We start from the raw sequence: 57,671 nt of genomic DNA on the forward strand, positions 1-57,671 counted from the left end.
TATATCTTGCACCCTGATTTTATAGCTTCCATAGCCGAATTTACCGCATCATTATGAAACTCTGTAATATCTGCATACCCAAAATCTCCAGTAGTATGCACCAGTCTTTTCACAATTGGCTTCTCATTTTCAGCAAAGTGGTCTACCTTGTTCCCTAATCCTTCCGTAATCATTTCAAAACTTCTTACTTCTATCCCTTTCGGATCCTTAATATACGACATAAATTGATTCCCTCCAATATTTTTTTATGTTTTTAAACTAAAAAAAATCAAACAATATTTTAAGTTTAAATTTCAAATACAGCAATTCCAGTTTAATACTAGAATAAATCTTTATGCTGTATCTATAGCCAATCCATTGCTTTTTTAACAGTTTTACAACAATTTTCAAGTGGATTGACTATAACTTTGATTAGTTCGATTTTTAAATAGTTTTACTATACAATTATATATTATTTTTTAAATTTTAGATAGTTTTTTTTACAATTTTTCAATTAAATATTTGAAAAATTTTATATTTGAATAAAAAGAAATGTGTGGATAACCCGCTAGAAGGCTATTTTTCCTATACCCACAAGTCCAATTTCTTCCATCATTTTTTTCTATTTTATAAAATTTTTCTTTTTCGTTATCTACAGAAATTTCTGAATAATGAAATTCGTGTCCTTTTGTATGAATTCCATTTTTGGCTTTTATATTTATATAGCCAAATCTTCCGATATTCAGCCTATTTTTCATAGAAATTTCGACATCTATCAGTCCACAGAAATCTCCACTATTTCCATCTAGCAAATTCAGTTTATTTGTTAAGTAGATAAATCCGCCACATTCTCCGTAGATTTTTACTCCATTTTCATAAGCCTGCTTTATACTTTCCTTCATAGAAACATTTTCAGACAATTCTTTCCAGTAAAGTTCGGGATAACCTCCACCAAGATAGATCATATCAAGATTTTCTGGTATTTTTTCATCTTTTACAGGGCTAAATTCTACTATTTCTAATCCTGAAAATCTCATCAGTTCCAGATTTGACTCATAGTAAAATGAAAATGCACCATCTTTAGCAACTCCAACACGTTTTCCTTTATATTTATTCTTTAAGTCCTTTATTGGTTCAAAACTGTCTATACTGCTTTTTGCTTCAAATTCTTCTGCTATTTCGTAAATTTTTTCTAAATCTAAACAATTTTGTGCAATTTCCTTAAACAGCTGTTTCTTTTCCTCAAGTTCTTTTGAGCCTTTCAATTCAAAAGCCTGTTTTAATCCCAAATGTCTGCTTTCCACCGATAATTTCTCATTTTTTGGCAAATATCCTACGCATTCTATTCCCGTAAATCTTTCCACCGCTTCCTTCAAGTTTGAATATAGCTTTTCAGAAGAAACATTATTTAAAATAATACCCTTTATTTTAACATTTTTATCAAACAATTTAAAACCCAAAACTTCGGCAGCTATGCTTGTGGAGATTCCTTTTGCGTTAACTACGAGAATTACTGGGATATCAAGGATTCTTGATATATGAGCTGTACTAAAATTATCCTTTTCATGCCCAATTCCATCATAAAGCCCCATAACTCCCTCAACTATAGCGATATTGCTTCCTTTCGCTCCTGTTTCAAATATATGCCTTAACGTACTTTCATCAAACATAAAAGCATCTAAATTACGAGATTTATTTCCCGTGAACAACTCATGATAGCCAGGATCGATGTAGTCTGGACCAACTTTAAAAGGTGCCACATTTTCAAAAGCTGACATCAATATGCTGCTTACTGTAGTCTTTCCGCCACCGCTCATTGCTCCCGATATAAGTATTTTTTTCATAGCAAGTTTTTTTCCTCCAAAAATTTATAATAATCATTTTCATCAAGATTTTTATACTTGAGATAACTTTTTATTTTCAGTACATTTGGAATATTCAAATTTAATTTCTTCAAAAATTCAAAATCCTCAAAAACCTCATCTCTGCTCCCTTGCCGTACAATTCTCCCTTTTTCAAGGACATAGATATAGTCAGCAAATTCATAGGCAAAATCTGTATCGTGCGTTGATACCACCATTGTTTTTCCTGCTTTGGAAAAATTATCTAGAATTTCTGATACTCTTTTTGTATTTTTAGAATCAAGCCATGCAGTTGGCTCATCTAGAATAAGAAGTTCTGGCTCCATTGCCGTAATTGCAGCTATTGAGACTCTTTTTTTCTGTCCATAGCTCAGATGATGACAAGGTCTATCTTTTAAATCTGTTATATTGATTTCTTTCATTGCCCTGTTTACATTTTTTTCTACTTCCTCTTTAGAATATCCAAGATTTTCAGGTCCGTAAGCTACTTCCTGAAATACTAAAGGGGCAAAAATCTGTATTTCAGGATCCTGAAAAATTATTCCGACTTTTTTTCTCAATTCTTCGAGATTTTTCTTTTTATGCTCTATTTTTTTCTCTTCAAAATAAATATTTCCCTTTTGTGCTTTCAAAAGTCCATTCATTATTAAAAATAATGTTGATTTTCCTGAGCCATTTTCCCCAAGAAATAATGTTTTCTTACCTTTTTCAATATTCAAAGTCACATCTTTTAGAGCCTCTGTATCTTCATCATACGAAAAAGTTATATTTTCAAGTCTAAGCATTGTATTTTACCACCAAATATAAATTTATTATAACTATTATTATTACGAATATTATTTCAAACCCAATTTTTTTATATTTTCTATGAGAAAAAATAAATTCCTTTCCCATTCTTGATTCCACAGCCTTTATAGAATTCAGATTATAGTAGTATGTTTTTTTTAATATAGCAACTACTAGCATTGGAAATGATTTCATCCCATTTTTAAAACTGCTGTATCCTAGTCTTACTTCCTGTGCATTATGTAATTTTTCCTTATTTTCAAATAATAAAAATATATATCTGTAAATTAGTAAAAACATTTCCCTAAATATTTTAGGAAATTTCAGCTTTGCAAATATATAGTCCAAATCTATAATTGGAGTAGAACAAATAAGGAAATAAACTACAGCTATCGAGGAAAATGAACGTAGCAAAAATGTCCATATATCCGCTTTTATAAACAGCAAGGAAATTACAGTTGTTAAAATAAATAAAGCCGGAATAAAGTTCAGCTTTAACAAGTCACCTATTTTCACTTTTACGACAAACAAAAGAAGTAAATTAAACAGTATAAAATTAAAAACAAATACTATTTTACTTCCAGTATAAAGTAAAAATACTAATGTCGTCATTGACAATATAAACTTTACTCCGGGGTTTATATTTTTTATGGGATTTGTGTAAGATACCTTATCTATTAGCATTTTTTCTTTCACCTTTGAAATAGCCTAATACATACCCTACAATTCCTGCACCTAATGCCGCCTGTAATGCAAACAGCAGACTTTCAGTTTCATCTCCTGGTAATTCTATTAAATTTTTAGCCCATGGCTCATAATCAGGTTTTATAGTTTTTATTACTTCTTCTCCCTTGTCATCAGATCCTCCAAATTCAGATTTTACGAGAAGCAAAGGAATAACACCTATTAAAATTATTGCAATTATTAAAATAATATTCTTTTTAAATACACTTTTGTTTTTATTTTCCGACATTAAGCTTCCACCTCTTTTACGCTATATTTTTCAAGTATATTCATCACCACGTTTGTAAGTAGCCCTTCGATAACTGCAAGAGGAACCTGAGTTACTGCAAATACCGCTCCAAATTTGATAAATGAAGCAACTACTCCACCTTGTGGAGATGGATATGCAAGTGCAAGCTGAATTGATGTTACCACATAAGTCGCAAGATCTCCTAACGCTGCTGCCAAAAATACCGCTAACGCCTTATTCTTTTTCTCAAATCCTTTATACACTAAATATGATACAATTGGTCCTGCAATTGCCATTGAAACAGCGTTTGCTCCCAAAGTTGTAAATCCTCCGTGTGCAAGCAATCCTGCTTGAAATATTAATACGATTGTTCCAAGAATGGAAGTTACAAAAGGTCCGTATAATATAGCAGATAGCCCTACTCCTGTAGGATGTGATGAACTTCCTGTAACTGATGGAATTTTTAGTGCAGACAATACAAATATAAATGCACCTGCTAATGCAAGCGTCATTTTTTCCCGCACGCTCCCTTTAGAAACAGATTGAAGCTTCTTTATTCCTATTATCCAAAACGGAATACACACTGCAAACCATACCATAACCCAATTTAAAGGTAAAAAACCTTCCATAATGTGCATTGAATAACCATTTACGCCTATTAACAGCATACTGGTTAAAACCAAAAACAATAATGTTCTCTTTTTCATTTTCTCTCCTTCTCCAAATTTAATTTAACCTTCGGCAAGTTCCAAAAAAAAATCAGCCAAAGCTGAAGCCAATACACGTCAAAACTTCCACAACAATAACTATATCACCATCGTATAGTACGCTTATGGAACAAATCACCGTTGATTTATTTTTACATTGATGTATATTAAATCTTCCCTTCCCAGAAAATTTTATATAAAAAATTATTAGGCAAGTCTCCTGACTAACTTCATCCTACTCATACCCTTCCCAAAATATCCAAGATATCTCAGTGGTTTTGTGTACTTTCGTCAGCTTCACAGTAGTGGGGGCTGTATCGGATTCTAACCGATTTCCTTATTAAGTTTGTAAAACACCTATAATTCTTTAATAATAGTATACTCTCTTTTTTATATTTGTCAACCCTAAAAAAACATATTTTTTTCAAATTTAAATAATTTATTAATATGATATTGGAGTATACAAAATATTGTTGACAAATATTATAAAATAATTTATAATAAGTACACATATAATATAAGGAGGAAATATAATGGAATTTAGTTTTACTTTAAAAATCAAAGCAAAAAAAGAAGATGCGTGGGAATACTATGCAAATATTGAAAAATGGTATGATTGGGAAAAAGACTTAAAAAATATCACATTAAAAGGTGAATTTAAGACAGGTTCATGTGGAACTATGGAACTTGAAGGAATGCCCCCTATGGAATATAAACTTACTCTTGTAAAACCTTTTGAAGAATTTTGGGATAAAACAGAAACTCCATTTGGAGATATTCTTTTTGGTCATCAAATAATTGACAACAATGACGGAAGCATAAATATAAAACATACTGTAATTTTGGACAGTGAAGATGAACAGCATTTAGAATTTTTAAGCCAAGTTTTTTCAGATGTCCCTCAATCTATATTTATTCTAAAAAATTACTTGGAAAGATAAGGTGATTGGGGCTTGTTTACATCAAAATATAAAGATAATTCAGAAAAATCAACAGGATTGTTATTTATGAGGGTATACAATAAATGGCATTCTATTATAAAAAAAGAGTTAAAGAAAATGAACTTAACACACCCTCAATTTGTTGTTTTAGCTTCCCTTGCTTATTTATCACAAAACAGCGACGAAGTCACGCAAGTTATGATTTCAAAACTCTCAGGAATAGATGTTATGACAGTATCTCAAATATTAAATTTATTAGAAAAAAATGATTTTGTAAAAAGAAAAGAACATTCAAGAGACACAAGGGCAAAAGCAGTTATTTTGAACAAAAAAGGAGAAGAAATATTACAAAAAGCTGTTCCATTAGTTGAGAAAATCGATGAAATTTTTTTCGAAAAGTTAGATACCGATGAAGAACAATTTAAACATTTTCTTGTCAGATTACACGAAGAATAAGAAATATTATCTATAATTAATGATTATGTCAAAATTATCATTTTCATTATTATATTTAAAATTCAAAAAATAAAACAGAATTTTATTCAATAGGACTATTTACATAAAAATGTTGTAGTCCTTCTCTTTTTTATGATTTATCAATATATTCAAAACCAAAATAACTTGGTTTTAATAAAAAAAACATGTTAATTTTCTAGTTTATCAGAACTTTCCAATGTTTTATTTTATTTTGCCATCTTTATATTTTTTTCTCTTTTTATTTTTGTAAGTTTCCCTTCTGTCTGAAATTTCTATAATTAATATTAACAAAACTTCATCCTTTATTTCCACTACAATTCTGTAAGATCCTACTCTGTATCTCCATAATCCTTTTAAATTTCCTGTTAGTGCCTTTCCTCTTTGTTTTGGATTTTGTGTATTTATCAAATTTTCTAAAATCCATTTTTTAAGAAGTTTTGCAATCGCTTTATTTGTTTTACTTAATTTTTTTAAATCCTTTTCTGCAGATTCAGTAAATTTAACTTCGTAAAATCTTTTTTCCATCATAACCCTAACCTTTTGAAAACTTCTTCAGCAGAAGCAGTTTTTTCAGATTTTGAATTTTCCCACCTTTTCAATATTCTTTTTTCATCTTCCTCAGTTATTTCATCGTATATTTTATCTAAAATTAAATTCCGAACAAAAGATGACATATTAAGGTTATTTATGCTCGCATATTCCTTTAAAAATTCCAAATCCTCTTTCTCCATCCTTAACGATAATGTTGGCATTTTTTATCCCTCCAATTGTAATATTTATATTACAATAGTATCACTCGTTATTTTATTTGTCAATATATAAAATAATTACCGTCTTTTACAACTATTATTCAAATTTATTAAGTTAAAAGATTTCAATAAAGATGATTTTCAATTTTTCAAGATTTTTTATTATTTTTTACCACATATAATTGCTGTAATTTCATCATCAAATACATCTATTTCAATTGCTGATTTTCTTTTTAAATAATATTTTTCCTCATTAACATATATTTCAAAAACATCAAATCTACCAAATGGAATATTATCTACTATTTTTAGTGTCATAACATAATTAGCCTTTCATATTCAGAATTATTTTCATCAAAATTTTCATTTTAATAATTTTTCTAATCCTAATTCAAGCAATGTTTGCTTTTCCCGCCAAATAATATATTCATCTATACTTTTATGTCCTTCTTTTATTTTCTCTTTTAATATCAAGGCTTCTTCCATAATATTTTTTACCCAGTCCCATTCTTTTTCTTCTTGTGGGTAATTATTATATTCTTCTTCAACTTTTTTAATATACGGAATAATTTCATTATATTTTTTAAATTTTGCCATTAACGTTGCTTGTGATATGTATACATATATACGATCACATCCTTTTTGATTGAGATTTTGTTTTATTATCGCTTTTTCTTCTTCCAAGTTTTCAAACCATTCATAAAGCTCATTCTGAATAATTTTCAACATTTTTTGCATACTTACTTTTATCGTCTCTTCATCACTTAAATCCCACCAGTAATCCCAACTGATACCTGAAAAATTTCCTAATCTGCCACCTACACCTATAGAATCTTTAACTGCTTGACAACATGTTAGTGTAATAAAAAAATTTACTGTAACTCTGTCATAATGTCTTTGAAAATTTAACCCTTCTAAAAATCCTAATTTATTTAATCTATAAAAATTTATCGTTCCTTTTTTATAAAAACCGTCTTTTTTTAGTGGTTTATCAAAATATTCCTTAAAATTCTTTTTGTAAATTACATTAAATTCTTTTGTAGTTAATTCGCTCATAAATTCTCCTATTCCATAAATATTATACTTTTTATTTTATAAATCCAAGTTTATCAAAATCCAATTTCTTCTTAAAAAATTCCTCATATATTTTTAAATTTCGTCGTGTTACTGTGACACACTCAATCAAAAAATACTTGTTAAAAATATTTAATAATTCAATGAAACTTATTTAAACCAAACTCAAAAAAAGGTAGAAAATTTTTCCATCCTTTTTATTTTTTCTTATAATGAGAACCGCATTGCAAAAACCAGATTTCACCATTTTCTATTTTATAAACAATTCTATTTCCTTCATTAATTCTCCTGCTCCAGTAGCCAGACAGTTCATGCTTCAAGCCTTCAGGTTTTCCGATACCAGCATATCCATTTCTATCAATGTCTTTTATAAGTTCCAATATTTTTTTGAAAACTTTCTTATCATTTTTCTGCCAGAAAAGAAAATCTTCCCATGCTTCATCAGACCATCTTTTTACCATTACAGCACCTCGCGAACTGTTCCACCAGTTTTTTCAATTTGTTCCTTTGCTTTTAGAAGTCTTGTGATATTTTCTTCACTGTAGAAATAATCGTCTTTTTCTGACAAGTCAATTTCCAGTTTTCTCTCTCTAACCAATTTTTTGGCTGCCATTGTAAAAAAAACAGGTAATGTTATTCCCAATTCTTCGCATACATTTTCCAAATCAAATTTTAAATTATCGTCTAATTTAAATGCATAAGTTGTTTTACTCATTTTTATCACCCCTATACATAAATATATATAACAATTATAGCATAAAAATTATAAAAAATAAAACTTTTGTTATATGCATAACAGTAAAATTACTTAACTTCCGCAATTTCTCCACGCACAGGAAAAATTGCACTTAATAACGACTTCGTATATGGATGTTTTGCTTTTTCAGAAATTTGTCCGCCTTCTATTACTTCCACTACATCTCCGTGGTACATTACTACGATTTCGTGTGCAAAAGATTCTATCAGTGCTATGTCGTGGCATATAAAAATCATTGTTATGTTTTTTTCTTTTTGTAGCTTTACAAGAAGTTCCACTATGTTTTTTTGAATGGAAACATCAAGCGCGGAAGTTGCCTCGTCGCATATAAGTATCTCTGGCTCAAGCGAAATTGCTCTTGCGATTCCAAGCCTTTGTCTTTGCCCACCACTCATATTTTGTGGATACTTTGTTACGAATTCTTCAGGTAAGTCAACCATTTTAAGAAGTTCTATAGCTTTTTGCTTTCTTTCTGATCTTTTTAGTCTTCCGTAGTTCATTAATGGCTCTGTGAGGATTTGCATAACGTTCATTTTTGGATTAAAAGCTGACCATGGATCTTGAAAGACTATCTGGATATTTTGTCTATTTTCCCACACTTCCTGTTTTGTAAACTTGCTTATATCCCTTCCGTGATACAAAATCTCTCCAGAAGTTGGCTTTTCCAAGTCCATAAGCATATTTACAAGTGTGGTTTTCCCTGATCCTGATTCTCCAACAATCCCCAAAGTTTTTCCTTTATGAATTTTTAAATTTACGTTGTTACAAGCCACTACTTTTTTATCATTTGATTTTTCATAAATTTTTGTAAGTTTTTTTGTTTCAAGAATTACATCATTAATATTAGACAAGCCTTTCACCTCCAATTTCAGGCACAGCTTCTAGCAATTTTTTAGTATATTCACTTCTTGGATTTTCTATAACTTCGTTCTTATTACCTGCATCAACGATTTTTCCATTCTGCATAACAATTATTTTATCTGAAATATATGCCGCAACTCCAAGATTATGAGTTACCATTATGATAGAAGTGTCAAATTTTTTTCTGAGATCCATTATTTCCTTTACTATTTGAGCCTGTGTTATAACATCTAATGCACTTGTAGGCTCATCTGCCAGAATAATTTTTGGATGGAAAGTTAGTGCCATTGCTATTCCTACACGCTGTTTCATTCCACCTGACAGTTGGTGCGGGTAGCTTTTCATAATGATTTCAGGATCTGGCAAGTTTACTTTGGAAAACATATCTTTCGCTTTTTCTTCAGCTTCTTTTGTTGACATTTTAGAATGTGTCTGAATGTATTCGACAAACTGTTTTCCTATTTTTCTTATTGGATTAAGAGTTCCTCCTGAATCCTGTGAAATCATAGTTATTTCAGTTCCTCGCAGCTCCCTCCATTGATTAAGGCTTTTACTGAGCATTGATTCCCCATTATAAATTATATCGCCTGAAATTATTTTCCCTCCATTTGGCAATAGTCCCAAAATAGAAGAAAGAACGGTAGATTTTCCACTACCGCTTTCCCCCACAATTGTTATTATTTCACCTTTTTTCAATGAAAGAGAAAAATTTTCAACTACTGGAAGCTTATCTCCATACTGAATTGTCAAATCTTTTATCTCCAACATAAGTTCTCCTTAATTAGCTTTTGCTACATCTTTTGTTATCCAGTAGTAATCCATTGGATACATTTTAAGCCCTGTTACCACTTTGTTGCTGTAAAGGAATGTAGTTTCATATCCAAAGAATAATGTCGCTGCATCGTTCATTATTAGCTGCTGTATTTTTACAACAAGATCTTTTCTCTTAGCTTTGTCAAATTCTTTTGATAATTCATCAAGCATTTTATCAACTTCAGGGTTTGAATAACCTGTTTTGTTTGTTTCTGCTTTGCTGTACCAGTTTTCATGCAAGTATTTTTCAGGATCTCCAGTATTTGCAGCAAGTACGTTCCAAATTAGCATATCAAAGTTTGAATCGTCTCTCATGCTCAAAACTGTTTCATAGCTTACAGGTTTTAACGTAACTTTTATACCAATTTCTTTCATGTCAGTTTGAAATGCCTGAGCATAAATTTGCAATTCTTCTCTACTTGTATAAATTACAAAGTTCAAGTCAATTTTTGATCCATCAGGACGTTCTACAAACCCATCTCCATCCACATCTTTATATCCTGCATCTGCTAATATTTTCTTAGCACTTTCACGGTTATAGGCATTTTCATCTTTTAATTCATTAAATCCGAAGTCCAATGTTGGTGGAACTGGTGCTTTTCCTGGAGTTGCTCCGCCTTGTAATAAGTTTTTCGTATAATTTTCTCTATTTGCACCTCTTATTATTGCTTCTCTTAATACTTTGTCCTTCAATCCCTTAGTTTGGTTCATAAAGGCATAAGTTGATCTTAATGATTTCAATTCATTTATTACAATATTTTTATCCCCTTCAAAATTAGCCTTATTAGTAACTTTCAAGTTGTATGCCACATCAATTTCTCCTGATTTTAGCGACAATGCTCTTGTATTTTGATCATTTATATCTTTAAATGTTACTTTTGCCAGTTTTGCTTTTCCATTCCAGTAATTTTCATTTCTTACAACAACTGTCTGTTCACCAGGCTTAAATTCTTGAACAACAAACGGTCCTGTTGATATTGGCCCTTTTTGAGCAAATTCATCTGTATTAACTGATGTGTCAACTATTAAGAACAACGGATCTGCCAATGATTCAGGCAATATTGCTACAGGCTCTTTTGTTTTTATTTTCAATTCTTGTCCATTGGCTTCTATCGAAGTATATTTAAAGAATGATTCTGCTCTTTTATTTTTAGCAAATACTCTTTCTATTGATTTTTTTACTGCCTCTGCTGTCAATGGATGTCCATTTGAGAAAGTTACTCCATCTCTTATTTTAAAAGTCCACTCTAATTTATCATTACTTAATTTCCAGCTTTCAGCAAGCAATGGCTGCAAGTTACCTTTTTCATCAAAAATTGTCAAGTTCTCTCCAACACCATAACGAGTTACAACCCAGCTAAAGTACTGATCCGTAGGCTCAAGAGTATCTGCAAACGAAGTTACTCCAACTACAAGTTCATCTGGATTAGTTTTACTTTTTCCAGAACCGCCTTTTCCACCACATGCTACAAGCAGCATCAATACTGCTAAAATTAAAATTAAAAATTTACTTTTACGATTTTTTAACATTCTTTTCTCCCTATATACTTTATTTTTTGTTACTTTTTTATTTTTTCAACTTATTCACTTTTTATATCAACTAAATCTCTTACCGAATCTCCCAGCATATTGAATATAATTACAACAATTACTATTGCTAGCCCTGGATACATCATCATCCAAGGAGCTCTGCTAAGTGTTGTTCTACCTTCATTAAGCATTGCTCCCCACTCTGGTGTTGGAGGCTGTGCTCCAAATCCTAAAAATGAAAGTGCCGCTATTTCCAGCATTAATGTTCCCATATCTGAAACTGCTGTTACTATCATCGTTGTAATCATATTTGGAATTATATATTTAAATATTATTGAGTAATCCCTGCTTCCTGTTATTTTTGCCGCTTCTACATACAGTTCCTGTTTTATTTTAAGGACCATACTTCTTGCAAGCCTTGCGTATTTTGTCCAAGTAACTGCCGCTATTGCTATAATTGAATTTTTCACGCTCGGATTCAAAAGTCCAGCTATCGCTATAGCAAGAATTAATCCTGGAAATGCAATCATCATATCTCCAAGTCTCATTATCACCGTATCAACAATTCCTCCAAAATATCCTGCAAGCACTCCCAGTATAGTTCCTACAGCAAAAATTATGAACATCAAAGTCAAAGTCATGAATATTGAGTATCTTGAACCATATATAACTCTTGAGAATAAATCCCTTCCAAGCTGATCCGTTCCAAAAATATACTGTTTTGATGGACGTTGCAAACTTGGCGCTAATTGTTTAAAAGGATCATTTGGCACTATAAATGGTGCAAAAATTGCAATTAGTACCACAATAATCGCAAGTGCCAGAAATATTTTCAGTTGTGTATTTTTTCCCATAAATTTCAATTTGTTCAAGTTTAAATTACCTCCTCAACTCTTGCATCTAGATATTTATACGAAATATCAACTGCGATATTTACTATCAGGTACAAAAATGCGATTATTAGCACATAAGACTGAATTAGCGGATAATCCTGAGCTGATATTGCTTTTACTGCCATTCTTCCCATTCCTGGCCAGTTATAAACTATCTCTACAACTGCAGTTCCTCCCAGAAGGCTTCCTAATGAAAGTCCTAGAAGCGTTATTATAGGCAGCATTGCATTAGGCAATACATGTTTCCACAAAATATCACGTTCTTTTATTCCCCTCATTCTAGCCCCTGTCACATAACTTTTTCCAAGTTCTTCAAGGAATATGTGTCTTATTTGACGTATATACTTAGCAGACATTGCTATCGCTATTGTTAATGCAGGTAAAATCATTGATCCAAAATCAGCATTTCCGCCTGAAACTGATACAAGTCCAAGCTGTACTCCAAATATGCTCAAAAATACTAGTCCTAACCAAAAACTTGGCACAGACATTCCCATGAATGTCAACATTCTTATTAAATAATCCTGCCATTTATTTTCTTTTACAGCCGCAAGTATTCCAGTCGGTATTGAAATTACGCACATTAAAAACAGTGCCATAAATGAAAGGGACAATGTTGGAATAAATGCCTGCGCTATCTTTTGAATTACTGGAATCCTTAACGAATAGGACTTCCCAAAATTACCTTGCAGAACTCCAAACAGCCATTTCCAGTATTGGATATAAAAAGGCTTATCAAGTCCAAGTTCAGCTCTTGTCTGTGCTAAAAGCTCCGGTGTAGGAAGATGTCCGCATTCTGTAAGCATAACTTGGGCAGGATCTCCTGGCGAAATATACATTAGACAGAATGTAAAAAAGCTTATCCCAAAAAGTACAACTAATATCTGTATAACGTATTTTATTATTTTTTTATTCTTTGCCATTATTTTATAAAATTTCCTCCTTTACAAAATTTATATTTTGTACAAATTAAAAAATCCAACTCAGAAAGTTGAATCAAATTTTATATATTAAAACCAGATGAAAAGTATCTATGTAAATTTCCAGCAGTCTTTATATATTAAATTTTTCCCTTCCCGAAAAATGTAACTTTATTATATAGGCAAGTCTCCTGACTAACTTCATCCTACTCGTATCCTTCCCAAAATATAATGATATTTTAGTGGTTTTCATACTTTCGTCAGTATCACAGTAGAGGTGGCTGTACCAGATTCCAACTGGTTTCCTTATTAAGTTTATGCAACACCTATAAAATTATAAATTTAAAATTATTCTTTTATTATATTAATAAACTTCTTCCAGTTTATCCATGAACATTTTACGTATAAACTCATATTCTCCCATTCCTTTTAATAAAGGCGTTACTTTATATCCTTCATTTTGAAGAATTGTTTTCCACGAATCTTCCTCATCAGAAGCCATATCATTTTTAGCGTGATCTCCAGCTACTATCATAAATGGCTTTAACAATATTTTTTTAAATCCTCTCCCTTTTAATTTTTGAATGACATCTTCAATTGTCACTTGCCCTTCAACAGTAGCTATGAAAATATTATCTTTCCCAGCTTTCAGATATTCCTCCTGAAGCCGTTGATATGTACTGTCTGCTGCACTTTCGGAACCATGTCCCATAAACACAATGGCATCATTCCCTTCTGTACTGTTAAACTCTTCGTCGTTTACAACTTTTTCAAAATCTTCATCATTTATTAAAAGTGGTTTTGAAATTTTTCCATATTTATCATTAAGTTTTGCATACTCTATTCCATCCAGAATATGCAGTGACATTGTTACAATCTCATCATAACCTTTATTTTTCAAAGCTTCCAGTCCTTCATTCTGATCAAATATGTGAATTCCTTCCTTTCTTTCCACTATTCGTCTTATAACTCCCGATGTATAAGCTCTTTCCACTTTTTCGCTTCCATATTTAGCTCTTACTTCATTTTCAATCAAATCAAGGCATTTTTCTCTCGTATCCTTGTGTGATGTTCCAAAACTCGTTACTAAAACTGCTTTTTCCATAGACACTTCCTTTCATTCTTAAAGTTATAGATTTTTTACCTTCAATTTTCCATTTTATCTAAAACTAAATTTTTACCTCCTTTCTACAATATTATAACAATCCTGCTAACCTACTAATGCTTCAATTTCTCAATTCTTCTGAACCCCATTAAGATTGACTAAATCCTAAAACTAATATAGTTGTATTAGTTTAAGTTTGACAACCAAACTATTTAATCTTCATACTTACATTATAATAATTATTTGTTTTTTTTGCAACTGTTTTTTTACAGTCTTTTAATATTTTTGGATTTACAAAAAAAATTACATATCTAGAAATATCTGCTGTTTATCAATGTTTTTTCGTTTTGTTTTTATTTTTTCATATTTTATGATTAAATTATGATTAATATTTATTTTTATTTATTTTCAGAAGTAAATTTTTCAGCTCTTTTAATTTTTCTGACAAATGCACTCTTTTTATTTTTAATTTTTCTCCATATACTTTTCTCACAAGCATCAAATTACTGTCATAATATTTTTTTGCCTTTTTCAACTCCAGCAATTCATAATTTTCTGCAATTTTTTTACCATCTGAAATATAATCAATTGTTAATTTTTTAATATTTCCTGTATCTTCCAGCTTTTCATCTTCCAATGCTATGACATCGTAAAAATCATTGTTTTCATAGACTCTATACAAATCCTTGTTTCCTGGCAATGATGTTTTGCCACTTTCATCAGAAATTTTCATTACGTCATTTTTATTAATTTTAGACATTTTATAGACAGTGCTTATTTCTCTTTCTGGCAATGCTATGGCATCTCCTACTCCAAATACATCAACTTCTGCCTGATTTTTTATTAGATTTTCTATTTTTTTATCGTCAAGTCCACTCGTTAATACAATTTTCGCCTTATAGAGTCTATTTTTATCAAGAATTCTTCTACATTCTTTCGACAATTTTTCCAAATTTCCCGAATCTATCCTTATTCCATACATTCCTTCGTATTTATCATCTATGCCATTATCTTTAAATGCCTTTACAGCACTAATTATTCCACTCTCAAGAGTGTCATAAGTATCAATTAGCATTATAAGAGCCTGATTTTTGTTCCTATACATTTTTATAAAAGCGTCAAAAGCCTTGTATTCAGCACTTTCTCCCATTCCAAAAGTCTGGATAAAGCCATGTGTCATCGTTCCTGTACTTTTCAAGTCATAAAGATATTCTGCCGCAAGATTTGAGTGAGATATGCAACCGGCTACATAGCTAGCTTTTGTCATTGTCATCGCTGCATCAAATCCAGCTGTTCTTCTTGTTCCAAATGAAAGCACTCCCCTTCCTTCAGCCGCTAGCACAATTTTAGAAGTGACTGTTGCCGCAAGTGTCTGAAAATGAAGAATATTCAAAATAGGCGTTTCAAGGATTTTCCCTTGTATAAGTGGAGCAGTAATCGTTAGTATTGGCTCATTTGAAAATACAATTTCTCCATCTTGTACCCCTTTTATCGTACCTGTAAATTTCATATTCGCAATATATTCGATAAAATCAGAATTATCAAATATTTTTGACAAATATTTCTTCTTGTCCTCATAAGAAGTTTCGTTAAGTATCTCGATAAGCTCAAGAACATCAGATATCCCATACACTACAGCATAGCCATTTTCTTCTTTTGTACGTAAAAATACATCAAAAGTTGCAATTTCATTTTGCATATTATTTTTTAAATAAATCTCACTTTCTGTGTACTGATACCTGTCTGAATTTAAAAATTTAAAAAATTTTTCCATAAAATAACCTCATTTTGTATTTTTTTCTATCTTTATCAAGTAATCTGTTTTATACATTATATTTTCTAAAATAAGTAAAGAGGCTGTTATTGTTGTATCATTTTACAGCCTCTATTTTTTATGCTCATTCTATTTTTTTATAGTTTCTTCCCAATTTGCAGGATAAATTACATATAAAAATCTTGCAAAGTTAGGAGCACTAAATTTTATTTTTGAACCTTTAGGAATTAAAATAGCATCTCCTCTATTTCCTGTAACTTTATTTCCATCAACTATGATTTCTAATGTTCCATCTATTACATAGTCTATCTCATCATAGTTCAATTCCCAATCAAATGTAGATTCTTCCATTTCCATAACTCCACAGCTTAATCTTCCACTTTCCTCAATTGAAAATACGTCTGTTAGGAACACTTTGTCATTTGGATTTCCTGTATCAAATTTTTCTGGTTTTACAGTAGGAATTTTAACAACCCCAACTCCACTTTTATCAATATGTTTTTCAAATCCTCCAACTTTTCTCTTTAATTCTTCTTGTACTACTTTTCTAAGTATTTTTTCTAATGTTTCTCTGTCTAAATTTTTTAAATCCATTGTTCTTCCTCCCAAATTACTATATTAATTTTCAGGAACGAATAATCCCGTTTGTTCGCTTCTTATTTGAATTAATGCTCTTGGATCTTTTGCTAAGTCATCAAGCTTTCCTTTTCTTTTCATAAGAAGTAAAATTTTTGTACCTTTATATTCAGAAAGCATGTTAGCATCTCCTATACTGTCACCTGCAACTAAAATAGGATCTTTTCCACCATGTTTTGATTTTATGTATTTATTTATTACTTCAACTTTTCCTTTAGTTTGTGTTTGTGGATAACCATGTTTGTACTCAGCTCTATATTTATTTCCATTCATCTCAAGACGCATTCCGTAAACACTGTCAGCACTCAAATTATACCCATAAGATTTATCATTTGCGAAAACTTTTACTATATCTTCAAGAGACGCTGAAACTATATACACTTTTATACCATTTTTCTCAAATTCATGAAATAAGTTAGCTGTTTCAGGCTGAGTTCTTAATCCACTCTTATATTCATATCTAACTTTTCCAGCTTCACCTGTCAACTTATCACTTGATTCAAGAACATATTTTCCAAGTTTATTTCCTATTCCAAAGTCATTAGCTTCTTTTGCCAATTTTTGCACTTCTTCTACAGTCATATTATCAAACAGGTAAAGAACCCATGGATAAGCAATATCATGAGAAAAACTTCCACCTATTGCTTCATAAAGAAATGCCAATTTCCCTCTAAAGTCTTTAAATTCTTCTGTAGCTTTTATTTTTTCCAAAGACATTTTTTTATCTTTTATATAATTATTATAAAGGAAAGTATATCTTTTATCTAAATCATTTGCTATTTTTGTGATATTAATAGCTTGCCCCTTCACATTTGAATATTCCTTGTCAAAATTATCTAATGGAATATCTTTTCTAATTGCCTTTGAGAAGGCAGCAGGCGTCATTTTAAATCTTAAATTATCTATCTGGTATCTAAACAGATTTTCTTGCGTATCTTGATAAATTGATGTATAATCCCAGTCAAAAACAACATAGTTTCCTTTATTCTTATTTTCATCTATAAGTTTTGACAAGGCTGCCCTATTTTTGGGAACCCACCTTAATTCATCTAAATTAGCAGCTGATAAAACAGATGCCATAACTAAAAATACCAATAATCCAATCAATTTTTTCACATTAAGTTTCATATTTCATCTCCTCAGATAATCATTTTTTCACATTTTTATTTTGCAGTTTCTTTTTTACAGAATAATATTTTTGCTACAACTATCGCTGTTACTCCTGCCACTAATTTTCCAACTATCATTGGGAATACCATTGTTTTATTATATCCAGCAGTAAATCCTAAATGATCTCCAAATACAAATGCAGCACTTACTGCAAAGGCAACATTCATAACTTTTCCATTTGCATCCATATCTTTTAAAATTCCAAACATTGGAATATTATTAGCCAAAGTTGCAACGAAACCAGCTGCTCCAGCCTCATTCATTCCTAAACTTTTTCCTATAGCAGTCAATGGTTTTTTAAACACTTGTGTTATAAAATGTACCAGCGGGAATGCTCCTGCAAGAACTATTGCAATTCCACCTACTACTTTAAATCCTTCATCTATCGGATCCATTCCTCGAATTAGAATTACTTTTTTGTCTGTCAATTTTTCAATAATTGCCGCAATTAAACCTATTGTAATAACTGTCACTACAATTTGTCCAAAAATTGAAAATCCTTTTGTCATTTTTTCAGGTATTTTCCATAATCCTATACAAATTAATACTGCAAATATTATAATCGGAACTAAGTTTCTAAGTACCATTCCAATTGGAAATCCTGCTGCAAGCCCTCCAGCTAGACATCCTAAAGGAATAGTTGTTATCCCTGATAATATCCCTTTTGCAAGAAATGGCTTATCTTCTTTCTCAATAATTCCCAAAGCAACAGGAATTGTAAACACAATAGTTGGTCCCATCATTGACCCTAAAATAAACGCTGCAAATAATCCTGATTGAGGATCTTTTGCCATACTTAATGCAAGCGGTGCTCCTCCCATATCATTTGCAAGCAATGTTGTTGCAAACATTGAAGGATCTGCTCCTAATGCTGAATATATAGGTCCGACAATAGGTGTTAACCATTTTCCTAGAACAGGAGCTAATGAAATAATCCCAACCATTGCAACTGCAAGAGAACCCATTGCCATAATTCCTTCTTCAAATTTTTCACCATAACCAAATTTATTTCCAATACATTTATCTATTCCACCTATTACCATGAATAAAACCATAATATAGATGATAATTTCATTAATACTCATTTTGTCCTCCAAAATCTATTTTTTATGAAGTTTATTTTAATGTACTCAAACTTCATTAAAATATGACCAAAAAATCAAATTATTTTGAAGTTTGAGTAAAATTGAATTAATAATTTAATGGATTATCTGCCACAGATTTTACTGCTTCAGCGAAAGCATCGCACGCAGCTTTACATGCTGACTGACTTCCTGTTAAAAGTGCTCCACCAAAGTTTGTTTCTGAAGGTGGTCCAAAGAATGCAACTAAACTTACATCTGCTGCTTTTAATGCAACATCTAAAGCGTACATTGCTTCAAGTGGAGGTGCTATTAGGTATGCTAATGATTCCCCTTCTGCAATTCCTGCTGTTTTTGATAAATAACTTCCTGTTCTTGATACACAATGTGCATAATATGCAATGCTATCATCATCATTTGCACTTATGAATGCTCCTTCATTTTCAATAAAGTCAACTGCTGCAGCTAGTCCACTTTTTACTTCCGCAGGAGTAGGCCCTGACAATATTCCTATTACTTCTCCTGCAAGTTTTGTATTCGCATTTGCAGCTCCACCATAGAACGATTTTCCGTAAACTACATCAACTACAGCTTTTTTTGTAGCTTCATCAAGTGCAGTATATGTAACATCATCACAATCTGCTGTTATAATTCCTATACTTCTATGTCCTTCAGGTAATTCCAGCTCTTTAGCCATATCATTATCTACATTTGGAATTAATCTTACAGCTAGTACATTTGCTTTTAATCTATCGCCTTTCATTGTTCCTCCTAAAGTTTTTAATTTTTATTTTTTATTAAGTTAATTTATAATTTTAAATCTTGTCCACTTGCTTTTGCATCAATTACTTTCTTAATTAATGTAGCAACGTGAGCTCCTGCTTCTGAAGATGGAGTTCCATCCTTATGAATATTTGAAACAACTGTTCTTTTTGCTTCAGAAATTCCAGGACGAGCCTTGTAAGTAATGTAGGCACTCATACTTTCCGCAGTTGTAAGTCCAGGACGTTCTCCTATTAATATACAAACTACATCAGCATTTAAAATTTCTCCAACATGATCTCCTGCTCCAACTCTTCCATATTTGATAAAAAATGGTGTTCCTGTATCAATTCCATATCCTTTAAGTCCATTTAACAATGCAGGTATTATATTTTTTGCATTTGCTTCAACTGCAGTTGAACTTAATCCATCTGACAATAATATTTGAACTGTTGGATTTTTTTTACATTTTTCTTCTATTGTCTTTATTCCTTCTTCAGAAATTCTTCTTCCTAAATCAGGACGTGTGATATATTGATCTCTGCTTTCACATTCAGTAGTAACTTCAAACAATCCAAGTTCATCAAGAAATTCTGTAGGCACGTCATTGAACACGGCATCTTGCGCTGCAGCGTGGTCTGCTCTTAATCTTAACAAAACTTCTGTTCTCATTCTTGTTCCAGCTCTTCCAATTCCAAGTCTTGCAGATGTTTTTTGTTTTAACTTCATATATTCTTCTCTGTCTTCAGGATTATCCACAAGCATTTGATCTTTTATGTTTATTTGTCCAATATCTCTTACTTCTCCGTTTACAATATGAGGATTTTCACGTGGCTCCTCTCCACTTTCAATATAAACTGAGCTTGTACTGACAACTGGCGCTTTTTCTTCCACAGCTGTTACTGGTTCATTTACTTTTATTTCACCTATTATTTTTTCGATTACATCTTTTAGTTCTCTTTCTGATAACATTGATTTTTCCTCCCTATTTTAAGAAAATTGAAGCATCTCCGGCTCTATCTGTAAGTTTTCCATCTTTCATTATTCCCATTTTTTCTAACCATTGTTCAAAAGGTTTTATAGGTCTTCTGTTACATAGTTCTCTTAATGTAGCATCATCATGATAAGAAGATGTTTGATAGTTAAGCATTATATCATCTCCTGCAGGAATAGCCATAAAGTAGTTACATCCTGCTACTGTTAATAATACTTTCAAGTTTTCGATATCGTTTTGATCGGCTTTCATGTGGTTAGTGTAGCAAGCGTCAACTCCCATTGAGATTCCAGTAAGTTTACCCATGAAATGATCTTCAAGTCCAGCTCTTATTACTTGTTTACTGTTATACAAATATTCTGGTCCAATAAATCCAACAACCGTATTTACAATAAATGGATCAAATTTTTTCGCAAATCCGTAACATCTTGCTTCCATTGTAACCTGATCGCAACCATGGTGAGCATCTGATGACAATTCTGAACCTTGTCCTGTTTCAAAGTACATTACGTTAGGTCCTGTCGCTGTTCCGTGTTTTAATGCCAAATCTCTTGCTTCCTGAATCATTGTTCCATTTATTCCAAATGCTTCATTTCCTTTTTCAGATCCTGCAATACTTTGGAAAACTAAGTCTGTAGGTGCTCCTCTTCTAATTGCTTCCATTTGTGTAGTTACGTGAGCCAATACACATATTTGTGTAGGAATTTCCCATTTAGTTTTTATTTCATGGAATCTGTGCAACACTCTCATAACACTGTCAACACTGTCATCAACTGGGTTTAATCCTAGCAATGCATCTCCTTGCCCAAAGCTAAGCCCTTCATAAGTTGAAAGCATAATTCCATCTGGATCATCTGTTGTATGGTTAGGCTGTAATCTTGTAGCAAGTATTCCTTCTCCACCTATTTCAGTATTACAGAATTTTTTAATTCTTATTTTGCTTGCTCCTTGAATAAGGTCCATATTACTCATAAGTTTAGCAACTGCTGCCACCATTTCACTTGTAAGACCTTTACTGATTCTCTTTATGTCGTCACCACTTGTATGAGAATCTAAAATCCATTCTCTTAATTCACTTACAGTCCAGTTTTTTATTTCTCCATAAATTTTTTCATTTACAGCATCCTGTATGATTCTTGTAACTTCATCTTCTTCATAAGGTACTGCAGGATTGTTTCTTAAATCTGCCAATGTCAATTCAGCCAATACAGCTTTAGCAGCCACTCTTTCTTCTGCTGTGCTTGCACTTACTCCTGCAAGTTCGTCTCCTGATCTAAATTCACTCGCTTTGTTCTGCACGTCTTTTACAGATTTAAATTCATAAGTATGTCCGAATAATTTAGTTTTTAATACCATTGTTACATGCCACCTCTCTAAATTTTTTATTTAATAACTGAATACCAATGTTTTTATTACAACAGGTAATACATTTCCATTTCCTAGCGGCGCTCCTATGTCAATATAATCTCCATCTCTTACTTTTACACTGTCTATGCAAATTATATCATAACCATCAAGCGCAAGTTTCATACATTGTCCCAATACTTTTGCCATATCATTTTCAACTATAACGATTACAGGATGAGTCTTGTCATGTTTCCTTTTTATAACATCTGAAATCACTGAAGATAGCTCCATTATGTCAGTATATGCCATATTGTGTTTACCTTTAAAGGCAAGTGCCACATTTTCAATTTCACTTTCAGAGTTAAACCAGTTTAGTTTACTTTCAATAATATTTCCTAGTTCATTAATTGGCAGCTGCTCGTCTGCCTCAGACATTTTCAGTACAGGAATATTTTTTATTGGAAAAATTCCTTCAGTATAAGTTATTGTACTTCCACTTATCTCTGTCGTATGGCTTCCTGCACCAACTACTGTCGCTCCAATTGTTTCACTTAATTTCAGAGGCTCTATATTTAACTCTTTCAGGACTTTTACCAGTTCCTCTCCAAGTACTACCCCTATATCATTATATTTGTACAAGTCCTTTTCAGTTTTTCCATAAACGAAATCTGCAACTCCTCCAGTAAATGAATAATGCTCAATGCTGCCATTACGTTTTCTGAAATCTTTATATGTTACTATTTTATGGTACAAATCTGTTTTTGGCAAAAGTTCAATACTTTCAAGAATAAGCTGTGCCATTCTTCTCGTTATTTTTCTCAAATCCTGTTCGCTTATTTTTCTGCCCAATTCCAATTTTACATTTACATCAGCAGCAATATCGTACATTTTTTTGAAAATATAACGTGTATTTCCATTTTCATCAAATTTTACAAGTCGTCCTCCAATGTCAAGACAGGTTGTATCTTCCACTTCTCCTCTGTTGAAAACTACAATGTTTGTAGTTCCTCCCCCTATATCAAAGTTTACGATACTTGTATTTTTCTCATCAGAATATCCGTAAGCTCCCGAACCTTTTCCAGCAATAATACTTTCCAAATCAGGTCCTGCTGTCGCAACAACGAAATCTCCTGCCATTCCACTAAGAATTTGCAGTACTTCCTTGGCATTTTCCTTTCTTGCCGTATCTCCTGTTATTATTACAGCCCCTGTCGAAACATCTTTGTATTGAATATTGGCTTTTTTGTATTCAGATTCTATTATTTCCTTAACCTTTTTTGCATCTATTTTTGTTTCAGTTTCCAGCGGAGTAATATAAATGTCACTTCTATATATAACTTCTTTTCCTATTATTTTAAGCTGAGGCGCTGTAAATGCAGTTCCTCTGTTTTCTATATAAATTTTTGAGAAAATAAGCTGAGTAGTAGAAGTTCCAATGTCTATTCCTACACTTAATATTTCTTCTATCATTATACAAGACTCCTTTGTCTTCATTAATATTTAATATAAAGATAAATCAATTTTCAAACCCAAAACTGATTTCAGTTCCCTTATTACCAGTCTTTATATCCAGATTCCCATAAAGTTTTTCCTTTACAAGACTTTTCACAATCTGCAATCCGATACTCCCTTTTTCAAAGTCCTTTTCGTCCATTCCAATCCCATCATCACTTATGAAAATACGGGATTTCATCTCTCCACTTTTTACTCTAATTGTTATATGTCCTCTGCTACGCCCCTTAAAAGCGTGCTTTATACAATTTTCCACAAGTTCATTTACTATAAGTGCAATTGTTGTTGCCTTGTCCGAATTGATTTCAAAATTATCTCCGATTACATCTATTTTTAGTTTTAAATGCCCTTCCAAATTTTCTCTTACCGAATTTTTCAGAATTTTATTTATAACTTCCTTTATTTCCAATTCATCTAGTCCATTCTGAGCAAGTAATTCGTGAGTAACTGATATACTTAATATTCTGTTTATACTGTCACTAAATGCCGTTTTTACAGCTTTATCATCTGTTTTTCTTGCCTGTATCCGAAGCAAACTTGCAATGGTTTGTAAATTATTTTTTACTCTGTGATGAATTTCTTTAATTGCAACTGATTTTAAAATCAGCTCCTTTTCCTTGATTTTAATTTCTGTAATATCTTTTATAAATAAAACGACATTTTTAACATCTTTCGTTTCCTTTACCAGTATATATTCCAAACTCAAAACCATATTTGATATGTTTACATCTGATTTTTCACTTACTTTTCCACTTAGCACATCCTCAAATTCAACATCATCAATTACTATATTATCAAATTTTTCTCCAAGGAAAAAATCCTTATAGCCAATCTTCCTGTATACATATTTAGCTCTGGAATTAGCATATATGCACAGACCCTCTTCATTAAAAATTATAATTCCATCATTGATGTAGTCGATTATTTTACGTTCCCGCAACATTCCAACAGAGCTCATAAGGATATCATCAGTCGCATTATTAAGAAAACTCAGTTCCTTGTTAATATTTTCCTCATTCATGCCCTCTTCGACTATAAGAACAGCTATTATTTCTCCAGATTCCTCATCACTTCTTATAGGCACTACATTCTGCGTTACACTTTTATTTTCCTGTGTCAATGCCTTATAATCTCGTGATGGATGTCCAGTTTCGAGAGTTCTTAATACCGCAGGCTCATTTTTTCTATAGGCAAATTTCCCTACAACGCTCTGAGTGTAACTCGAACCCCGTCTTGGATTTGCCTCGGCAACTACAATCGCTGTATCTCTATTTTCCGTCATACAATCAATAAATACGTCTGCTTTTAATAACTTGCTCATAACTGGAAGCCCTTCACATATTTTCTCCAGCTTTTCAATATCTTTGTTTGAAAGCTCCGTATATTGTTTACATATCGTTCTAAGCATCTTCATCTCCAGATAAAATTATAATATCGGCTATTTTTCCCATATCGCACCTTTTGTTCATACTAAGTGTTCTTATGTACTCGTATGCTTCATTCTCAGTAAAATTCCTTGTTTTCATCAAAATACTTTTGGCTATATCAATTTTTTTTCTATCCTCCAGCTTTTGACTTGTTTTCAAATATTTTTTCTCCAGTTTTTCAAATTCTTCCTGTTTGTTAAATATAATCTCCAGGTTAGGAATAAAGGATTTTTCGTCGATGGGTTTCACTATATATCCTATTATTCCTATATTTTTTGCTTCCTCTATAAATTCTTTGTTGGAATATGCTGTAAGTAAAACAATACCTCTAGACAATTTTTGCTCCGTTATTACTTTTGCTGCCTTCAATCCATCCAGTATTGGCATTTTGACATCCATTATTACAAAATCAGGATTATATTTTTTGCTCTGCTCTATAGCATCAAATCCGTCACCTGCCTCAGCAACTACATCATAATTGGCTTCTCTAAGTATTTCACAAATATCCATCCTTGTTATCGGCTCATCATCTACAACTATTATTTTTCTCATTTTTTTTCCTTTTCCTCGAATTTAATATAAATCTTTCAATAACTGCTTCATTTCAATTCTGTTAAATCGTCTAGGATTTTCCCCTGTACACAGATCATTTTCTATCTGATCAATGATACTTTCCATTTCAGAAAAATATTGTTCCTCCGGGATTCCTAGTTCTCTTAAATTATTTGGTATTCCCATTTTAGCCGCTCTCATTTTGATGGCTTTTGCTAGCATTTCCACACCTTCTGCATCTTCTTTAGGTGTAAATCCCAACGCTTCAGCAATTTCACGGTAATATCTTGCCGCATTCTTATTTTGTGCATTAAACTTTATAACTTTTGGCATTATTACTGCATTAAGCCGTCCATGCGGCTTATGAAATCTTGCCCCTAGCGAATGTGCTATGCTGTGGTTTATTCCTAATCCTGCATTGCTGAATGCTACTCCTGCCATGCACGAAGCAATCTGTAAATCAATTCTTTCCCTTTCCAGCCCAGGATTTTCAAAATTGCTTACCAAATCAGCAAAAACAGTTTTTATTGCTCCTAGCGCAAGTGTATTTGTAAACAGATTTCTAGATCTTGAAACATATGCTTCTATGGCGTGTGTCAAAACATCCATTCCAGTGTCTGCAATTATTGATGGTGGAAGAGTTTTTATAAATTCTGGATTTAAGATTGCTATATCTGGCAGCATTTCACTGTCACTTAGTGGTATTTTTTTATCTTTTGTTGTAACAACTGCATAAGATGTTACTTCTGACCCTGTTCCGCTCGTTGTAGGGATTGCAATAAATTTTGGCTTTTTATTTTGTCCAATTGCCTTTTTTATCTGATTTGTAAAATAAATCATTGATTTGCAGGCATCTATTGGGGAACCTCCTCCAAGTGCTATTATGCAGTCAGGATTATATGCGCTTAATTCCAGCATTCCGTTTATAATTTCCTCATCAGTGGGATCAGGCTTTACATCCGAATATATTTTAGTTTCTATTTCCCGTGATTTTAAAATATTAACAACTTTATTTGTAACTTTTAGTTTTACCATATTTTCATCTGTAACTAAAAATACTTTTTCCATTTCCAGCGTTCTTAATATATCCAAAGAATTAGCACCATAATGAATATCCGGTTTTATTTGAAATAACCCCATTGAATCCACTTCCTTTCTTATCGTAATTCTTTTAATTTGGATAATATTTTTTGGACTGTTTCAAAATCTGTTATTTTATAATCTTTTACAAGTATTTCAATAACTTTTCTTTCTAAATCCCCACAGTCTTTTTTTATTTCATTTTTTACTTTGTTTTCTGATTCACAGTTTGATTCACAGAAAGATTTTTCATATCTTACTTCGACTCCCTGTTCCCTAATTATGTCCTTTGCCCCGGGAGTAATAATCATATCAGCCTGAACCACTAATTCCTTGTTTTGAACAAATTCAGAAAGATTTTTTACCGTAATCAATCTTTTTTTCATTTTTTTACTCCTTTTCCGACTCCAAACTGTCTATTATTCCTACAATAGTTGCATCCACAGGGGTTTCAGCGTCAAATATATGTCTTGCAGAACTTCCTGTAACAATTATTACCTTGTCACCTTGTCCAGATCCAATGTAATCTGCCGCTACCATTTTTCTGCTTCCATGCCCTTCGCCAGTTCCTTCTACTTCAACTACCATAAGTTTTAATCCTTTTAGTTTTTCATCCTTCCTTGTTGCCCAGACATTATCCACAACTTTTCCAATTAACATACTATTGTCCTCTTTCATAGTATAATTCAATACTATTTTCTTTTATATAATCCATTGCAAGGGAAGTTACTTTAGATTTTGCATCAACTTCAAGCATCTGATTTTTTAATCCTAGCTTTCTAAGTCTGCTTTCTGTTATCAATCCCTTCAAATAAACCTTTTCTTTTGCACAAAAAATATTTTTAACTTCTGTTCTTTTCACAACCTTTATTCCAAATTCCTTTACTTTCTCAAGATATTCGTCGTAAAGATTAATTAACACAGCAGGCTTAGTATATTTTTTATATTCCAGCCCTTCTTCTACAAGAATAACTTGTGAATCATTAAAAAGAAACTCCGTCATAATACTTTTTCTACCTTGTGAAAGATCTATTAAATCATTTATTCCAAGAGTTGATACTACAAGCACTTTTTTATTTTCATTTTGTCTAACGTCTTCCCATGTGCTGTCCAGCTTTACATTATCCATAAATGATATTTCATTTTTAAGTTCATCCTTCAAAACCTCATCATTTCCCAAAAAAACTGTTATTACAGATTTTTTAGAAATTACCTCATTATTTTCAGATAATTTTTCATTTTCCCTTTTTTCAATTTCCTTTAACACTTCCCTTGCAAGCACTTCTATCAAATTTTGAGTATCCATTTTATCTCCTCATCATATTTTTTAGAGCTACTTTTCAATACTTCCAGTCACTCCTGAAATATACCCGCAGGAATTGGCTTCATCAAAGTCTATATGCATGCTCAGTCTAAAGCTGTCCCTTACTCTTATCAAAACATCATCAAATATTAACGGTCTGTCGCTGTGAATTTTTACTTTTACAGTTTCACCGTCTTTTACAGAAAATCTTTCTGCGTCTTCTCTTGTCATATGAATATGTCTTTTGGCAACAATAACACCTTTATCCAGATGCACATATTTATCTCCTACACCCAGTAATATTCCCGGTGTTCCTTCAATTTTTCCACTTTCTCTTATTACTCCCTTGACTCCTATTTCACGGCAGTCAGTAAGTGATAATTCCACTTGAGAAAAATTTCTGCATGGTCCTAATATTGCAACATTGGAAAATTCGCCTTTTGGTCCGATTACCCTAACTCTTTCCTTCGCCGCAAATTGTCCTGGCTGTGATAAATCCTTTACAGGAGTCAATTCATAACCTTCTCCGAAAAGTGCTTCTACGTGTTCCTTTGTAAGATGCACATGTCGTCCCGAAGCCTCAACCATAAAGGTATCATCTTTTTCTGCACCCATTATTTCCTGTAATTTTTCTCTTATTATTCTCTCCAATTCATTTCTATCCATAATATCTCCCAATTCGGAGCTTATGATTTATAATCTCCGTTATTCGCTTTTAACATCATCAAGTACAATATACTGCTCAGACGGTTTAGTGCCTTTAGCATGTCTACTCTTTCCGTCTTCCCTTCCTTATAAAAAGCATCTACTGCAGCAACTTCACACTCTCTTGACAAAGCTCTAAGACAGTTTATATCAATGACTGTTTCATCAAAGTCAGCATTTATTTCAAAGAGATGTCCTGTTTTGTAATATTTAATTGTATTATGAGTTATATCTTTTAATGTATCAATGTCATATCCAAGAACATCTCTTTCCTGAAACGGTGTATCGGTCATCTCACTTATAAACAAGTCTCTTACAAATCTGTATGCCTGTGCAAAGTCACTTTCTAATTTTTTATTCTTTTCATATTTTTTCCAGTATCTTATTACCTCAGCCTGCAAGATATCAAACTTACCTCGCAAAACAATTCTCTTATGATTTTTTACAACAAGTTCATTTCCAAACAGTTGAGTCATAAATTCAGGCTTTTTATCATAAGTTGCTCCTGTAATATAGTCTTTATACTGTCTTTTTGGAGAGGCTTTTTCTTCGGAAGTATTTGCTTGAGAGTCTTTAACTCTGTTTGCATTGGCTGATTCATTATTTACAACTTGCTCCTGTGATTTTTTTATTCTAAAATCAATTTTTTTTACATTTAAAAACTCTCTTGCTGACGGTGTAAGGATGTCTTTTTCAGTTATTCGTACTTTTTCAAGCTGCCCTTCCTTATCTAATTTTCTAAGCATTCCTTCTGTTATAACAGGCATTTTTTATCACACCCTATCTATTTTTTATAATTCCGTCCAATACTTTTCTTATGATATCTTCAATTTCATTTTCGTTCACTCGTGAATTATCAACTGAACATGTATTTACACATGAACCTTCTTCTTTCAATTCTTCCAGTTCCTTTGTACCGTAAGCTACTCTTCTAATGTTTATAAGATTTAATGGTCCAATATTGTCAGAAGTTGCACTTCCTCCAACAGTTCCACATCCTAATGTAAATGCAGGTAAAAGATTAGTTGTTGCTCCTACTCCTCCAAGTGCCGCAGCTGTATTTACAAGCAGTCTTGACACAGGTTTTTTCAATGAAAATTCTCTTACGATATTTTCGTTATTTGTGTGCATTGACATTGTATGTCCGATTCCTTCATTTTCAAGAATTTCTATACATTTTTCACATGCTTTTTCCCAAGTTTCTTCTGTATAAAATCCTAATACAGGACATAATTTTTCTCTTGAATATGGATTTAAATGAGAAACTTCTGTTTCTTCAGAAACAAGTATTTTTGTAGTTGTAGGAACTGTTATCCCTGCCATTGCAGCTATATATAAAGCTGTTTTTCCAACTATTTTTGGATTCATTGTGTTGTTTGCACGCATAAGGATGCTTCCAACTTTATTTCTTTCATCTTTGTTAAGGAAGTATGCTCCTTGTCTTTTTAGTTCATCTACTACTTGATTTTTAATTACTTCTTCTGTAACTATTGATTGTTCTGAAGCACAAATTACTCCATTATCAAAAGTTTTACTGTCGATAATTCTTTTAACAGCTTTTCTTATATCAGCACTTCTTTCAATAAACGCAGGTCCATTTCCAGGTCCTACTCCTATTGCAGGTGTTCCTGAACTATAGGCAGCTTTTACCATCGCTTCTCCACCTGTTGCAAGAATTAATGAAGTCTTTTTATGTTTCATAAGTTCTTGTGTAGCTTGTAATGTAGGTGTTTTTATAACTCCAATAAGTCCTTTTGGAGCACCTTTTCTTTCAGCAGCTTTTATCAAGTATTCTGCAGTCTTAATTATACAGTCCTTTGCATTTGGGTGAGGACTTACAATTACTGCGTTTCCTGCCTTTAATGCTATCATTATTTTATAAATTGTTGACGAAGTAGGATTAGTTGATGGAATCAAGGCTGCAATTATACCCATTGGAACTCCTATTTCAGTTATTCTTTTTTCCTTGTCATCAAGAATTATCCCTTTTGTCTTCTGATCTTTTATAGCTTCATATACTCCTACTGAAGCAAGTCTATTTTTTAGAACTTTATCTTCCCAACGTCCAAATCCTGTTTCTTCATTAGCAAGTTTTGCTAGCTCAACTTCATGTTTTTGAGCTTCTTCACAGATTTCCCTTACTATTTCATCAATTTGACCTTGCGAGAACTGACTATATTCTTCAAATGCTTTACTTGCGCTATTTAATAAATCTCTTACTTCTTGTATTGATTGTAAATCTTTATCCATAGTTTGTCCTTTCTATAAATAATCACTGTTATCTGATTACTTTAAGTTCTCTTATTCACCCTCAACTACTCTTGATTTAGGCAATATAGCTTCAATTTCAGTATGAGGACGAGGAATTACGTGAATTGAAATCAATTCTCCTACTCTTTCAGCAGCCGCAGCTCCTGCATCTGTTGCAGCCTTAACTGCTCCTACATCTCCTCTTACTAATACTGTTACTAGTCCTCCACCTACGTGTTCTTTTCCGATTAGAGTAACATTTGCAGCTTTTACCATTGCGTCTGCAGCTTCTACTGCCGCTACCAATCCTTTAGTTTCAATCATTCCTAATGCATTTAATGTTGCCATTTTTATTCCTCCTGATTATTTTTTATCAAAATCTCTATTAATTTTTTCTTTGGCATTGTCTTTATCTGGTTCCATGTGTACCCAAGTTTAAGACTGTTTACTTTTGTCTTTAAATCTGCCACCTTCATGTCCTGATAATGTTTTTTTGCCTTTTTTATTTCTTCTTTTGTTTCTTCATCTTTTTTTTTTAAAGTTTCTGTTACTGAAACTTCTTCGTTTTCCTGAATAATACCGTTCTGTTTTTCTGCTTCTTCATTTTCTGTTATTTCCTGAATTACTTCTTCCGCTTTTTCTTCCGTTTCAATTTTTTCTGTAAAATCTTCAGATTGTTCTTCAGTCACTTGATTTTTATTTTCAATATCTGAACTTTCATCCACTGCCTGCTCAACCACTTCTTCCGGAACTGTTTCGACTTCGATTTTTTCATTTTCATTGTCTAATTCTTCAATAATTTTTTGATTATCTTGCACAGTGTCAGTTTTTTCATCAGATTTTTTTCCAATATCACTTATCAGAATTTTCTTTGTTTCAGAAGCCACTCTTGCAATAACGTTACTGCTCAGGAAATTTCCAAGCCTTTTGGCACTTTCACTTGCGGCATCCACAGCGGCATTTACAGCAGCTACATCTCCCATAACCTCAATGGTTACAATTCCACCTTTTACATAATAGCAGTTTGTAAGTGTTACATTTGCTGCCTTCAAGGCGGCATCTGCAGCTTCTATTGCCGTTACAAGCCCCCGCGTTTCCACATATCCGTATGAATCCATCTATCTATCACCTTCTTGTCTACTCGGAAGCATCTTCCAAATATTTTACAAGCTCCTCAATTCCTTCGTTTTCATAAGAACTTACAACAAAAACTTGTTCAGCTCCTGCATTTTCCAATATTTCACAAGCCTTTTTCACATCTCCGCCCAAATCAGATTTAGTTACAATTCCAATTACAGGCTTTGTAAAAGCTGTCGAAAATCCTGGCGGAAACACATTATGCTCTTCGTCACACGCTTGTACCATTCCGATAACATCACAATCATACGAGCTTACAATCAGCGCTTTGTAAAGCATTCTATTTTCCATATATTCGCCTGGAGTGTCAAGTATGTCGTTAGAATACGTTAACATTTGAGTTTTTTCATATTTTATATCCAGTCCATGTATTCTCTGAGTCAGTGTTGTTTTACCGCACATGGATTTCCCTATTAAAAGTATTCTTTTCAATTTTATGACCTCGTTATTTGAGTTATGCTAAATTTTAATATATTTGCAAAGTAGGAAACTACTTCATTTACAGCAGCTTCTACGCTACCTACATCTCCGCTTATTACAACGGATCCTGTAAATCTGTCAACAAATCCTATTTCAACTCCAGCACTTTTCGTAGCCAGATCCGCTGCAATTATTGCCGCTTCTCCTGGAGTTATTGTCAAAATTCCGATAGCATTTACCTTGTTTTCATGAAGTCCTATTTTTTTTGATAAATCTCTTTGGGGATTTGCAATTATATGAGCCAGTGTCAGTTGTCTCCCAGGCACATATTCCTGTATCATTCTCTGTTTTTTTTCTTCTTCCATTTAACAAATCCTTTCTAAAACTTATTTTATCTAGGCAAAATAGTTTCTACTTCTGCATGTGGACGTGGGATTACATGAATTGAAATCAATTCTCCAACTCTTTCTGCAGCAGCAGCTCCTGCATCTGTCGCAGCCTTAACTGCTCCTACATCTCCTCTTACTAATACTGTTACTAGTCCTCCACCTACGTGTTCTTTTCCGATTAGAGTAACGTTTGCAGCTTTTACCATCGCATCTGCAGCTTCTATTGCAGCTACTAATCCTTTTGTTTCTATCATTCCTAGTGCATTTAATGTTGCCATAGCTATTACCTCCTAAATTTTTTTATAAATAGTTTTATTTTTTATAAAATTATTTATACTATTCTCTTCCTTTTGGCAAAATAGTTTCCACTTCGATATGTGGACGTGGAATTACATGAATTGAGATTAATTCTCCAACTCTTTCTGCAGCAGCGGCTCCCGCATCTGTCGCAGCCTTGACAGCTCCTACATCTCCTCTTACAAGCACTGTTACTAATCCTCCACCTACATGCTCTTTTCCAATCAATGTAACATTTGCCGCCTTTACCATTGCGTCTGCAGCTTCTATCGCAGCCACTAATCCTTTTGTTTCTATCATTCCTAGTGCATTTAATGTTGCCATATCTTTCCTCCTAAAATTATTTTTTATTTGACAAATAATTTAATTTTGATTTCACCTCCTTGCTCTAAAATTATAATAATAGATTATTAAATTAGCAAAAATAAAAAAGGAACTAAAAAATCGAATAATTTTTCAAGCTCCTTTGCTTTTAAATATTATTGTTCTTATAATATGTTTAGTTGATTTTTCTCCATTTAATAATTATTTTTTCAAAGTTTTGCATACCCCATTGTAATACAACTTTCATTTTGAGTATACTATGATTTTTCATTTTGTCAATAGCTATTGAAAAAAAAATTTAAAATCATATTTAATTTTGTATAATTACATTTAAGAAATCACTATTTAATGGAGAGGAGTATAGCTGTTAATATATTTCAACATTTAAAAAAGAAAAAGAATTTAAATATTGCCTGTTTATCAAAGATTTATCCTAAACCCTGTTTAAAAAGCAAAAATTATATTTCAGTCATTTGAAAATATCAGGTTTTAGCCCCTCACTAAAAAAGATTTTTATAAATCCGATATTTAAATGGGCTTAGCATTACTGGAAATTAATCAAGACCGGGATGGTTCAGATTTCTTTTTTGAATTATTATATCTTGTAAATAACTAGATAAAACAGTATAATAAATATATTGTACAGTAAAATTTGTTTAAAGCCAAACTCAAAAGCTATGACTATTTTACTCAAGCTTTAAATTAATATAATTTTAGCAGTTTAATTTAAAACAGGTTTGAGTATATTTCTTAATCTGAAGGGAGAAAAATGAAGAAAAAATATGTGATTTTTTTGAATGGGGAATATAAATATTCGCAGGAATTTATGGATAAACTGGTTTCGGAAAATGCAGTTTGCTTTTGTGCGGACGGCGGGGCAAATTCTGCATTTAAATATGGGAAAATGCCAGAAGTGATTATTGGAGATCTGGATTCGATTGAGAAAAAAGTTTTAGAATACTATAAAAATAAAAATATTTTGATAAAAAAATTCCCAAAAGACAAGGATTTTACAGATTTTGAGCTGATTTTGAAAGAAATTAATAAAATTTCGGAAAATAAGAATTTTATTGAGAAAATATTTGTTGTTGGTGGGCTTGGGAAACGAATTGACATGACTTTGAGCAACTTATTTATAATGGAAAAATATAAAAATATCGTTTTTTTGCAGGAAAATGAAGAAATTTTTTATGCAGAAAAGTCTTTTGTCCTAAAAAATAAAAAGGAATATGAATTTTCAATCATTCCAATTAGTGAAAAAGTTGAAAAATTAACATTAAAAGGCTTTAAATTTGAAACGGATAAAATTGATGTGAAAAGGGAAAGTTCCAGACTTGTGAGCAATGTTATTGTTGAAAATGAGGCTAGTGTGGAATTTGAAAATGGGAAACTGATAATTATTTTGAAAAATAATAATAAAAATCTTTTATACTAACCCTCCTCATTTAAAAAATAGTAATAAAATTTTATAATAATTAGTTTAATAGTCTTGTAAAAAAAATTAAATCTAATTTTTAAGTATCCATCTTAAAGATTTTTATAATAGGGTTGTTTAATAGCTAATTCATAATCATTCAATTAAATTATTTTTTATTATTTTTAAAATATTATGATTAATAAATATTTTTTCATATTATTATGGTTTTTCTTTTTATTCTCGTAGGATTGCTCATTGCCGCAAATCCTACAACCTATGGCTAGTCTACGACATTTTTCTGCACTGACAAAAAACTCGCTATGCTCAGACAGTTTTGCCAGCACAGAAAAATGCTCCGACGGGTTATTTATACTAGAATTTAATCGAAAAATTTAATTATTTAAAAATATTAGATTTATACCCTTTATTAGAAAAGTTTGTAATAATTTCGTTATTTAAATGGGGTTTAGTAATTAAGTATAATAATCTTTATAATTTAGTATGGAATGTCGTAATTTTTTTGGAATGAAAACAACTAAACACATTTATGTGTTTCTTTCGCCAGAACCTTTATAGCAAATATATTTTATAGAACGGTTCTGATCTTTGTTTGCGAAAGTGAGTGTTAGCGAGTTTCGTTTTCGTAGTAATTAAGGTTTATCCAAATAATGAATGTTTAGACTACTTTCTCAAATAAAATTTGGGAATATTTCAAAAAAATACTTAGACGAGCCAGGGTTAGTGCATACACTTTCGCCATTATCTTTAATATGCCATTATTTAAATTTGTTAAAATAACTTTTATTGCGAAATAAAGGGAAATGGCGATTGATTTCCCTTGCTTATATAAAAAGAAAAAACCTGAAATTATGAAAAATATTTATTAACAATGAGCAGTTTTTCATAACTCTAAATAAAATCCCTTATATGGATACTTAATGATTAACTTTAATTAAAGGATATTCTATAAGTACATAGATTATAAATAGTACAATTTTGTAAAAAAGGTTTTAATTCCGTTAATTTTCTGATTTTTATTATTTAAATGGGAAGATGGTATAATAATAGATTTGTTTAGCAACTTATTTTTAAAACTAAAAGTTTATTAAAAAACAAGATTATCAAATAATAATAAAAAATAAAAAAGGATGTGTATAGATAATGAAAAAATTTAGGATAGAAAAGGAACATCAGAGGATGAAAATCTCGCAGTATTTGCGGGAAGTGCAGAATTATTCGGGGAGAAGTTTGAGAAATGTGGAAGTTTTTTTGAATGGAAAGCAGGTAAGACTGACTAAGAAATTGCCGTCACATGGAAACTTGAGGGTTGTTGAGAAGAAAAAGGGGACGGACATTAAGCCGATTAAATTGCCACTTGATATTATTTTTGAAGATGAGGATATTTTGGTTGTGAATAAAGAGCCATTTTTGCTGACACATCCGACACAGAAAAAAGCTGATTTTACACTTGCAAACGGAATTGTAAATCATTTTTTGGAAAAATATGGTGAAGTCCGAGTGCCACGATTTTACAATAGGCTCGATATGAATACATCTGGGCTGATTATTATTGTCAAAAACAGTTTTGCACAGGCATTTTTACAAAATTTTTCGATTTTTGAGAAAAAATATCTGGCGATTGTGAATGGAATTATTGATGATAAGGAAATTGCTAGAATCAATGAAGAACTTGCAAAAGATGGGAAAAAACATAAGATTCAGGATTTGGAAAAGGAAAATTTAAAACCTGAAATTGAAAAAGTTAATTTTGGAGAAATGAAAAAATACGATGAAATGGAAAAAATAGAAAACAATTTAACTTTTGAAAATAAAGATAATAAAATTGGAGAAAATACGGATTTTAACAGTAAAAAAGAAAATAATAATTTAAATCTGAAAAGTAAAAGTAATTTTGAAAATATAAATTTTACAATAAATGAAAATATAGATTTTAACAGCAAAAATGCAAAAGATAATTTAAATTTGAAAAATAAAAATGATTTTAATAATGAAATTTTGGAAAAAAATGGAATAAATAAAATAGTTATTGAAAGACGGATTTTTTGGGATGGGGATAATTTGGAAAGAATAATTGATGAGCGGGGGCAATACGCAAAAACGGCTGTAAAAGTCTTGAAAACTTATCCTGAAAAAAATGTGACATTAGTGGAATGTGAACTTTTTACAGGGAGAACACATCAAATTCGAGTTCACCTGAAATCCATCGGACACACAATTATAGGAGACGAACTTTACGGAAATGGCTTAAACAAAGAACTTGGAATAAATAGACAATTTTTGCACGCTTATAAGGTAAAATTTACACATCCTGCAAGCAAAAAGGAAGTTGAACTGGAAATACCAATTTTTTCAGATATGAAAGAATTTTTGGAAAAATAGAAAAATTATATTTTTTGCAAAAAACTATTTTTAAAATAAGAATAAAAACTTACGATTTAAAAAGCAAAAAGAAAGGATAAAAAATGAAAAAATTTAATTTTTCTGTTGATTTGATAAATGATAATATTTTGAAGTCGCTTCTGATTTTTTCGATACCGATACTTGTGTCGAATATTTTTCAGCAGCTTTACAATATGGCGGATATTGCTATTGTGGGGCATACTTTGGGAGATAACTCGCTTGCGGCCATTGGGGCTTCGGCTGCTATTTTTGAACTGATCTTTGGATTTGCATTAGGAATTGGAAATGGGCTTAGTATGGTTACAGCTAGAAATTATGGGGCGAATAATAAGAATCTTTTGAAAAAGTCTGTGGCTGGCTCGATTGTTATTGGAATTTGGATTACTGTGGGAGTAATGATTTTATCACGGTTTATTCTTATGCCGCTGTTAAAAATCTTGCATACGCCTGAAAATATTATAAAAGAAGCATTTGAGTACATAAATATAATAACAATGTTTATTGGCGTAACTTTTTCCTACAACCTGTCGTCAGGACTTTTACGTGCAATCGGAAACAGCTTTATGTCGCTCGTATTTTTGGTAATTGCCTCAATTTTAAACATTTTCCTTGATATTTATTTCATAACTTCCCTTAAAATGGGAATTGGCGGAGCTGCAATTGCAACAGTTATTGCACAGGCAATTTCAGTTATCTTAAGTATTATCTACATTTACGTAAAAGAGCCAATTTTAATACCTAGAAAAAAACATTTCAGATTTGATAAAAAATTGTACAAGGAACTGCTTGGGCAGGGACTTTCTATGGGATTTATGATTGCGATTGTACTTATGGGAACGCTTATTTTACAGTATGCGATAAATGGGTTTGGATATTTGATTATCGCTGGACATACTTCGGCAAGAAAACTTATGGGATTTTGCAACATTCCGCTAACTACAATAGCACTCGCACTTGCAACTTTCGTTTCCCAAAATAAAGGTGCAAATAAAGTAGATAGAATCCGAAAAGGCGTATTTTACGCTAATATGATGGATATAATTTTTGCAATTGGAATCACAATTTTTGTATATTTATTTTCCAAAAACATGATTCACCTGATGTCAGGCTCCGAATCTGAAATCGTCCTCCACAACGGCTCAACCTACCTAAAAATCGCCTCTCCATTTTTCACAATACTAGGAATCCTGTTTAACTTGCGATACGCTTTACAGGCTCTTGGCGAAAAATTAATCCCCCTCGTTTCAAGTATAATCGAATTTTTTGGAAAAATAATCTTCGTAATTTTTATCGTGCCAAAATTGGGGTATTTTGGAGTAATGGTTTGCGAGCCGCTGATTTGGATTGTGATGGTGGGGCAGTTGGCTTGGGCATTTTATGGGAATGGGTATATGAAAGGTTATAGAAAAGTGAAGGAGTAAGCAATGAAAGAAAATTTAATAAAAATTTTACTAACGGTTTTATTTACAGTAATTTATTTTTTTCTTCAACAAAAATTATCAATAATATTTTTATTACTTTGGATTGAAATTTTAGTATCTTTTGGTAAAAGTATTGTAGTGGCATTAATTTCAATGTTAATAATTATTATGTTTTTTTTCTATTTTGGATATCTGAGTAGAAATTTTTTGGTAAAATTAAATAAAATTTTATTAGGTGTATTAATGTCCATAATTTTGATTTATTTCTTATATAATATTTTTTATCAAGAAAATCAGTTTATTCCAGGAATAGAAGAGTTTAACATAACTTATATAATCTTACATATTTCATATACAATTGGACTATTTTTGGATAAAAAAATTATAATAAAGCATAAAAATTAAAGGGGGAGAAAATGAAATTAAAAAAATATTTAGGTGAAACAACATTTTATGAGAAAAAAAGAGAAGTTGAAAGAAATAAGGTAAAAAATTGGCTAAAAACAGTTAGTGCATTTGCAAATGGAAAAGGTGGCATTTTGATTTTTGGAGTAAGTGATGATGATGAAATTGTTGGATTGGAAGATTGTAAGAAGGATTCTGAATTTATCAGTGAAAAAATAAAAACATTGATAGAGCCTGTTCCGAATATAGAAATTAAATATTTAGATGAAAATAATAAAAATTTATTACTAGTTTATGTTTTTTCAGGAAATCAGACACCTTATTATTACATTGGAAACGGCTCAAGACAAGCATTTGTAAGAATTGGAAATGAAAGTGTAGTTACAAGAAATCATGAACTTAATAATTTGATTTTAAAAGGAAGTAATCAAACATACGATAGTTTAAATTCAAATATTGATTTTGATAAAGCTTCGTTTTCAAAATTGAAGGCAATTTATTATCAGAATACAAGGCAGGAATTTTTAAATTCTGATTTTGAATCGTTTGGATTGATGAGAAATGGAAAATTAACTAATGCAGGAGCGTTACTAGCCGATGAAAGGCTTATTTATCAATCAAGGATTTTTTGTACAAGATGGAATGGAATTGACAAATCTTCGGGAAGAATGGAGGCATTTGATGACATTGAAGTTGATGGAAGCATTTTATATCAGTTAGATGAAGTTTTGAGATTTATAAGGGTAAATAATAGAAAAATGTGGAAAAAAACAAATGAACGACGTATAGAAATGCTAGATTATCCAGAAAGAGCTGTACAGGAAACTTTGGTAAATGCAATTATACACAGAGATTATGGAATAACGGGCAGTGAAATTCATGTAGATATTTATGATGACAGAATGGAAATTTATTCTCCCGGCGGAATGTATGACGGAACTTTTATTCAGGAAAGAAACACCGATACAATTTCATCTTTTAGAAGGAATCCTGTAATAGCAGATTTATTTGCTCGTATGCATTTTATGGAAAGACGTGGAAGTGGACTCAAAAAAATAAAAGATGATTTTGTGAATGCTTTTAATTATACAGAAGACAAATCAGTTGAATTTTTTTCAGATTTTAATGGATTTAGAGTGGTAATGAAAAACTTAAATTATGATTTTATAAAAAATTTAAATAATAGGGAATCTACAATTAAAACTGAAATCAAAAAAAGAAAGATTTTAGAAGTGCAAATTCAAAAAATAATGGAGTTTTTTGAAACTAATGATGAACTTACACGATCGGAATTAGAAAAACTTTTGAATGTAAAAGAAAGCCGTGCGAGAGATTTGTTAAGATATTTGGTGAAAAATAATATGTTACAAAAAATAGGAGCAACTAGAAATATCAGATATATAAAAACCGTCGGAAAAAACCAATCGCAAAAACCGTCGGAAAAATGATATAAACAAATTGCTTCAAATACTTAAAGATAGGGATTTTTGAGAAAATATTATTAAATTCGATTGGTAAAAAAACCGTCGGAAAAAACCAATCGTAAAACCGTCGGAAAAAAATCAAGCAACGAAAATCACTAAGAAATCGTTGCTTAAAAATTATTAATTATCTTTTGTATTTTTGATAATTTAATTTATTGAAAGGTTACAAATTTTTTTATTATCTGAAATACGGTTTATAGACATTTTAGGTCTGTTTTTCTTGTCAAATGAATAAACTAACTTGTAATTAGAAAAACTTTTAGTTTTTTCATTCAAATTTGTAAAATAGATGGCATTTTCATCTTCTTTTACTTCAAAATTTAATTCTGAAAGTTCAAGGGTAACTTTTCCTGTTTTTAAAGCTGCACGAGAATCTATTTGGCTAAAAGCAATATAAGGCTCATTTTCTTTAGTTAAGAATTTTACATAGATAAGTCCTCTAAGTGTATTGTCAAGACTGGAACAGTTCCAAACTTTGGAAGATAATATGTCAATATCAGAATTAGAAAAACTTAAACTAAAAGTCAGTAAAAACAATGTAAATATAATTTTTTTCATAAAATCACTCCTAAATAACAATTTTTGTATATTTTATAATATTTTTTTAAGAAAATCAATAATAAAAACTAATATTTAAAATTTCACATTATTTTTAGAGCTAAACGCATTTTGAAAAAATCCATCGGACAAGTCAAATTCAAAAGTTTCACGGCTGATGTAACCGACAGTTTTGTCGCTTTCGTAAAGTTGAATGAGAAAATCTGCCATTTCTTCGGATGTATGATAGTTTGGATAAGATTTATCATAATCAAAATTAGTTTTACCAGTTGCGATATTTCCAAAGTTAGTTTTGGTTGCGGCGGGTGCTAGGATTTTTGCTTTTAATTGTGCGTTGTTTTGCTTTAATTCTAGTGCAAGTCCTTCTGTGAAGGCGTTTACATAAAATTTTGTGGCACAGTAGACAATTGCGTTTGGGACGATTGTGCAGCCTCCTGTTGAGGAAATATTAATTAACTGAGAGTCTTTTTCGTTGTGGTAATCTTGGACGTATAAAGAAGATAGCAAAGTTAATGCTTCTACATTGAGATGAAGCATATCTGAAATTTTATTTAAAGGCTGCTCTTTTACATCGCCATACATCCCAAAACCTGCATTGTTTATCAATGTTTCAATATGATAGTTGTTTAATTTTGAATATAATTTAGGAATTTTACCGACATCTGTTAAGTCAAAATCTATTACAAGAGTATCCAAATTAGGATTTTTCTTCAAAATTTCGCTTTTTAAGTCTTTGAGTAAATTCTTTCTTCGTGCAATCAGAATAAGATTTTTATTTCTTTCTGCAAATTTTAGAGCCACAGCCTTTCCTATTCCCGAACTTGCTCCTGTTATAACAGTATATTTTGTTTTCATATTTATTACCTCCATAAATTTGATAAATAAAGGATAGCAGTTAGAGTATAGTATAAGTCAAGAGTTTTTTGAAAGGAGAAAATAAAATGAAAAAGAATGAACAAAAAATAATGCAAATAAAGGAATTTTCAGAAAAAACAGGCTTAACTCCATATACAATAAGGTTTTATGAAAAAAAGGAGCTGTTTCGTGTAAAAAGAGATGAGAAAAATAGAAGAATATACGATGAAACTGACATTGAATGGATAAAAATGTTAAAAAGATTAAAAGATATGGGAATGAAATTGAGCGAAATTAAGAAATATTCAGATTTACGATATGAAGGGAACGGAACGATAAAAGAAAGAATGAAAATTTTGACAAATCATAAAAAATATGTAAATATAGAAATTGAAAAGTGGCAAAAATATTTACAAAATCTTGATGATAAACTTGAGATTTATGAGAGTTTTTTAAAAAGTATTTCTGAAAAATAAAAGGGTCATAAATATATAGAAATTTAGGAGTAAATATGCTTACAGATACAAATATAACTTGGGGATTTGTCTTGTTATCACCTTTTATAATTCCAATATTAATTTTATTAACTTTCTGGTTTTTTGTTTCAAAACGAAAGTTTAATTTTCTTATTGCATTTACAATTTTATCATTATTATTTGTTAGGTATCTTCGTTTTCCCTATGACACAGTTAACCGTAACAGCGAACTCGAAGTATCACAAAATTTTTTGATAAAAAGAACTTTGAGTTCGGATTCAGAGCATGAAGTTTATAAACTTGTTGATAAGACGAAGCCTGAAGATTTGATTTTGTATTTAAATGGATTAGCTAAAATTAATAATACTTGGGTTGGTTATATAGAAGAAACAGATTCTTACGAAGGAAAATATGGTGTCAAACCAGAAACATATTTTTTCATTAATGACAATAAAATTGAATATAACTTAGATGAGAAAACTTTAGAAAAAAGATTAGGTTTAAAAGAAATAAAATTACAGGATGCTGAGTACTTTGTTGATAAATTTGGGAGTAAAAAAGAAATCTTATATCAATATCAATTAGATAAAACAGGAGATTTAGATGAAAATATTTCTTTAAATTCAGAATTAAGCAAGAAATTGGAAACAAAGTATAAAAAAGACAGAGCATTCTATTTGATGTTTTGGAGTGTAATGTTGCTTATAGAAATTATTTATCTGTTTATAAAAAATAGAAAAATTACAAAAAGTAATAAAGATTAGAAGGAGAAAAAAGGATGGAAAAAAATGAAAATAAATTTATGTCAAAAGCAAAAAGCTTTTTAGTATTAGTTTTATTTACAGTAATTTACTTTTTCTTTCAGAAAACAATATATCCGGCATTAGCACTTTTGTTCTGGCTGGTTTTTGCGATGCCGTTAGCAGGAATTATTATTAATGCTTTGGAATTTTTACATCTTCCGCAAGTGGCTATGACCACTATTGCTGTTGTAATTTCGGGAATTGCTTTAATAATGGTTCTTATGCTTGTGTTTTACTTAGGATATTTGTGCAGTAAATTTTTGAAAAAAATGAATAAAGCTGTATTAGGCAGTGTGATGACAGCGATTTTAATCTATTTTTTGTATAAAGTTTTTACAGAAACAGATGAAAGTACAGCAATGTTTGCGCCGAAAGCACAGGAAATACACATTTTCTGTACAGCATCACATATTTTTTACACAGTTGGAGTATTTTTTAGTGATAAAGTCAAGAAAGTTTTGAACAGAATGAAATCTAAAAGAAAAAAATAAAAGAAGGAGGAAAAATAAATGGAAAAAAATACAAATAAACTTTTGAGAAAACCGAATAATTTTTTAGGATTAATTTTATTTGCGATAATTTATTTTTTAGTTCAGAATGTGATATATCCGCTATTAGGATTTTTATTCTGGTTTTCTTTCACGCTGATTTTTGGAGGAATAGCAGATGCTTTGGGAATTTTAAAAATAAAAGAAATTCAAGTTATTTTAACTTATCTATTTTATTGTGTTTGTTTGGTAATATTATCTGGATTTATGTGTTATTTAGGATATTTATGTAAAGATTTTTTAGGAAAAATGAATAAAATAGGATTAAATACCGTAATGATTGTAATATTGATTTATTTTTTGTACAAAGCTGCTGTTGGAGATCAAAATTCAATAATTGATGCATTAATAGATGAGAAAAAGTATATATTTTGTACTATATTTCATATTTCGTATATAATGGGAGCATTTCATAGCGATAAAGTCAAGAAAATGTTAGACAAAATAAAATTCAAAAGAAAATAAATTTTTTACAAATCCAATTTGCTTATGGCATTTTTATCTGTTATAATTATTTTAATGAGAATAAATAAATTTTTTAGATAAATTTAAAATAGGAGCAGTATTTATGGGAAGAAAACATAAAAATATAATGTTGCTGGGGACAGGTTCTAATGTGGGAAAAAGCATAATTAATGCAGGGTTTTGCAGAATATTTTCTCAAGACGGATATAGCGTGGTGCCGTTCAAGTCGCAGAATATGGCTTTAAATTCGTTTATTACGAAGGATGGAAAAGAAATGGGGAGAGCTCAGGTGGTGCAGGCTGAAGCGGCTAATATCGAGCCTCAGGCATTTATGAATCCAATTTTGTTAAAGCCTACAACAGACAGAAAATCACAGGTTATTGTGAATGGAAAAGTTTACAAAAATATGGATGCAAGGGAATATTTTGCCTATAAACATAATTTAAAAAAGGATATAATGGCGGCGTACAATCACATAAGGGACAACTTTGATATTTGCGTGCTGGAAGGTGCAGGAAGCCCTGCGGAAATTAACTTGAAGGAAGACGACATTGTAAATACAGGGATGGCGGAAATGGCTGATTCGCCTGTTATTTTGGTTGCTGATATTGACAGAGGCGGTGTTTTTGCGGCAATTTACGGAACAATTATGCTGCTTGAAGAAAGCGAGAAAAAACGTATAAAAGGTGTAATTATAAACAAATTTAGAGGAGATAAGAGCCTTTTGACTCCTGGAATTGAGATGATTGAAGAGTTGACAAATGTACCTGTTCTGGGAGTAGTGCCGTTTGTGCCACTAGGAATTGAGGAGGAAGACAGTCTGGGAATCGACAAGTATAATGTGAAAAAAGAAGGGAAAATTCGGATTTCGGTTATTAAACTAAAACATATATCGAATTTTACAGACATTGACGCACTTAGCCATTATAACGATGTTTCCTTGAAATATGTCACAAAAAGTTCTGAACTTGGAGATGAGGACATTATTATTATTCCTGGCTCCAAAAATACTGTGGAAGACATGAAGGACTTGATTGATAAAAATATAAGCAGGGAAATTATAAGGCTTGCAAAAAGAGGAACGATCGTATTTGGAATTTGTGGCGGTTTTCAAATAATGGGACAAAAAATAATGGATCCTCAAAATATTGAGTCTAATCTAAAGGAAATTTCAGGCTTAGATTTATTAGACATAGAAACAGTTATGGAAACGGCAAAAACAACAACACAGTATGAAAATAAAATAAAAAAGGCAGATGGAATACTCGCTGGAATGGAAGGCATTGAAATAAAAGGCTATGAAATACATCAAGGCTACAGTTATCCTGTAAATGAGGAAAAAACCGAGATAAAATGTATCTTTGACGATGAAAAGCTAAAAGGTGCTGTAAAAGGCAATGTTGTCGGAACTTATATTCACGGAATATTTGACAATTCTGAATTTACAAATCATTTTCTGAACGAAGTAAGAAAACTTAAAGGGCTAGACAAAGTCGATGAAGATTTTAGTTTCAAAGAATATAAAAACAGGGAATACGATAAATTGGCACAAATTTTGCGAGAAAATGTGAATATTGAGAAAGTTTATGAAATAATGGGGATGGAATAAATTGACATTTGTAATAAAAATTTAGATTGTCCATGTGCTTTATCTTTGAATATGGTGACAAATGAAATCAAAAAATATGTAATTAAATAATTAAAAATTTTCAAAAATGTTTTGCTGAAATTAAAGACATCGAAATAAAAAAACTATATAATTAATTTTTAGGAGATTTAGAAAAAATGCAGAGTGAATATGATAAAAATGATGATGAATTAGTAGAAAGATATAAAAATGAAAATTTAGAAATTTATAATTATAAAGGAATAACATTAGGGGATAGCATAGAAAAAATTTATCCTCTTATGAAAATTTATCATACACAGTATCGTAAAAATGACAGAAGAGAAGGATATAACTTAACAATTGAAATAGAAAATTCATATATTTACATAGATATATATTCAAGAAAAGTAGTGGAAATAGAAATCTACGATGAAAATTATTCATTAGGCGAATTTAAAGTTGGAAGTGAGATGACAACTGAATTATGTGAAAAATACGATCTTTTAGATGTAGATGATGTAGATACAGGGGAAATATACTATTATCCTGAAAAAGGTTTTATGCATGCAGAATTTTGTGTAAACCCTGAAGATGTTATATCAAAAATAAATAAAATAACTTTTTCTATAGATGTGGAAACTCCTTCAGAAAATAATGTGGAAGATGCTTTAAAAGCCAAAAAAATAGAAGATATTTACTATTCATTATATAATTTTGGAGAAATAGAAATAGATATTGAAAATAAAGAAATTATTGGAAAATTAGAAGGAAGTATATTTACATTTGATTTATTGAATGGTAATTTAAAAAATATTGAAATTAAAAAATAAGAGATTGAAATAAAGATGAATTTGATTTTAAAGAAAATTTAGACAAAACAGTTAATATATTTTATCAGTATAAGTTTTGTACAAGGAGAGGAAAATGGATTTTCATGGTGGAAATATTTACAAAATATTTAGGGAAAAAAATATAACAGAAATACTGGATTACAGCTCAAATATAAATCCTTACGGAGTGCCAGAGAGTTTAAAGCAGAAGATTATCGAAAATATTGGGGTTCTTGAGAGGTATCCTGACCCTGATTATATGGAATTGCGTGAAAAATTGGCTCAACTGAATAAAGTTGAACTGGAAAATATTGTGCTGGGAAATGGTGCGACAGAAGCTATATTTTTGTTCATAAAAGTAATAAAGCCCGAAAAAGTGCTGATTGTATCGCCTACTTTTGGGGAATATGAAAGGGCAGTAAGAGCGTGTAAAAATTCTGAAAGTCAAAAAATTGAAATTGAATATTTTGAATTAGAAGAAAAAGACGAGTTTAGGCTTAATATTGGGAAATTAAAAAAAGAACTTGAAAAAAAATATGATTTGGTAATAATTTGCAATCCGAATAATCCGACTGGAAAATTTTTGAAAATGGCTGAAACAGAGGAAATTTTGAGAGAATGCAATAGATATGATACAAAGTTATTTATTGATGAGGCATTTATCGAATTTTTAGAGGATGGACTAAAGGAAAGTATTGTAAATAGTGGGGAAAATAAGAAAAATTTGTTTGTAACTCGTGCATTTACAAAATTTTTTGCTATTCCAGGATTACGATTGGGATATGGAATTTATTTTGACAAAAATTTGGAAAAGAAAATCGCTGAAAAAAAAGAGCCGTGGAGTGTGAACAATATCGCTGAAATGGCTGGAATAACAGTACTTGATGATTCAGAATACATAGAAAAGACATTAAACTGGATAACAGAAGAAAAAAAATACATGTATGAAAGACTGAATGAAATTTCAGGAATAAAGCCTTATAAGAGTGAAGTAAACTTTATTTGCGTAAAAATAAAAGATGAACTGATTTCTAAAGGGCTGAATGTGAAAAAATTGCGGAAAAAAATGATGGAAGAAGGAATTTTGATAAGGGATGCATCCAATTTTAAATTTTTGGATGAAAGATTTTTTAGACTAGCAATTAAGGATAGAAAGAGTAATGATAGAGTTATTGAAACTTTGAAAGAAATTTTAAAATAAAAAACTCGAACTTATCGGATTTGACAATAATTCATATATGAGAAATTCTGGCAATCAAGAGGAATTTAGCATTAATTTTTCAACTAATAAAGAAAAATAACTACTGGCGGAAATATCTCTGATGAAAAGGCAAATAAGCCTAAGGAAGAATGGAAAACTATTAAAGCTAATAAAAAATATGTGTTAGATGAAATGACAAGCGATATAGTCGATGAGATTGCGAAATATGCTTATTAGTATTTTAAATGGGGATTCTTATGATTTATAAGATATTCCCTATTATTTTATAGTAAAACTGCTTTAAAAAAAACTCAAAAGTTATGACTATTTTACTCGAACCCTAAATATATATAATTTTTAGTAGTTTAATTTTAAATAGGTTTGAATATATTTTGTTATAAATTTACGATTAGAATGTTTGAGTATCTTATTATTAAATTGAATTGACAAAAAATGGAAAAATTAATAGAATATAGGTAATCGTCTGTGAGGAAAAAAAATAAAAAAATTAGAATACTAAAATTTATACATCATTTCATATAATAAATAAATTTAGTAATATTCATTTTGCAGATAGAAATTAAGAAAAATTATTTTAAAAAATGATAAAATTATATAAAAAAGCGGAGAGAGAAAAAATGAAGGAAAATTTAGTAAAAAATTTTTATATTCTGAGTTTTAGTTATAAAAATTTGAGTTTGGAAGAAAGGGAAAAGTTTGTAAAAGAGGGGTATAGACATGTTTTGAGGGAGTATTTGGAAAAAAGGATTATAAGGGGGTATGTGGCTGTTGAAACTTGCCTTAGGATAGAGCTTTATTTGGATGTTAGCAAGGAATTCGAAATTGAAAGGTTAAAGAGAGATTTTAGGATTGAGAAGATGAAGGACTATAAAGGGGCTGAAGCCGTGAATTATTTGTTGCGGGTGATTTGTGGGCTGGATTCGATAATAAAGGGAGAAGATCAGATTCTTGTACAGCTTAAAAAAGCATATTTTGACGCTCTTGACAAAAATGTTACATCTTCATTTTTGAATATAATATTTAATCAGGCGATAGAAACTGGGAAAAGATTTAGGGCGGAAAGCAAGATAAATGAAAAAAATATTTCACTTGATTCGATAGCTGTAAAATTTATAAGAACAAAATTTGAGAGCCTTGAAAATAAAAAAATATTTGTAATTGGAGTGGGAGATTTGAGCCAGTCAATTCTTGCACTTCTTCACAAAATGAACAATTGCCATTTGACAATGACAAATAGAAGTTTACGACGATCAATTGAATTGCAGAAAGTGTATCCAGACGTTCAGACAGCAGAATTTAATGAGAAATATAATGTTATAAAAAATATGGATATTGTAATAAGTGCTACTTCTGCACCACATTTGATTCTTGAAACAGCGAAAATTCAAAATATTCTGAATGATGGAAAAAAACGATTTTTCCTTGATTTAGCCGTTCCTAGAGATATTGAGGCAAGTATAGGGGAGTTTGAAAATGCGTCGCTTTATCATTTGGAGGATATTTGGGATGAATATAATAAAAATGTGGAAAAACGGGATGAAATTGTAGAAAAATATTCTTACATTATTGAGGAGCAGTTAAAAAAAATAGCGGAAAAACTTGAAAAAAGAAGAAAATATACAAATCAGAAAAATATTGAGATGGGTGAAAATAGATGAAATCAAATAAAATAATTATTGGAACAAGAGGAAGCATTTTGGCACTTGCACAAGCGGAAAAAGTGAAGGAAATGCTTATTAAAAAATATGACGAATTAAGAGAAAATGAGAATTTTTGCGAAATTGAAGGGTTTGAGAAAAAAAGTCCACTGGAAATAGAACTGAAAGTTATAGTTACAAAGGGAGATAAAGACCTAAGGGACTTTACAAAAATAAAGGGAACTACGCAAAAGGACTTGTTTGTGAAGGAAATTGAAAAGGAAATGCTGGAAAATAAAATAGATTTGGCGGTACATTCGTTAAAGGATATGCCACAGAACACTCCAGAAGGACTTTTAAACGCATGCTTTCCAATGAGGGAAGATAACCGTGATGTGCTTGTTTCAAAAAACGGGAAAAAATTAAAAGAACTTGATGAAAATTCTGTAATTGGGACAGGAAGCATAAGACGGGAAAAGGAGCTTTTGAATTTGCGAAATGATGTAAAGATAAAAGCAATTCGTGGAAATATTCACACAAGGTTAAAAAAACTTGATGATGGGGAATATGATGCTATTGTGCTGGCTGCGGCTGGATTAAAAAGAGTTGGGCTGGAAAACAGAATTACTGAATATTTTGATACAGATTCATTTATACCAGCACCAGGACAAGGGATTTTGTGTATTCAATGCAGGGAAAATGATAATAAAATACGACACCTTCTGAAAAGTATAAATGATGATGAAGTTACGATAATGTGTAAAGCTGAAAGAGAATTTTCAAAAATTTTTGATGGAGGATGCCATACTCCGATAGGCTGTTCATCGGTTATTGAAAGAAATATGTTGAAATTAAAGGGAATGTTTAATGATGACGGAATCAGAATATTTAAAGAAGTTGAAGGAAATAGGGAAAATCCAAAGGAAACTGCACAAAAATTGGCTGAAGAAATAAAAAAAGAGGAGATGAAAAATGAGAAAAGGTAAAGTTTATATTGCAGGAGCAGGCTGTGGAGATGAAGGGCTTATAACTTTAAAATTGAAAAACGTGATAGAAAAAGCTGACTGCATTGTTTATGACAGGCTTGTAAATGAAAATATCTTACAATATGCAAAATCTGATGTAGAAATGATTTATATGGGTAAAGAAAATACTGCTGGAGGAAAATTGCAGGCAGAAATAAATAATAAATTAGTGGAAAAAGGTAAGGAAGGACTTGAGGTTCTAAGACTAAAAGGAGGAGATCCTTTTGTATTTGGACGAGGGGGAGAAGAAATAGAGGCTTTGGTTGCTGAAAATATAGACTTTGAAGTAATTCCAGGGATAACTTCTTCAATTGCTGTGCCAGCTTATGCTGGAATTCCTGTTACTCACAGAGGAATCAACACTTCTTTTCATGTGTTTACTGGACATACGCAATTTAATGGAATAGAACTTGATTTTCCAGTTATTGCAAAATTGGAAGGAACTTTGGTTTTTTTAATGGGATTAAGCAACCTTGAAAAAATAACAGAAAATTTAATAAATAACGGAAAAAATTCAAAAACACCTGTCGCAATAATAAAAGATGGAACAACGACAAGACAGAAAACTTACACAGGAACATTGGAAACAATAATAAGTACAGTAAAAGAACATAATGTAAAATCGCCTGCCATTATTTTGATTGGAGAAGTGGTGAATTTACGGGAAAAAATGAAATGGTTTGAGAATAAGCCGTTATTTGGGAAAAATATTCTTGTTACAAGAAATAGGGAAAAACAAGGAAATATATCGAATAAAATAAATGAACTTGGCGGACAGGCTTTGAGCCTTCCATTTATTAATATAGAATATGTCGATTTTGAAATGCCTGATTTGAAGGAATACAGTACCCTTCTATTTAATAGCATAAATTCTGTTATTGGATTTATGAGAAAAGTAAAGGATATTCGTTCTTTAGGAAATGTTAAAATAGGTGTAGTGGGAGAAAAAACTGCTGAAGAAATTGAAAAATATAAAATAATTCCAGATTTTTATCCAGAAGAATATACGGTAGAAAGACTGGCAAGCGAAAGTGTGAATTTTACTAAGGAAGGAGAAAAAATACTGTTTATAGTATCTGACATTTCTCCAGTAAATGAAAAAAAATATTCAGATTTATACAATCGAAATTATGAAAAACTTGTAGTGTATAAAACTCAGGAAGTTGAAGTGGAAAAGGAAAAAGCAGAAAAATACATAAAAGAAAGCGACATCTTAATGTTCTTAAGCTCTTCAACCTTTAAAGCCTTTGCTGATAGCATAAACTTGAGTGAAAATGAGGAAATAAAAGACATTCTGAAAAATAAAGTTATAGCATCTATTGGTCCTGTTACTACAAAAACTATTGAAAAGTATGGATTAAAAGTAGGAATAGAGCCTAAGAAATATACTGAAGATGGATTATTTGATGAAATTTTGACATTTGTTACTTGCTAAAAAGTAAATTTTATGTATACATGATTGTATAATATATTGCGACATTTTATATTAAATTATAAAGATTGCTGTATTTAAGTTTCAGGATTTTACATTCAGAAAATATTAAATCAGCAAAATTTCGTTAAAGAAAAAATGACTTTAATTTCATAAATTTTTTAATTTCTGCTCTTTAAACGGAAAATAATATTAATAATGGGAGAATTAAATTTCTTCCTCTTTTTTCATAAAATGAAAAACATGAATCAAAAATCTCTAAATTCTTAAATTCGTGTCTTAAAATTCTTTTTTATCTAAATCTTCATATCATAAAAATTTTCCAAAATCAGCAAAATCTCTTCTCCATAATCCCTGATTTTACGCTTCCCCATTCCCTTTAACTGGGAAAGTTCTTCCATATTTTTAGGATTGGTTTTTGCAATATTCGCCAAAAGCTGGTTTGAAGCAATAATATAGGGTGGATAACCCAAAAGCTGTGCTTCTCCTGCCCGCCATTCCTTTAATATCTTGTACAGTTCCATTTCATCTTCTGTCAAATATTCCATATAATTTTTGTTAGCATCTTTAAATTCTTTTACATCTTGTGTAAAATTATCTTTTCCAGAATTTTTATTAAATTTATCTGCTTTTTCACATTCAACAAAAGCCGTCCAGTAATATTTCCCCTCAATTTTCACCAGTTCAGCCTGATATTTCACGATTTGAACATCTTTTAACACTTTTTCCAGCTTTTCCTGCTCAAATTCCTCTATTTTATCATCAAATGGCAATGTTACTATTTTTAACACCTCAATTTCCCCCTCTTTATTTAAAATTTGTAACTTTTATTTATTCAAATATTTTACAAATTCTTTTTCATTACTTCCAATTTCTTTAGTATTTTTATTCACTTCAGCCTTCAAGTAATTATCAATTTCATCTCTCGTAAATTCGGCTATAATTTTATTATTTGAAACATCTTCATATTTCACAAATGATAAATTTTCAATTAAAGCAAATAACACAGCCGAATTTTTAAGAAACTCATTTTTTTCAGGAATTTTTCCAGAATTTATATTTAATTTAACAAGTACTCCATAAGGCTCTTTTTCCGACAAAATTTGTACAGAATTATAACTTGTTTTCTTGGGATATTTTAAATTTGATAAAATATTCATTACTTTAGAATTGTCGCCCACATATTTTGTTTTATATTCATAAGTATTTTTATTAGAATTTTGTGATTTACCACATGCTGTAAAAATAACACATAATATTAATAAAGCTATTATTTCAAACTTTTTATTTTTCATAGCAATCACCTCTAAATTCGATACTTCTATTGTCTTAAAACCGCACCATAATCCTTCTCAACCTTAGCCACAATTTTATTGGAAATGTCTACAATTTCTTTTTCTTCCAGTGTTTTGCTCTTATCTCTTAGAACTACGCTGATTGCCACACTCTTCATTCCTGGCAGTACTCCTACACCTTGATAAATATCGAATAGTTCCACTTTTTCAATTTTCTTGTCAACTTTCTGGATTGTTTTTAATACATCTCCAACTAGGATTTCTTCCTTCATAACGAATGCAAAATCTCTTGGCACAGCTGGATATTTTACAATTCCTTGATAATTTGCCTTTTTACCGATATATTTCTGAATCAAGTCAATGTTAAATTCTCCAACTAGAACTGATGTTTTCCCTAAGTCAAAGTTTTCCAGCACATCTGGATGAATTTCTCCAAAGCTTCCAATTAATTCACGACCAACAAATACATCAACTGAACGTCCAGGATGGAACTGGCTTTGCTCAGAACGTTTTATCATATAGTTATTGAATTTAAGCTGTGTAAAGATTTCTTCTACAATTCCCTTCAAATCGTAAAAATCGTAAGGAACAGGTTTTGGATTCCACAATGTCTTGTCATTTTCTCCAGCCAGAATTATTCCCAATTTCACTTCTTCTTTTGCCAATTCTTCGGCTTTTTCAAAAGTTCTGCTCACTTCAAAGAATCTGATATTTGAAACATTTCTGTTAATGTTGTCCTTTGCGTTTTTGATAAGGCTGTAAAGCAATGTCGGACGCAATGTTACAAAATCCTCTGTAATTGGTTTTAACACATCAATCAGTTTTTCCTGTGCAACTGTATATTTTATTTTTTCCATCGCATCTTTTGGAACAAAGCTGTAGTTGATAACTTCCTTAAGTCCTGCATTTGATGCAATAAGTTTTACCTGCGTAGAAAGTTTTGTTGTGTCAATAACTGGCTGTTCACTAATATCCAGTTTTGGTAAAATGTTTTCGATATTGTCAAAACCATACATTCTGATAATTTCTTCAAAGTAGTCCTGCTCATTTTCCAAATCGTCACGGTAACTTGGTGCAGTTAATGTCAAAGTTTCTCCATTATCCACAACTTCGATTTCAAGTCTAGTTAAAATTCCAATAACAGTTTCACGAGGAATTACTTTCCCAACGAAACGGTTCAGTCTTTCAAAATTAAGTTCAGCAGATTTTTTCTCATAAGGGACAGGATAATTGTCAACAGCTCCAGCCAATATTTCTCCACCTGCTACTTCCTGAATCAAATTCGCAAGTCTATTTATCACATTAATCGCATTTTCCTCGTCCACTCTTCTTTCAAATCTGTATGAAGAATCGCTTGATAAAGTCAATCTTCTTGACGTTTTTCTCACATTTTGCGAGTTAAAGTTTGCCACTTCCAGAAGGATATTTTTTGTATTTTCAGTAATTTGTGAATTTTCTCCGCCCATTACACCACCAAGTGCTATGGCTTTCACTCCATCCGAAATTACAATATCATCACTATTTAACTCTCTTTCCTGCTCATCAAGCGTAATCAGTTTTTCGTTTTCAAGCCCTGCTCTCACAACAATCTTTCCACCTTCAATTTTATCAAGGTCAAAAGCATGATTAGGCTGATTAAGTTCCATCATCACAAAATTTGAAGCATCTACAATATTATTAATACTTCTGATTCCAATAGATTCTACTCTTTCCTTAAGCCATTTTGGACTGTCCTTAACCGTTACATTTTTAATAATTCTAGCCACATATCTTTTCGCCAAATTGCTGTCTGCAATTTCAACTGAAATATTGTCAGCCGTTTTTTCGCTACTTTCAGTATTTATCACAAAACTAGGATATTTAACTTCCTTCCCGTAATAAGCCCCCAGTTCTCTTGCAATCCCAATATGCGATAAACAATCAGGACGATTTGGCGTAATTTCCAGCTCAAACACAGTATCATTAATTCCCAAATATTCCTTCATTGGTATTCCAGCAGGTGTATCTTGAGGTAAAATTATAATCCCGTCAGAATCCTTACCAATATTCAGTTCTTCTTCTGAACAAAGCATTCCATTTGATTCCACACCTCTTATCTTCCCTTTTTTAATAACAAAGTCTTCAGCCAGTTTTGCTCCAACCTGTGCTAAAACAACCTTATCTCCAGTCTTATGATTAGACGCACCACATACAACCTGCAAAATTTCCTTCCCATTATCTACTTTACAAATCGTCAAATGATCCGAATCAGGATGCATCTCCTTTTCAACAATATGTGCCGTTACAACATTTTCCAAGTTTTCCCCCAGCACTTCGATTTTTTCCACTTCCTGCCCAATCATAGTAAGGGCATTCTCCATTTCATTTATTTCTATTCCATCTAAATCTATATACTGCTTTAACCAGTTCAACGAAATCAGCATTTTTTTCTCCTTATTTTTCTTTTTTTTATTTCAAATATATTATACAATCTATTTTATTAATAAATGGTAATCCAAGTTTTTTGATTAATAATTATTTTCTCTTTCTTTTTTATTTATCATAAGTTTTTCTAAGCAGGGAGATCAAACGCCATCTCCCTGCACCCACGCTTTACGCAAAACTTTCTTATAAAAGAAAAAGAAAACTCGATTTTTAATAAAGATTATTTCATTTCTTTAAGTAATTACAATTTAAATTACATTCAAAAATCTCAAACAGTTCTTTTTCTTTTAATGAAATTTTGCTTGATTTTTGTTTTAATCAAACAATCATTGTAATTAAATTAAAATGTCGTGATTTTTTTGGAATAAAATTGATTGTCTGAGCTTTTTCAAGATTTTTAAATTACTAAAATTTAGAGAGTTTATAATAACTTTTATTAAAAAGCGAGTTTCAATTTTATTTCAAAAAAAATGCTTAGACAAGCTGGGATTAGTGCGTAGCACTTTCGCTAAAATCTTCAGATGTTATAATTTGAAGAAATTGAAATAACTAATATTGCGAAATAAAAAGGGATAGCGACTGTTCCCCTTTGCTTTATAAAAAAGAAAAAAGAAAAAACATAAAATTATAGAAAAAATATTTATTAATAGTTATTTATTTATAAAATTTGAAAATATTTTTTTTGCTATTTTTATAAATAATTCAGGTTTTTCTATATATTTCATATTTTTTGAAAAAACAATTTCTCCTGTTTTCTTCTCAATTTGTATATTTTTATTGTTCTTATTTTCCAAAACGGTAATTTTTCCAATTTCTTTCCAAAAATAATTTTCTAAAAGTTTTCTATTTTGATTTTCCACTCTAATTCCATCTTTGTTTAAAAAAATATTGTTATATATTTTTACTTTTTCTAAGTTTTTATCCATATTTAAACTAAAAATTTTGTCTTTCATTAAATTATTTTCTTCAATAATTCCGAATTTAAAGTCAAATTCATCCTTATTTTTTATATCTTCATTAAATTCATTCTTTAAAACAAATTCAACATAATTTTTTACAAACAATTTTGAAGCCATCCTGTTTAATTTCAAATTTATTGTAATTTTTTCTAAATGATTTTTTATTAAATTTTCTTTATTTTCCACTTCAATAACGAGAAATTCAACATTATCAGAACCATTTTTTAAATTTAAATAGAAATAATTTTTCACATCTTCAAAAAATATTTTTTTCTTTTTCAAGGCATCTTCAAAGCCATTTTCATAAAAAATATATTTTCCAACCGAACTTTCTTCCATTTTCAGCCATAAAAACTGAATTGGTGCAAGTGATATAATAAATATTCCAATCCAGAATAAAAACTCAAAATAATTTTTTCCCCAGTTCACAAGCGACGAAATTACAAGGAAAAATCCCAAAATAATACAAATTGCCATAATAAATGTACTTTTTATAATCAAAACTTGTGAAATTCCAGCTTTTCCAACTGTTTTACCTAATATTTTTTCCTTCATCTTTCAAATTATCCTATTTTTGTTTTTAACTGCAATCCCAATTATAAAGAATTTCTGAAAAATCTTTATTTTTCAAATTTTCACGATTTATAAAAAAGTTTATTACACCAGCATCTCCGATACAAACTTTCCATTTTCCTTTGGTTTTATCATGTTCACTGTCAAGCTGAAACAGTAATGTATCATATTTTTGGTATTTTTCCTCATATTTTCTTGGATCTTCCTGTGTAAAATATGGAAAA

The 57,671-nt window shown here is 30.9% G+C and carries 64 protein-coding genes and 2 riboswitches (2 of these 66 running past the window's edge); of the genes, 16 read left to right on the forward strand and 48 right to left on the reverse strand.

Going from position 1 to position 57,671, the window contains the following annotated elements:
• The 6 genes from FVE77_RS11730 to FVE77_RS11755 form a co-directional block, all read right to left on the reverse strand.
• Positions 1 to 221 carry the 5' portion of a precorrin-8X methylmutase gene (locus FVE77_RS11730; RefSeq protein ID WP_012806221.1) on the reverse strand. 424 nt of this gene lie to the left of the window's left edge, so 221 of the gene's 645 nt are visible here — the first part of the coding sequence; the start codon lies at positions 219 to 221; its stop codon lies beyond the left edge, outside the window.
• Positions 222 to 479: 258 nt separating this feature from the next.
• Positions 480 to 1,823 carry a cobyrinate a,c-diamide synthase gene (locus tag FVE77_RS11735; RefSeq protein ID WP_026745906.1) on the reverse strand — a complete coding sequence of 448 codons (1,344 nt, stop codon included), beginning with the start codon at positions 1,821 to 1,823 and terminating at the stop codon, positions 480 to 482.
• Positions 1,820 to 2,626: an energy-coupling factor ABC transporter ATP-binding protein gene (locus FVE77_RS11740; RefSeq protein WP_026745905.1), complete on the reverse strand. Its 807-nt coding sequence runs from the start codon at positions 2,624 to 2,626 to the stop codon at positions 1,820 to 1,822. The genes FVE77_RS11735 and FVE77_RS11740 overlap by 4 nt, the downstream gene beginning before the upstream one ends.
• Positions 2,619 to 3,311, reverse strand: coding sequence for a CbiQ family ECF transporter T component (locus tag FVE77_RS11745; protein WP_012806218.1), 693 nt, complete (start codon positions 3,309 to 3,311; stop codon positions 2,619 to 2,621). Before FVE77_RS11745 ends, FVE77_RS11740 begins: the two co-directional genes overlap by 8 nt.
• Entirely contained in the window at positions 3,298 to 3,600 is a 303-nt protein-coding gene (locus tag FVE77_RS11750; RefSeq protein WP_006805277.1) for an energy-coupling factor ABC transporter substrate-binding protein, read from the reverse strand. Before FVE77_RS11750 ends, FVE77_RS11745 begins: the two co-directional genes overlap by 14 nt.
• Entirely contained in the window at positions 3,600 to 4,307 is a 708-nt protein-coding gene (locus tag FVE77_RS11755; protein WP_021743473.1) for an energy-coupling factor ABC transporter permease, read from the reverse strand. The genes FVE77_RS11750 and FVE77_RS11755 overlap by 1 nt, the downstream gene beginning before the upstream one ends.
• Positions 4,308 to 4,500: 193 nt before the next feature.
• Positions 4,501 to 4,683: riboswitch (cobalamin riboswitch) on the reverse strand.
• 157 nt (positions 4,684 to 4,840) lie between these two features.
• Here FVE77_RS11755 and FVE77_RS11760 point away from each other — a divergent pair.
• Positions 4,841 to 5,248, forward strand: a complete 408-nt coding sequence (locus FVE77_RS11760) for an SRPBCC family protein (protein ID WP_021743472.1) — start codon at positions 4,841 to 4,843, stop codon at positions 5,246 to 5,248.
• Positions 5,249 to 5,260: 12 nt separating this feature from the next.
• Positions 5,261 to 5,704, forward strand: coding sequence for a MarR family winged helix-turn-helix transcriptional regulator (locus FVE77_RS11765; RefSeq protein ID WP_026745904.1), 444 nt, complete (start codon positions 5,261 to 5,263; stop codon positions 5,702 to 5,704).
• A gap of 222 nt (positions 5,705 to 5,926) precedes the next feature.
• Here the strand turns inward: FVE77_RS11765 and FVE77_RS11770 are convergent, their stop codons facing one another.
• From FVE77_RS11770 to FVE77_RS11935, 35 genes are all read right to left on the reverse strand, one after another.
• Entirely contained in the window at positions 5,927 to 6,250 is a 324-nt protein-coding gene (locus FVE77_RS11770) for a type II toxin-antitoxin system RelE family toxin (RefSeq protein ID WP_036087832.1), read from the reverse strand.
• Complete coding sequence (relB, locus tag FVE77_RS11775) at positions 6,250 to 6,477, reverse strand: type II toxin-antitoxin system RelB family antitoxin (protein WP_026745902.1); 228 nt, start codon at positions 6,475 to 6,477, stop codon at positions 6,250 to 6,252. Before relB ends, FVE77_RS11770 begins: the two co-directional genes overlap by 1 nt.
• A gap of 159 nt (positions 6,478 to 6,636) precedes the next feature.
• Positions 6,637 to 6,792: a hypothetical protein gene (locus tag FVE77_RS12515; RefSeq protein ID WP_154669764.1), complete on the reverse strand. Its 156-nt coding sequence runs from the start codon at positions 6,790 to 6,792 to the stop codon at positions 6,637 to 6,639.
• A gap of 45 nt (positions 6,793 to 6,837) precedes the next feature.
• Positions 6,838 to 7,530 carry a DUF4304 domain-containing protein gene (locus FVE77_RS11780; protein WP_026745901.1) on the reverse strand — a complete coding sequence of 231 codons (693 nt, stop codon included), beginning with the start codon at positions 7,528 to 7,530 and terminating at the stop codon, positions 6,838 to 6,840.
• 215 nt (positions 7,531 to 7,745) lie between these two features.
• The gene (locus tag FVE77_RS11785) at positions 7,746 to 8,009 is read right to left on the reverse strand and encodes a Txe/YoeB family addiction module toxin (protein ID WP_021743468.1); all 264 of its coding nucleotides are present in this window, start codon (positions 8,007 to 8,009) and stop codon (positions 7,746 to 7,748) included.
• The gene (locus FVE77_RS11790) at positions 8,009 to 8,263 is read right to left on the reverse strand and encodes a type II toxin-antitoxin system RelB/DinJ family antitoxin (protein ID WP_026745900.1); all 255 of its coding nucleotides are present in this window, start codon (positions 8,261 to 8,263) and stop codon (positions 8,009 to 8,011) included. The genes FVE77_RS11785 and FVE77_RS11790 overlap by 1 nt, the downstream gene beginning before the upstream one ends.
• A gap of 89 nt (positions 8,264 to 8,352) precedes the next feature.
• Positions 8,353 to 9,156 carry an ABC transporter ATP-binding protein gene (locus FVE77_RS11795; RefSeq protein WP_051254482.1) on the reverse strand — a complete coding sequence of 268 codons (804 nt, stop codon included), beginning with the start codon at positions 9,154 to 9,156 and terminating at the stop codon, positions 8,353 to 8,355.
• Entirely contained in the window at positions 9,149 to 9,934 is a 786-nt protein-coding gene (locus tag FVE77_RS11800) for an ABC transporter ATP-binding protein (protein WP_026745899.1), read from the reverse strand. The genes FVE77_RS11795 and FVE77_RS11800 overlap by 8 nt, the downstream gene beginning before the upstream one ends.
• Positions 9,935 to 9,943: 9 nt before the next feature.
• Positions 9,944 to 11,509 carry an ABC transporter substrate-binding protein gene (locus FVE77_RS11805; RefSeq protein WP_051254481.1) on the reverse strand — a complete coding sequence of 522 codons (1,566 nt, stop codon included), beginning with the start codon at positions 11,507 to 11,509 and terminating at the stop codon, positions 9,944 to 9,946.
• A 50-nt stretch (positions 11,510 to 11,559) separates the two neighbouring features.
• Positions 11,560 to 12,381: a nickel transporter permease gene (nikC, locus tag FVE77_RS11810; RefSeq protein ID WP_026745897.1), complete on the reverse strand. Its 822-nt coding sequence runs from the start codon at positions 12,379 to 12,381 to the stop codon at positions 11,560 to 11,562.
• A 2-nt stretch (positions 12,382 to 12,383) separates the two neighbouring features.
• Positions 12,384 to 13,325 carry a nickel ABC transporter permease gene (nikB, locus tag FVE77_RS11815; protein WP_026745896.1) on the reverse strand — a complete coding sequence of 314 codons (942 nt, stop codon included), beginning with the start codon at positions 13,323 to 13,325 and terminating at the stop codon, positions 12,384 to 12,386.
• A gap of 161 nt (positions 13,326 to 13,486) precedes the next feature.
• A riboswitch (cobalamin riboswitch) is annotated at positions 13,487 to 13,667 on the reverse strand.
• A gap of 19 nt (positions 13,668 to 13,686) precedes the next feature.
• On the reverse strand, positions 13,687 to 14,427 hold the full coding sequence (locus FVE77_RS11820) for a sirohydrochlorin cobaltochelatase (RefSeq protein ID WP_026745895.1): 741 nt from the start codon (positions 14,425 to 14,427) through the stop codon (positions 13,687 to 13,689).
• A 385-nt stretch (positions 14,428 to 14,812) separates the two neighbouring features.
• Positions 14,813 to 16,201 carry a nicotinate phosphoribosyltransferase gene (pncB, locus tag FVE77_RS11825; RefSeq protein WP_026745894.1) on the reverse strand — a complete coding sequence of 463 codons (1,389 nt, stop codon included), beginning with the start codon at positions 16,199 to 16,201 and terminating at the stop codon, positions 14,813 to 14,815.
• 129 nt (positions 16,202 to 16,330) lie between these two features.
• Complete coding sequence (locus FVE77_RS11830) at positions 16,331 to 16,795, reverse strand: cupin domain-containing protein (protein ID WP_006805296.1); 465 nt, start codon at positions 16,793 to 16,795, stop codon at positions 16,331 to 16,333.
• Positions 16,796 to 16,819: 24 nt separating this feature from the next.
• On the reverse strand, positions 16,820 to 17,965 hold the full coding sequence (locus FVE77_RS11835; protein ID WP_081690297.1) for a haloacid dehalogenase-like hydrolase: 1,146 nt from the start codon (positions 17,963 to 17,965) through the stop codon (positions 16,820 to 16,822).
• Between the two features lie 35 nt (positions 17,966 to 18,000).
• Positions 18,001 to 19,092, reverse strand: coding sequence for an ethanolamine utilization protein EutH (gene eutH / locus FVE77_RS11840; protein WP_026745892.1), 1,092 nt, complete (start codon positions 19,090 to 19,092; stop codon positions 18,001 to 18,003).
• A 106-nt stretch (positions 19,093 to 19,198) separates the two neighbouring features.
• Entirely contained in the window at positions 19,199 to 19,852 is a 654-nt protein-coding gene (gene eutL, locus FVE77_RS11845) for an ethanolamine utilization microcompartment protein EutL (protein WP_006805299.1), read from the reverse strand.
• Positions 19,853 to 19,896: 44 nt separating this feature from the next.
• Positions 19,897 to 20,823 carry an ethanolamine ammonia-lyase subunit EutC gene (gene eutC / locus FVE77_RS11850; RefSeq protein ID WP_026745891.1) on the reverse strand — a complete coding sequence of 309 codons (927 nt, stop codon included), beginning with the start codon at positions 20,821 to 20,823 and terminating at the stop codon, positions 19,897 to 19,899.
• 13 nt (positions 20,824 to 20,836) lie between these two features.
• Entirely contained in the window at positions 20,837 to 22,201 is a 1,365-nt protein-coding gene (locus FVE77_RS11855) for an ethanolamine ammonia-lyase subunit EutB (RefSeq protein WP_026745890.1), read from the reverse strand.
• Between the two features lie 30 nt (positions 22,202 to 22,231).
• Positions 22,232 to 23,662 (reverse strand): ethanolamine ammonia-lyase reactivating factor EutA, encoded by a 1,431-nt coding sequence (eutA, locus tag FVE77_RS11860; RefSeq protein ID WP_026745889.1) that lies wholly within the window; start codon positions 23,660 to 23,662, stop codon positions 22,232 to 22,234.
• Between the two features lie 46 nt (positions 23,663 to 23,708).
• Positions 23,709 to 25,112, reverse strand: coding sequence for a sensor histidine kinase (locus FVE77_RS11865; RefSeq protein WP_026745888.1), 1,404 nt, complete (start codon positions 25,110 to 25,112; stop codon positions 23,709 to 23,711).
• The gene (locus tag FVE77_RS11870) at positions 25,105 to 25,683 is read right to left on the reverse strand and encodes an ANTAR domain-containing response regulator (RefSeq protein WP_006805304.1); all 579 of its coding nucleotides are present in this window, start codon (positions 25,681 to 25,683) and stop codon (positions 25,105 to 25,107) included. The genes FVE77_RS11865 and FVE77_RS11870 overlap by 8 nt, the downstream gene beginning before the upstream one ends.
• Positions 25,684 to 25,704: 21 nt before the next feature.
• On the reverse strand, positions 25,705 to 26,823 hold the full coding sequence (locus FVE77_RS11875) for a 1-propanol dehydrogenase PduQ (RefSeq protein ID WP_026745887.1): 1,119 nt from the start codon (positions 26,821 to 26,823) through the stop codon (positions 25,705 to 25,707).
• A gap of 17 nt (positions 26,824 to 26,840) precedes the next feature.
• A complete protein-coding gene (locus FVE77_RS11880; protein ID WP_006805306.1) occupies positions 26,841 to 27,149 on the reverse strand; it encodes a hypothetical protein in 309 nt (102 codons plus the stop codon).
• Between the two features lie 4 nt (positions 27,150 to 27,153).
• On the reverse strand, positions 27,154 to 27,423 hold the full coding sequence (locus FVE77_RS11885; RefSeq protein ID WP_026745886.1) for a EutN/CcmL family microcompartment protein: 270 nt from the start codon (positions 27,421 to 27,423) through the stop codon (positions 27,154 to 27,156).
• Between the two features lies 1 nt (position 27,424).
• Positions 27,425 to 28,069, reverse strand: coding sequence for an ethanolamine utilization protein (locus tag FVE77_RS11890; RefSeq protein WP_026745885.1), 645 nt, complete (start codon positions 28,067 to 28,069; stop codon positions 27,425 to 27,427).
• 27 nt (positions 28,070 to 28,096) lie between these two features.
• On the reverse strand, positions 28,097 to 28,732 hold the full coding sequence (eutD, locus tag FVE77_RS11895) for an ethanolamine utilization phosphate acetyltransferase EutD (RefSeq protein ID WP_021768571.1): 636 nt from the start codon (positions 28,730 to 28,732) through the stop codon (positions 28,097 to 28,099).
• Positions 28,733 to 28,752: 20 nt separating this feature from the next.
• Positions 28,753 to 29,538: a cobalamin adenosyltransferase gene (locus FVE77_RS11900; RefSeq protein WP_026745884.1), complete on the reverse strand. Its 786-nt coding sequence runs from the start codon at positions 29,536 to 29,538 to the stop codon at positions 28,753 to 28,755.
• Positions 29,539 to 29,551: 13 nt separating this feature from the next.
• A complete protein-coding gene (locus FVE77_RS11905) occupies positions 29,552 to 31,021 on the reverse strand; it encodes an acetaldehyde dehydrogenase (acetylating) (RefSeq protein ID WP_026745883.1) in 1,470 nt (489 codons plus the stop codon).
• A gap of 51 nt (positions 31,022 to 31,072) precedes the next feature.
• Positions 31,073 to 31,369, reverse strand: a complete 297-nt coding sequence (locus FVE77_RS11910) for a BMC domain-containing protein (protein ID WP_021743445.1) — start codon at positions 31,367 to 31,369, stop codon at positions 31,073 to 31,075.
• Between the two features lie 2 nt (positions 31,370 to 31,371).
• Positions 31,372 to 32,139 carry a BMC domain-containing protein gene (locus FVE77_RS13030; protein ID WP_026745882.1) on the reverse strand — a complete coding sequence of 256 codons (768 nt, stop codon included), beginning with the start codon at positions 32,137 to 32,139 and terminating at the stop codon, positions 31,372 to 31,374.
• A gap of 19 nt (positions 32,140 to 32,158) precedes the next feature.
• A complete protein-coding gene (locus FVE77_RS11920; protein ID WP_026745881.1) occupies positions 32,159 to 32,590 on the reverse strand; it encodes a EutP/PduV family microcompartment system protein in 432 nt (143 codons plus the stop codon).
• Between the two features lie 2 nt (positions 32,591 to 32,592).
• Positions 32,593 to 32,943, reverse strand: coding sequence for an ethanolamine utilization microcompartment protein EutS (eutS, locus tag FVE77_RS11925; protein ID WP_026745880.1), 351 nt, complete (start codon positions 32,941 to 32,943; stop codon positions 32,593 to 32,595).
• A 26-nt stretch (positions 32,944 to 32,969) separates the two neighbouring features.
• Positions 32,970 to 33,245 carry a BMC domain-containing protein gene (locus tag FVE77_RS11930; RefSeq protein ID WP_006805317.1) on the reverse strand — a complete coding sequence of 92 codons (276 nt, stop codon included), beginning with the start codon at positions 33,243 to 33,245 and terminating at the stop codon, positions 32,970 to 32,972.
• A 58-nt stretch (positions 33,246 to 33,303) separates the two neighbouring features.
• Positions 33,304 to 33,588, reverse strand: a complete 285-nt coding sequence (locus FVE77_RS11935; RefSeq protein WP_006805318.1) for a BMC domain-containing protein — start codon at positions 33,586 to 33,588, stop codon at positions 33,304 to 33,306.
• Positions 33,589 to 34,357: 769 nt separating this feature from the next.
• On the opposite strand from FVE77_RS11935, the gene FVE77_RS11940 reads away from it, so the two are divergent.
• The 4 genes from FVE77_RS11940 (at position 34,358) to FVE77_RS11955 (ending at position 40,700) form a co-directional block, all read left to right on the forward strand.
• The gene (locus FVE77_RS11940) at positions 34,358 to 35,023 is read left to right on the forward strand and encodes a thiamine diphosphokinase (protein ID WP_026745879.1); all 666 of its coding nucleotides are present in this window, start codon (positions 34,358 to 34,360) and stop codon (positions 35,021 to 35,023) included.
• A 1,143-nt stretch (positions 35,024 to 36,166) separates the two neighbouring features.
• A complete protein-coding gene (locus FVE77_RS11945; RefSeq protein ID WP_026745559.1) occupies positions 36,167 to 37,405 on the forward strand; it encodes an RluA family pseudouridine synthase in 1,239 nt (412 codons plus the stop codon).
• Positions 37,406 to 37,488: 83 nt separating this feature from the next.
• Positions 37,489 to 38,847: an MATE family efflux transporter gene (locus FVE77_RS11950; RefSeq protein ID WP_026745558.1), complete on the forward strand. Its 1,359-nt coding sequence runs from the start codon at positions 37,489 to 37,491 to the stop codon at positions 38,845 to 38,847.
• Positions 38,848 to 39,263: 416 nt separating this feature from the next.
• Positions 39,264 to 40,700 carry an ATP-binding protein gene (locus tag FVE77_RS11955; RefSeq protein ID WP_026745557.1) on the forward strand — a complete coding sequence of 479 codons (1,437 nt, stop codon included), beginning with the start codon at positions 39,264 to 39,266 and terminating at the stop codon, positions 40,698 to 40,700.
• 183 nt (positions 40,701 to 40,883) lie between these two features.
• On the opposite strand, the gene FVE77_RS11960 is transcribed toward FVE77_RS11955, so the two are convergent.
• Positions 40,884 to 41,294 (reverse strand): hypothetical protein, encoded by a 411-nt coding sequence (locus tag FVE77_RS11960; protein WP_026745556.1) that lies wholly within the window; start codon positions 41,292 to 41,294, stop codon positions 40,884 to 40,886.
• A 75-nt stretch (positions 41,295 to 41,369) separates the two neighbouring features.
• A complete protein-coding gene (locus FVE77_RS11965) occupies positions 41,370 to 42,149 on the reverse strand; it encodes an SDR family NAD(P)-dependent oxidoreductase (RefSeq protein ID WP_026745555.1) in 780 nt (259 codons plus the stop codon).
• An 86-nt stretch (positions 42,150 to 42,235) separates the two neighbouring features.
• Between FVE77_RS11965 and FVE77_RS11970 the strand changes: the two genes are divergently transcribed.
• The 10 genes from FVE77_RS11970 to cobA all read left to right on the forward strand — a co-directional run bounded on the left by FVE77_RS11970 (position 42,236) and on the right by cobA (position 52,199).
• Positions 42,236 to 42,625 (forward strand): MerR family transcriptional regulator, encoded by a 390-nt coding sequence (locus FVE77_RS11970; protein WP_018498379.1) that lies wholly within the window; start codon positions 42,236 to 42,238, stop codon positions 42,623 to 42,625.
• A 35-nt stretch (positions 42,626 to 42,660) separates the two neighbouring features.
• Entirely contained in the window at positions 42,661 to 43,389 is a 729-nt protein-coding gene (locus tag FVE77_RS11975) for a hypothetical protein (RefSeq protein ID WP_026745554.1), read from the forward strand.
• A gap of 14 nt (positions 43,390 to 43,403) precedes the next feature.
• The gene (locus FVE77_RS11980) at positions 43,404 to 43,919 is read left to right on the forward strand and encodes a hypothetical protein (protein ID WP_026745553.1); all 516 of its coding nucleotides are present in this window, start codon (positions 43,404 to 43,406) and stop codon (positions 43,917 to 43,919) included.
• Positions 43,920 to 43,937: 18 nt separating this feature from the next.
• Positions 43,938 to 44,441: a sodium:proton symporter gene (locus FVE77_RS11985; RefSeq protein ID WP_026745552.1), complete on the forward strand. Its 504-nt coding sequence runs from the start codon at positions 43,938 to 43,940 to the stop codon at positions 44,439 to 44,441.
• 103 nt (positions 44,442 to 44,544) lie between these two features.
• Positions 44,545 to 46,050 carry a cobyric acid synthase gene (locus FVE77_RS11990; RefSeq protein ID WP_026745551.1) on the forward strand — a complete coding sequence of 502 codons (1,506 nt, stop codon included), beginning with the start codon at positions 44,545 to 44,547 and terminating at the stop codon, positions 46,048 to 46,050.
• A 176-nt stretch (positions 46,051 to 46,226) separates the two neighbouring features.
• Entirely contained in the window at positions 46,227 to 46,880 is a 654-nt protein-coding gene (locus FVE77_RS11995; RefSeq protein WP_146967938.1) for a hypothetical protein, read from the forward strand.
• 94 nt (positions 46,881 to 46,974) lie between these two features.
• On the forward strand, positions 46,975 to 48,081 hold the full coding sequence (gene cobD, locus FVE77_RS12000; RefSeq protein WP_026745549.1) for a threonine-phosphate decarboxylase CobD: 1,107 nt from the start codon (positions 46,975 to 46,977) through the stop codon (positions 48,079 to 48,081).
• A 638-nt stretch (positions 48,082 to 48,719) separates the two neighbouring features.
• Entirely contained in the window at positions 48,720 to 49,760 is a 1,041-nt protein-coding gene (hemA, locus tag FVE77_RS12005; protein ID WP_026745548.1) for a glutamyl-tRNA reductase, read from the forward strand.
• A complete protein-coding gene (gene hemC / locus FVE77_RS12010) occupies positions 49,757 to 50,725 on the forward strand; it encodes a hydroxymethylbilane synthase (protein ID WP_026745547.1) in 969 nt (322 codons plus the stop codon). Before hemA ends, hemC begins: the two co-directional genes overlap by 4 nt.
• Complete coding sequence (cobA, locus tag FVE77_RS12015; protein ID WP_026745546.1) at positions 50,712 to 52,199, forward strand: uroporphyrinogen-III C-methyltransferase; 1,488 nt, start codon at positions 50,712 to 50,714, stop codon at positions 52,197 to 52,199. Before hemC ends, cobA begins: the two co-directional genes overlap by 14 nt.
• Before the next feature lie 293 nt (positions 52,200 to 52,492).
• Here the strand turns inward: cobA and FVE77_RS12020 are convergent, their stop codons facing one another.
• The 5 genes from FVE77_RS12020 to FVE77_RS12040 all read right to left on the reverse strand — a co-directional run.
• Positions 52,493 to 52,987: an HRDC domain-containing protein gene (locus FVE77_RS12020; RefSeq protein ID WP_026745545.1), complete on the reverse strand. Its 495-nt coding sequence runs from the start codon at positions 52,985 to 52,987 to the stop codon at positions 52,493 to 52,495.
• A 36-nt stretch (positions 52,988 to 53,023) separates the two neighbouring features.
• Positions 53,024 to 53,491 (reverse strand): DUF4825 domain-containing protein, encoded by a 468-nt coding sequence (locus FVE77_RS12025; protein WP_026745544.1) that lies wholly within the window; start codon positions 53,489 to 53,491, stop codon positions 53,024 to 53,026.
• A 26-nt stretch (positions 53,492 to 53,517) separates the two neighbouring features.
• On the reverse strand, positions 53,518 to 55,914 hold the full coding sequence (gene pheT / locus FVE77_RS12030; protein ID WP_026745543.1) for a phenylalanine--tRNA ligase subunit beta: 2,397 nt from the start codon (positions 55,912 to 55,914) through the stop codon (positions 53,518 to 53,520).
• A gap of 651 nt (positions 55,915 to 56,565) precedes the next feature.
• The gene (locus FVE77_RS12035) at positions 56,566 to 57,429 is read right to left on the reverse strand and encodes a hypothetical protein (RefSeq protein ID WP_026745542.1); all 864 of its coding nucleotides are present in this window, start codon (positions 57,427 to 57,429) and stop codon (positions 56,566 to 56,568) included.
• 25 nt (positions 57,430 to 57,454) lie between these two features.
• On the reverse strand, positions 57,455 to 57,671 hold the end of the coding sequence (locus tag FVE77_RS12040; protein ID WP_026745541.1) for a YwqG family protein. It continues 638 nt past the right edge of the window; the window shows 217 of its 855 coding nt (coding positions 639-855); its start codon lies beyond the right edge, outside the window — the gene reads right to left on this strand; its stop codon occupies positions 57,455 to 57,457.

The sequence above is a fragment of the Leptotrichia hofstadii genome, from assembly GCF_007990525.1.
Taxonomy (GTDB): Bacteria; Fusobacteriota; Fusobacteriia; order Fusobacteriales; family Leptotrichiaceae; genus Leptotrichia; species Leptotrichia hofstadii.

Coding starts and splice junctions, on each gene's coding strand:
- FVE77_RS11750 (WP_006805277.1), bottom strand. CDS start 3,600: ATGTCGGAAAATAAAAACAAAAGTGTATTTAAAAAGAATATTATTTTA.
- FVE77_RS11735 (WP_026745906.1), bottom strand. CDS start 1,823: ATGAAAAAAATACTTATATCGGGAGCAATGAGCGGTGGCGGAAAGACT.
- FVE77_RS11905 (WP_026745883.1), bottom strand. CDS start 31,021: ATGGATAAAGATTTACAATCAATACAAGAAGTAAGAGATTTATTAAAT.
- FVE77_RS11820 (WP_026745895.1), bottom strand. CDS start 14,427: ATGGAAAAAGCAGTTTTAGTAACGAGTTTTGGAACATCACACAAGGAT.
- FVE77_RS11970 (WP_018498379.1), top strand. CDS start 42,236: ATGAAAAAGAATGAACAAAAAATAATGCAAATAAAGGAATTTTCAGAA.
- FVE77_RS11760 (WP_021743472.1), top strand. CDS start 4,841: ATGGAATTTAGTTTTACTTTAAAAATCAAAGCAAAAAAAGAAGATGCG.
- eutD (WP_021768571.1), bottom strand. CDS start 28,732: ATGGATAGAAATGAATTGGAGAGAATAATAAGAGAAAAATTACAGGAA.
- eutL (WP_006805299.1), bottom strand. CDS start 19,852: ATGAAAGGCGATAGATTAAAAGCAAATGTACTAGCTGTAAGATTAATT.
- FVE77_RS11985 (WP_026745552.1), top strand. CDS start 43,938: ATGGAAAAAAATACAAATAAACTTTTGAGAAAACCGAATAATTTTTTA.
- FVE77_RS13030 (WP_026745882.1), bottom strand. CDS start 32,139: ATGGATTCATACGGATATGTGGAAACGCGGGGGCTTGTAACGGCAATA.
- FVE77_RS11745 (WP_012806218.1), bottom strand. CDS start 3,311: ATGCTAATAGATAAGGTATCTTACACAAATCCCATAAAAAATATAAAC.
- FVE77_RS11890 (WP_026745885.1), bottom strand. CDS start 28,069: ATGGATACTCAAAATTTGATAGAAGTGCTTGCAAGGGAAGTGTTAAAG.
- relB (WP_026745902.1), bottom strand. CDS start 6,477: ATGCCAACATTATCGTTAAGGATGGAGAAAGAGGATTTGGAATTTTTA.
- FVE77_RS11780 (WP_026745901.1), bottom strand. CDS start 7,530: ATGAGCGAATTAACTACAAAAGAATTTAATGTAATTTACAAAAAGAAT.
- FVE77_RS11945 (WP_026745559.1), top strand. CDS start 36,167: ATGAAAAAATTTAGGATAGAAAAGGAACATCAGAGGATGAAAATCTCG.
- pheT (WP_026745543.1), bottom strand. CDS start 55,914: ATGCTGATTTCGTTGAACTGGTTAAAGCAGTATATAGATTTAGATGGA.
- FVE77_RS12025 (WP_026745544.1), bottom strand. CDS start 53,491: ATGAAAAATAAAAAGTTTGAAATAATAGCTTTATTAATATTATGTGTT.
- FVE77_RS11805 (WP_051254481.1), bottom strand. CDS start 11,509: ATGTTAAAAAATCGTAAAAGTAAATTTTTAATTTTAATTTTAGCAGTA.
- FVE77_RS11740 (WP_026745905.1), bottom strand. CDS start 2,626: ATGCTTAGACTTGAAAATATAACTTTTTCGTATGATGAAGATACAGAG.
- FVE77_RS11870 (WP_006805304.1), bottom strand. CDS start 25,683: ATGAGAAAAATAATAGTTGTAGATGATGAGCCGATAACAAGGATGGAT.
- FVE77_RS11960 (WP_026745556.1), bottom strand. CDS start 41,294: ATGAAAAAAATTATATTTACATTGTTTTTACTGACTTTTAGTTTAAGT.
- FVE77_RS11910 (WP_021743445.1), bottom strand. CDS start 31,369: ATGGCAACATTAAATGCATTAGGAATGATTGAAACTAAAGGATTGGTA.
- hemA (WP_026745548.1), top strand. CDS start 48,720: ATGAAGGAAAATTTAGTAAAAAATTTTTATATTCTGAGTTTTAGTTAT.
- FVE77_RS11975 (WP_026745554.1), top strand. CDS start 42,661: ATGCTTACAGATACAAATATAACTTGGGGATTTGTCTTGTTATCACCT.
- eutH (WP_026745892.1), bottom strand. CDS start 19,092: ATGAGTATTAATGAAATTATCATCTATATTATGGTTTTATTCATGGTA.
- cobD (WP_026745549.1), top strand. CDS start 46,975: ATGGATTTTCATGGTGGAAATATTTACAAAATATTTAGGGAAAAAAAT.
- FVE77_RS11950 (WP_026745558.1), top strand. CDS start 37,489: ATGAAAAAATTTAATTTTTCTGTTGATTTGATAAATGATAATATTTTG.
- cobA (WP_026745546.1), top strand. CDS start 50,712: ATGAGAAAAGGTAAAGTTTATATTGCAGGAGCAGGCTGTGGAGATGAA.
- FVE77_RS11875 (WP_026745887.1), bottom strand. CDS start 26,823: ATGGGGTTATTTCAAATAAAACCGGATATTCATTATGGTGCTAATTCT.
- FVE77_RS11800 (WP_026745899.1), bottom strand. CDS start 9,934: ATGTTGGAGATAAAAGATTTGACAATTCAGTATGGAGATAAGCTTCCA.
- FVE77_RS11785 (WP_021743468.1), bottom strand. CDS start 8,009: ATGGTAAAAAGATGGTCTGATGAAGCATGGGAAGATTTTCTTTTCTGG.
- FVE77_RS11980 (WP_026745553.1), top strand. CDS start 43,404: ATGGAAAAAAATGAAAATAAATTTATGTCAAAAGCAAAAAGCTTTTTA.
- FVE77_RS12035 (WP_026745542.1), bottom strand. CDS start 57,429: ATGAAGGAAAAAATATTAGGTAAAACAGTTGGAAAAGCTGGAATTTCA.
- FVE77_RS11885 (WP_026745886.1), bottom strand. CDS start 27,423: ATGTTAATTGGAAAAGTTGTGGATAATGTCTGGGCAACAAGGAAGGAT.
- FVE77_RS11965 (WP_026745555.1), bottom strand. CDS start 42,149: ATGAAAACAAAATATACTGTTATAACAGGAGCAAGTTCGGGAATAGGA.
- FVE77_RS12515 (WP_154669764.1), bottom strand. CDS start 6,792: ATGACACTAAAAATAGTAGATAATATTCCATTTGGTAGATTTGATGTT.
- nikB (WP_026745896.1), bottom strand. CDS start 13,325: ATGGCAAAGAATAAAAAAATAATAAAATACGTTATACAGATATTAGTT.
- FVE77_RS11790 (WP_026745900.1), bottom strand. CDS start 8,263: ATGAGTAAAACAACTTATGCATTTAAATTAGACGATAATTTAAAATTT.
- FVE77_RS11755 (WP_021743473.1), bottom strand. CDS start 4,307: ATGAAAAAGAGAACATTATTGTTTTTGGTTTTAACCAGTATGCTGTTA.
- FVE77_RS11995 (WP_146967938.1), top strand. CDS start 46,227: ATGCAGAGTGAATATGATAAAAATGATGATGAATTAGTAGAAAGATAT.
- FVE77_RS11935 (WP_006805318.1), bottom strand. CDS start 33,588: ATGGCAACATTAAATGCACTAGGAATGATAGAAACAAAAGGATTAGTG.
- FVE77_RS11930 (WP_006805317.1), bottom strand. CDS start 33,245: ATGGCAACATTAAATGCACTAGGAATGATAGAAACAAAAGGATTAGTA.
- eutS (WP_026745880.1), bottom strand. CDS start 32,943: ATGGAAGAAGAAAAAAAACAGAGAATGATACAGGAATATGTGCCTGGG.
- eutC (WP_026745891.1), bottom strand. CDS start 20,823: ATGTTATCAGAAAGAGAACTAAAAGATGTAATCGAAAAAATAATAGGT.
- FVE77_RS11855 (WP_026745890.1), bottom strand. CDS start 22,201: ATGGTATTAAAAACTAAATTATTCGGACATACTTATGAATTTAAATCT.
- hemC (WP_026745547.1), top strand. CDS start 49,757: ATGAAATCAAATAAAATAATTATTGGAACAAGAGGAAGCATTTTGGCA.
- pncB (WP_026745894.1), bottom strand. CDS start 16,201: ATGGAAAAATTTTTTAAATTTTTAAATTCAGACAGGTATCAGTACACA.
- FVE77_RS11835 (WP_081690297.1), bottom strand. CDS start 17,965: ATGAAACTTAATGTGAAAAAATTGATTGGATTATTGGTATTTTTAGTT.
- FVE77_RS11830 (WP_006805296.1), bottom strand. CDS start 16,795: ATGGATTTAAAAAATTTAGACAGAGAAACATTAGAAAAAATACTTAGA.
- FVE77_RS11955 (WP_026745557.1), top strand. CDS start 39,264: ATGAAATTAAAAAAATATTTAGGTGAAACAACATTTTATGAGAAAAAA.
- FVE77_RS11770 (WP_036087832.1), bottom strand. CDS start 6,250: ATGGAAAAAAGATTTTACGAAGTTAAATTTACTGAATCTGCAGAAAAG.
- FVE77_RS11865 (WP_026745888.1), bottom strand. CDS start 25,112: ATGCTTAGAACGATATGTAAACAATATACGGAGCTTTCAAACAAAGAT.
- FVE77_RS11940 (WP_026745879.1), top strand. CDS start 34,358: ATGAAGAAAAAATATGTGATTTTTTTGAATGGGGAATATAAATATTCG.
- FVE77_RS11990 (WP_026745551.1), top strand. CDS start 44,545: ATGGGAAGAAAACATAAAAATATAATGTTGCTGGGGACAGGTTCTAAT.
- eutA (WP_026745889.1), bottom strand. CDS start 23,662: ATGATAGAAGAAATATTAAGTGTAGGAATAGACATTGGAACTTCTACT.
- FVE77_RS11900 (WP_026745884.1), bottom strand. CDS start 29,538: ATGCCTGTTATAACAGAAGGAATGCTTAGAAAATTAGATAAGGAAGGG.
- FVE77_RS11880 (WP_006805306.1), bottom strand. CDS start 27,149: ATGAAAAAAAGATTGATTACGGTAAAAAATCTTTCTGAATTTGTTCAA.